This is a genomic window from Tolypothrix campylonemoides VB511288_2, from assembly GCF_045999855.1.
GTDB classification, from domain to species: Bacteria; Cyanobacteriota; Cyanobacteriia; order Cyanobacteriales; family Nostocaceae; genus Scytonema; species Scytonema bouteillei_A.
The window spans coordinates 257,501-315,171 of sequence record NZ_JBFPMW010000011.1 but is presented as its reverse complement, the minus strand read 5'-3'; the positions used below and the strand labels follow the sequence as shown (position 1 = coordinate 315,171).

51 protein-coding genes and 1 tRNA gene (2 of these 52 running past the window's edge) are annotated in these 57,671 nt (G+C 42.9%); 14 read left to right on the top strand and 38 right to left on the bottom strand.

Annotated features, from left to right (window positions below):
• From AB0756_RS28710 to alaS, 7 genes are all read right to left on the bottom strand, one after another.
• Positions 1–1,531: the 5' portion of an MDR family MFS transporter gene (locus tag AB0756_RS28710; protein ID WP_082051772.1), read on the bottom strand. Its footprint begins 77 nt before the window's first position; 1,531 of the gene's 1,608 nt are visible here — the first part of the coding sequence; it begins with the start codon at positions 1,529–1,531; the stop codon falls past the left edge of the window.
• A gap of 64 nt (positions 1,532–1,595) precedes the next feature.
• Positions 1,596–2,945: an HlyD family secretion protein gene (locus AB0756_RS28705; RefSeq protein WP_038081189.1), complete on the bottom strand. Its 1,350-nt coding sequence runs from the start codon at positions 2,943–2,945 to the stop codon at positions 1,596–1,598.
• A gap of 438 nt (positions 2,946–3,383) precedes the next feature.
• Complete coding sequence (locus AB0756_RS28700; RefSeq protein ID WP_038081187.1) at positions 3,384–4,919, bottom strand: glycosyltransferase; 1,536 nt, start codon at positions 4,917–4,919, stop codon at positions 3,384–3,386.
• A 376-nt stretch (positions 4,920–5,295) separates the two neighbouring features.
• A complete protein-coding gene (locus AB0756_RS28695; protein WP_336604333.1) occupies positions 5,296–5,679 on the bottom strand; it encodes a VanZ family protein in 384 nt (127 codons plus the stop codon).
• A complete protein-coding gene (locus tag AB0756_RS28690; protein ID WP_038081186.1) occupies positions 5,679–6,059 on the bottom strand; it encodes a VanZ family protein in 381 nt (126 codons plus the stop codon). Before AB0756_RS28690 ends, AB0756_RS28695 begins: the two co-directional genes overlap by 1 nt.
• 456 nt (positions 6,060–6,515) lie before the next feature.
• A complete protein-coding gene (locus AB0756_RS28685; RefSeq protein WP_038081185.1) occupies positions 6,516–6,776 on the bottom strand; it encodes a hypothetical protein in 261 nt (86 codons plus the stop codon).
• A 145-nt stretch (positions 6,777–6,921) separates the two neighbouring features.
• Positions 6,922–9,573 carry an alanine--tRNA ligase gene (alaS, locus tag AB0756_RS28680; RefSeq protein WP_038099002.1) on the bottom strand — a complete coding sequence of 884 codons (2,652 nt, stop codon included), beginning with the start codon at positions 9,571–9,573 and terminating at the stop codon, positions 6,922–6,924.
• Positions 9,574–9,861: 288 nt separating this feature from the next.
• On the opposite strand from alaS, the gene AB0756_RS28675 reads away from it, so the two are divergent.
• Together AB0756_RS28675 and AB0756_RS28670 are read left to right on the top strand one after the other, a co-directional pair.
• Positions 9,862–10,065 (top strand): heavy-metal-associated domain-containing protein, encoded by a 204-nt coding sequence (locus tag AB0756_RS28675; protein ID WP_038099004.1) that lies wholly within the window; start codon positions 9,862–9,864, stop codon positions 10,063–10,065.
• A gap of 848 nt (positions 10,066–10,913) precedes the next feature.
• Positions 10,914–11,948 (top strand): GGDEF domain-containing protein, encoded by a 1,035-nt coding sequence (locus tag AB0756_RS28670; protein WP_038099007.1) that lies wholly within the window; start codon positions 10,914–10,916, stop codon positions 11,946–11,948.
• Here the strand turns inward: AB0756_RS28670 and AB0756_RS28665 are convergent.
• Positions 11,941–12,648 carry an ATP-dependent Zn protease gene (locus AB0756_RS28665; protein WP_038099010.1) on the bottom strand — a complete coding sequence of 236 codons (708 nt, stop codon included), beginning with the start codon at positions 12,646–12,648 and terminating at the stop codon, positions 11,941–11,943. The genes AB0756_RS28670 and AB0756_RS28665 overlap by 8 nt on opposite strands.
• A gap of 149 nt (positions 12,649–12,797) precedes the next feature.
• On the opposite strand from AB0756_RS28665, the gene AB0756_RS28660 reads away from it, so the two are divergent.
• Entirely contained in the window at positions 12,798–13,598 is an 801-nt protein-coding gene (locus tag AB0756_RS28660; protein WP_038099012.1) for a DUF4058 family protein, read from the top strand.
• Between the two features lie 85 nt (positions 13,599–13,683).
• Here AB0756_RS28660 and AB0756_RS28655 read toward each other — a convergent pair whose 3' ends face one another.
• The 4 genes from AB0756_RS28655 to AB0756_RS28640 form a co-directional block, all read right to left on the bottom strand.
• On the bottom strand, positions 13,684–13,938 hold the full coding sequence (locus tag AB0756_RS28655; protein WP_038099013.1) for a hypothetical protein: 255 nt from the start codon (positions 13,936–13,938) through the stop codon (positions 13,684–13,686).
• Positions 13,939–14,353: 415 nt separating this feature from the next.
• Entirely contained in the window at positions 14,354–18,043 is a 3,690-nt protein-coding gene (locus tag AB0756_RS28650; protein WP_408104025.1) for a P83/100 family protein, read from the bottom strand.
• Positions 18,036–20,180, bottom strand: a complete 2,145-nt coding sequence (locus AB0756_RS28645; protein WP_050046152.1) for an AAA-like domain-containing protein — start codon at positions 20,178–20,180, stop codon at positions 18,036–18,038. The genes AB0756_RS28650 and AB0756_RS28645 overlap by 8 nt, the downstream gene beginning before the upstream one ends.
• Positions 20,181–20,409: 229 nt before the next feature.
• Positions 20,410–20,637 carry a hypothetical protein gene (locus AB0756_RS28640; protein WP_038079211.1) on the bottom strand — a complete coding sequence of 76 codons (228 nt, stop codon included), beginning with the start codon at positions 20,635–20,637 and terminating at the stop codon, positions 20,410–20,412.
• Between the two features lie 107 nt (positions 20,638–20,744).
• On the opposite strand from AB0756_RS28640, the gene AB0756_RS28635 reads away from it, so the two are divergent.
• Positions 20,745–21,350 carry a class I SAM-dependent methyltransferase gene (locus AB0756_RS28635; protein WP_038079209.1) on the top strand — a complete coding sequence of 202 codons (606 nt, stop codon included), beginning with the start codon at positions 20,745–20,747 and terminating at the stop codon, positions 21,348–21,350.
• Between the two features lie 10 nt (positions 21,351–21,360).
• On the opposite strand, the gene purU is transcribed toward AB0756_RS28635, so the two are convergent.
• The gene (gene purU / locus AB0756_RS28630) at positions 21,361–22,215 is read right to left on the bottom strand and encodes a formyltetrahydrofolate deformylase (protein ID WP_038079207.1); all 855 of its coding nucleotides are present in this window, start codon (positions 22,213–22,215) and stop codon (positions 21,361–21,363) included.
• Positions 22,216–22,378: 163 nt separating this feature from the next.
• Here purU and AB0756_RS28625 point away from each other — a divergent pair, with 163 nt between their 5' ends.
• A complete protein-coding gene (locus tag AB0756_RS28625; protein WP_038079206.1) occupies positions 22,379–22,651 on the top strand; it encodes a hypothetical protein in 273 nt (90 codons plus the stop codon).
• A 299-nt stretch (positions 22,652–22,950) separates the two neighbouring features.
• Here the strand turns inward: AB0756_RS28625 and AB0756_RS28620 are convergent, their stop codons facing one another.
• From AB0756_RS28620 to psaK (AB0756_RS28610), 3 genes are all read right to left on the bottom strand, one after another.
• Positions 22,951–24,144, bottom strand: coding sequence for a site-2 protease family protein (locus AB0756_RS28620; protein ID WP_038079205.1), 1,194 nt, complete (start codon positions 24,142–24,144; stop codon positions 22,951–22,953).
• A gap of 301 nt (positions 24,145–24,445) precedes the next feature.
• Positions 24,446–24,724, bottom strand: a complete 279-nt coding sequence (gene psaK / locus AB0756_RS28615) for a photosystem I reaction center subunit PsaK (protein WP_050046151.1) — start codon at positions 24,722–24,724, stop codon at positions 24,446–24,448.
• A 414-nt stretch (positions 24,725–25,138) separates the two neighbouring features.
• A complete protein-coding gene (gene psaK / locus AB0756_RS28610) occupies positions 25,139–25,393 on the bottom strand; it encodes a photosystem I reaction center subunit PsaK (protein ID WP_038079203.1) in 255 nt (84 codons plus the stop codon).
• Positions 25,394–25,663: 270 nt separating this feature from the next.
• Here psaK (AB0756_RS28610) and AB0756_RS28605 point away from each other — a divergent pair, with 270 nt between their 5' ends.
• The gene (locus AB0756_RS28605) at positions 25,664–26,299 is read left to right on the top strand and encodes a phosphoribosylanthranilate isomerase (RefSeq protein ID WP_038079202.1); all 636 of its coding nucleotides are present in this window, start codon (positions 25,664–25,666) and stop codon (positions 26,297–26,299) included.
• Positions 26,300–26,361: 62 nt separating this feature from the next.
• Here AB0756_RS28605 and folE read toward each other — a convergent pair whose 3' ends face one another.
• From folE to AB0756_RS28565, 8 genes are all read right to left on the bottom strand, one after another.
• Positions 26,362–27,069, bottom strand: coding sequence for a GTP cyclohydrolase I FolE (gene folE / locus AB0756_RS28600; RefSeq protein WP_038079201.1), 708 nt, complete (start codon positions 27,067–27,069; stop codon positions 26,362–26,364).
• Between the two features lie 41 nt (positions 27,070–27,110).
• Positions 27,111–27,836 (bottom strand): SDR family oxidoreductase, encoded by a 726-nt coding sequence (locus AB0756_RS28595; protein ID WP_038079200.1) that lies wholly within the window; start codon positions 27,834–27,836, stop codon positions 27,111–27,113.
• 387 nt (positions 27,837–28,223) lie between these two features.
• Complete coding sequence (locus AB0756_RS28590; protein WP_038079199.1) at positions 28,224–29,204, bottom strand: acetyl-CoA carboxylase carboxyltransferase subunit alpha; 981 nt, start codon at positions 29,202–29,204, stop codon at positions 28,224–28,226.
• 79 nt (positions 29,205–29,283) lie between these two features.
• A complete protein-coding gene (locus AB0756_RS28585) occupies positions 29,284–30,303 on the bottom strand; it encodes a long-chain acyl-[acyl-carrier-protein] reductase (RefSeq protein WP_038079198.1) in 1,020 nt (339 codons plus the stop codon).
• A gap of 167 nt (positions 30,304–30,470) precedes the next feature.
• Entirely contained in the window at positions 30,471–31,166 is a 696-nt protein-coding gene (locus tag AB0756_RS28580; RefSeq protein ID WP_038079221.1) for an aldehyde oxygenase (deformylating), read from the bottom strand.
• A 470-nt stretch (positions 31,167–31,636) separates the two neighbouring features.
• On the bottom strand, positions 31,637–31,864 hold the full coding sequence (locus AB0756_RS28575) for a hypothetical protein (RefSeq protein WP_050046150.1): 228 nt from the start codon (positions 31,862–31,864) through the stop codon (positions 31,637–31,639).
• Positions 31,854–32,105 carry a hypothetical protein gene (locus AB0756_RS28570; RefSeq protein ID WP_038079196.1) on the bottom strand — a complete coding sequence of 84 codons (252 nt, stop codon included), beginning with the start codon at positions 32,103–32,105 and terminating at the stop codon, positions 31,854–31,856. Before AB0756_RS28570 ends, AB0756_RS28575 begins: the two co-directional genes overlap by 11 nt.
• 206 nt (positions 32,106–32,311) lie before the next feature.
• Positions 32,312–33,325 carry a hypothetical protein gene (locus AB0756_RS28565; RefSeq protein ID WP_408019878.1) on the bottom strand — a complete coding sequence of 338 codons (1,014 nt, stop codon included), beginning with the start codon at positions 33,323–33,325 and terminating at the stop codon, positions 32,312–32,314.
• A gap of 586 nt (positions 33,326–33,911) precedes the next feature.
• Between AB0756_RS28565 and moaA the strand changes: the two genes are divergently transcribed.
• Positions 33,912–34,901 carry a GTP 3',8-cyclase MoaA gene (moaA, locus tag AB0756_RS28560; RefSeq protein ID WP_038079192.1) on the top strand — a complete coding sequence of 330 codons (990 nt, stop codon included), beginning with the start codon at positions 33,912–33,914 and terminating at the stop codon, positions 34,899–34,901.
• A 71-nt stretch (positions 34,902–34,972) separates the two neighbouring features.
• On the opposite strand, the gene rpsD is transcribed toward moaA, so the two are convergent.
• Entirely contained in the window at positions 34,973–35,581 is a 609-nt protein-coding gene (gene rpsD / locus AB0756_RS28555) for a 30S ribosomal protein S4 (RefSeq protein WP_038079190.1), read from the bottom strand.
• A 255-nt stretch (positions 35,582–35,836) separates the two neighbouring features.
• Between rpsD and AB0756_RS28550 the strand changes: the two genes are divergently transcribed.
• A complete protein-coding gene (locus AB0756_RS28550; protein WP_063779530.1) occupies positions 35,837–36,499 on the top strand; it encodes a hypothetical protein in 663 nt (220 codons plus the stop codon).
• A gap of 126 nt (positions 36,500–36,625) precedes the next feature.
• Here the strand turns inward: AB0756_RS28550 and hetR are convergent, their stop codons facing one another.
• The 6 genes from hetR to AB0756_RS28520 form a co-directional block, all read right to left on the bottom strand.
• Positions 36,626–37,525, bottom strand: coding sequence for a heterocyst differentiation master regulator HetR (gene hetR / locus AB0756_RS28545; protein WP_038079185.1), 900 nt, complete (start codon positions 37,523–37,525; stop codon positions 36,626–36,628).
• A 638-nt stretch (positions 37,526–38,163) separates the two neighbouring features.
• Positions 38,164–38,361 (bottom strand): hypothetical protein, encoded by a 198-nt coding sequence (locus tag AB0756_RS28540; protein ID WP_038079181.1) that lies wholly within the window; start codon positions 38,359–38,361, stop codon positions 38,164–38,166.
• Between the two features lie 410 nt (positions 38,362–38,771).
• A complete protein-coding gene (locus AB0756_RS28535) occupies positions 38,772–40,685 on the bottom strand; it encodes an EamA family transporter (RefSeq protein WP_038079179.1) in 1,914 nt (637 codons plus the stop codon).
• Between the two features lie 70 nt (positions 40,686–40,755).
• Positions 40,756–40,890 (bottom strand): hypothetical protein, encoded by a 135-nt coding sequence (locus AB0756_RS28530; protein ID WP_272899731.1) that lies wholly within the window; start codon positions 40,888–40,890, stop codon positions 40,756–40,758.
• Positions 40,891–40,904: 14 nt separating this feature from the next.
• Positions 40,905–42,170 carry an inorganic phosphate transporter gene (locus tag AB0756_RS28525; protein ID WP_202048603.1) on the bottom strand — a complete coding sequence of 422 codons (1,266 nt, stop codon included), beginning with the start codon at positions 42,168–42,170 and terminating at the stop codon, positions 40,905–40,907.
• Between the two features lie 97 nt (positions 42,171–42,267).
• Positions 42,268–43,338, bottom strand: coding sequence for a zinc-dependent dehydrogenase (locus AB0756_RS28520; protein ID WP_038079176.1), 1,071 nt, complete (start codon positions 43,336–43,338; stop codon positions 42,268–42,270).
• 459 nt (positions 43,339–43,797) lie between these two features.
• Here AB0756_RS28520 and AB0756_RS28515 point away from each other — a divergent pair, with 459 nt between their 5' ends.
• Positions 43,798–43,971, top strand: a complete 174-nt coding sequence (locus AB0756_RS28515) for a hypothetical protein (RefSeq protein WP_017750052.1) — start codon at positions 43,798–43,800, stop codon at positions 43,969–43,971.
• Complete coding sequence (locus tag AB0756_RS28510) at positions 43,968–46,040, top strand: AAA family ATPase (protein WP_038079174.1); 2,073 nt, start codon at positions 43,968–43,970, stop codon at positions 46,038–46,040. Before AB0756_RS28515 ends, AB0756_RS28510 begins: the two co-directional genes overlap by 4 nt.
• Positions 46,041–46,545: 505 nt before the next feature.
• Here AB0756_RS28510 and AB0756_RS28505 read toward each other — a convergent pair.
• Positions 46,546–47,532 (bottom strand): GntR family transcriptional regulator, encoded by a 987-nt coding sequence (locus AB0756_RS28505; RefSeq protein WP_038079171.1) that lies wholly within the window; start codon positions 47,530–47,532, stop codon positions 46,546–46,548.
• Between the two features lie 202 nt (positions 47,533–47,734).
• Here AB0756_RS28505 and AB0756_RS28500 point away from each other — a divergent pair, with 202 nt between their 5' ends.
• Together AB0756_RS28500 and AB0756_RS28495 are read left to right on the top strand one after the other, a co-directional pair.
• Positions 47,735–48,484 carry a dienelactone hydrolase family protein gene (locus AB0756_RS28500; RefSeq protein ID WP_038079168.1) on the top strand — a complete coding sequence of 250 codons (750 nt, stop codon included), beginning with the start codon at positions 47,735–47,737 and terminating at the stop codon, positions 48,482–48,484.
• Positions 48,485–48,593: 109 nt separating this feature from the next.
• The gene (locus AB0756_RS28495; RefSeq protein WP_038079165.1) at positions 48,594–49,502 is read left to right on the top strand and encodes a S1 RNA-binding domain-containing protein; all 909 of its coding nucleotides are present in this window, start codon (positions 48,594–48,596) and stop codon (positions 49,500–49,502) included.
• Positions 49,503–49,569: 67 nt separating this feature from the next.
• Here AB0756_RS28495 and AB0756_RS28490 read toward each other — a convergent pair whose 3' ends face one another.
• Entirely contained in the window at positions 49,570–51,870 is a 2,301-nt protein-coding gene (locus AB0756_RS28490; protein WP_038079162.1) for a DEAD/DEAH box helicase, read from the bottom strand.
• A 658-nt stretch (positions 51,871–52,528) separates the two neighbouring features.
• On the opposite strand from AB0756_RS28490, the gene AB0756_RS28485 reads away from it, so the two are divergent.
• Positions 52,529–53,071, top strand: a complete 543-nt coding sequence (locus tag AB0756_RS28485) for a helix-turn-helix domain-containing protein (RefSeq protein ID WP_038079160.1) — start codon at positions 52,529–52,531, stop codon at positions 53,069–53,071.
• 840 nt (positions 53,072–53,911) lie between these two features.
• Here the strand turns inward: AB0756_RS28485 and AB0756_RS28480 are convergent.
• From AB0756_RS28480 to AB0756_RS28465, 4 genes are all read right to left on the bottom strand, one after another.
• Positions 53,912–54,154, bottom strand: a complete 243-nt coding sequence (locus tag AB0756_RS28480; protein WP_237265864.1) for a type II toxin-antitoxin system RelE/ParE family toxin — start codon at positions 54,152–54,154, stop codon at positions 53,912–53,914.
• Positions 54,155–54,193: 39 nt separating this feature from the next.
• A complete protein-coding gene (locus AB0756_RS28475; protein WP_038079159.1) occupies positions 54,194–54,541 on the bottom strand; it encodes a type II toxin-antitoxin system prevent-host-death family antitoxin in 348 nt (115 codons plus the stop codon).
• A gap of 246 nt (positions 54,542–54,787) precedes the next feature.
• Positions 54,788–54,872, bottom strand: a tRNA-Ser gene (locus AB0756_RS28470).
• Positions 54,873–54,943: 71 nt separating this feature from the next.
• The gene (locus AB0756_RS28465) at positions 54,944–55,873 is read right to left on the bottom strand and encodes a TIGR04168 family protein (RefSeq protein ID WP_038079217.1); all 930 of its coding nucleotides are present in this window, start codon (positions 55,871–55,873) and stop codon (positions 54,944–54,946) included.
• A gap of 154 nt (positions 55,874–56,027) precedes the next feature.
• On the opposite strand from AB0756_RS28465, the gene nadA reads away from it, so the two are divergent.
• Complete coding sequence (gene nadA, locus AB0756_RS28460) at positions 56,028–57,002, top strand: quinolinate synthase NadA (RefSeq protein WP_038079157.1); 975 nt, start codon at positions 56,028–56,030, stop codon at positions 57,000–57,002.
• A gap of 2 nt (positions 57,003–57,004) precedes the next feature.
• On the opposite strand, the gene AB0756_RS28455 is transcribed toward nadA, so the two are convergent.
• On the bottom strand, positions 57,005–57,671 hold the 3' portion of the coding sequence (locus AB0756_RS28455; protein ID WP_038079215.1) for a hypothetical protein. The gene runs 245 nt beyond the window's last position; 667 of the gene's 912 nt are visible here — the last part of the coding sequence; its start codon lies off the right edge, out of view; it ends in the stop codon at positions 57,005–57,007.

Here is a 57,671-nt window from a genome sequence, read left to right as displayed (position 1 = left end):
AGCCCATGAACAGGAAGCAGTCATTGAAGGACAAGACGTTTGCTTCTTGGCGAACAATGTTAGCGATTTGTGCAATTGCTTGGTTGTGGGCTGTCACCGGATCGGCACCTCGATCGGTAAAAAACTGTGTCAGTTGGTCAATCCGCTCGAGCGTAATCGGATTTGAGAGGGATACATTATCCACTAAACGATTGGAGTGAAATCGTTCCCTCTGTGATTGCAGCGTTCCCAAAATGGCAATGCCGACCGAGCCGCCTAAGTTACGTGCCATGTTGTAAATGGCTGAGGCAGAGCCAATCTGTTTGGCTTCAATGCCAGCCGATGAAATACTGGAAAGTGGCGTGAGAAGCAGGGGTTGCCCCAAGGCTCGCACAATCTGCGCTGGGATCAGTTGATCTATTCCCGTGTCGTGAGTCATATAAGAGTTCATAAAACAACTAATTCCAAATAGCGATAGTCCAACTGCGACTAGCAACCGTAGGTCAAACCGCTTCATTAGCTTGGGCACAAACGGCGTAATGAAAAGCTGTGGGATGCCTGCCCACGCAATGGTTTCACCAATTTGCACGGCGTTGTACCCCTGTACCTGCGATAGGTAAAGTGGCAGAATGAAGGTTGACCCATACAAGCCAAATCCCAGCGCTAGGGTAATCACAATCGACAAGCCGAAGTTCCATCGCCCGAGTAGTCGCAAATTGAGCAGCGGTTGCTTGCGCCTAAACTGGAGAATCACAAACAACGGCAGCGCGATCGCTGCAATGATTGCTGCTTGCTGAATTTCTTCAGAGCCAAACCAGTCCTTGCGATTTCCTTCATCAGCAAAAAACTCGAAGGACGCAAACCCGATCGCCATCGTGATGATGCCCCACCAATCGCCGTTTCTCAACAGACCGAGCTGCATCGGCTTGGGAGTTAGCCCGTACCAAACTCCAGCAATGAGCAATAGACCTGGGATGAGATTGATATAGAAAATATACTCCCAACCGTAATTTTCCGTGAGCCAACCACCAATCGTGGGACCAATTGAGGGCGCAAAGGTTGCCGAGATGGAAAATAACGATAAACCAATCGGTTGCTTAGAAGGTGGCAAGGTTATTAGAATCACGGTAAACGCCATTGGGATCAACACTCCCCCGGTAAATCCCTGTCCTACCCGAAACAAAACCATCATCGGCAGGTTGACAGCGAAGGCACAAGCGATCGAAAAAATTAGGAACAACGTGGCATTCACAAGCAAATATCGCCGCACCGAAAACACTTGCGCTAGCCACCCAGTCATGGGAATCACGATAATTTCAGCCACCAGATAACCTGTAGAAATCCACGATCCTTCATCAATGGTGGCGCTTAAAGCGCCTGTAATATCTTTAAGAGAGGCATTCGTCACCTGAATATCCAGCACTGCCATGAATGCCCCCAACAAGGTTGCCATTACCCCAACCCAATCTTTCAAGGAAACAGATTGGTTTGAAGCCCCTCGGGCAGGGCGCGAGGACAATGCTTGGGAACGATTGATGCTCTTGTTAATCATAAGTGTAGCTTCTGGTATTAGTAAGTAGTTATTAACGGCTGTTAAAGCGGAGGCAAGTCCTCATTCACTGCGTATCAACGGTTACAACAACCGACATTCCTGGCGTAATTCGAGATTCGTAGCCTCGAATGCTGTTTGGGTCGAATACAACTTTCACTGGAATGCGCTGCACAATCTTTGTGAAATTACCAGTTGCATTGTCCGGTGGCAAAAGCGCAAATTTGGCTCCAGAAGCGGGAGATAGACTATCGACTTTGCCCCTAAACGAATGATGGGGAAAGGCATCTACCTTGATTTCAACAGCTTGTCCGGGCTGCATATTTTCCAACTGGGTTTCTTTAAAGTTGGCAACAATCCAAGGCGTTAGCTGCACTACAGACATTAAGGTTTGTCCGGGCTGAACCCGTTGCCCGACCTGGACAGTTTTGTTGCCGATTCGTCCAGCTATGGGAGCTACGATCGAGGTATAAGAGAGTTGCAAGTCCGCATTCTTTAATTCGGCTTTTGACTGAGCGATCGCCGTTAGTGCAGCTTTATACTGCAGTCGATTCACCTCTGTTTGTTTAGCAGTTGCGTTGGCTTGTTGCAGATTGCCTTTGGTGGAATTCAGTTTTGCTTCAGCATTGGAAAGATTTTTTTGAGCCTGCACCACTCTCGCTTGAGCCTGCTTAATTTGCTCGCTAATAGCGTTGTATTGCCCCAATGTTGATTCGTATACTGCTCTGGCTGTATCAGCCTGTTGTTGGGGAACAGCGCCTTGGGTAGAAAGGGCAGTGTAACGCTTGTAATCCAGCTCGGCTTTGATCAAATTTGCCTTGACTTGAGCAAGTTGAGCTTGGGCGGCGGGTACTCCTGCTTGTGCTTCTGCTAAAGCGGCTTCCGCACTAGAAACAGTTGCTGCCGCCGCATTAATATTTCCCTGTGCTTCTGTGGTCTGCCCCACCGCATTTGTTGCCGTCACACTAATATTGGCTTGGGCAACTGCCGCTTGTTGCTCTGCTGATGCTAGATCTGCCGCTGACCGCTGTCGCGCTACATCATAGTCCCGTGGGTCTAACTTCACGAGCAGTGTCCCCTGTGATACCTGTTGATTATCGTCTACTTCAACATCCACTACGGTTCCATTGATGCGAGCGTCGATCGGATGGATATATGATGTAACATAAGCATCATCTGTTGACTCGTGAGCCGAGGCATAGCGCCACCAGTGGTAGCCAAAAATAGCGCCAGCAGTTAACCCTATGCCCAGTAAGCCAAACAATATCAGCTTGCGGCGGGGATGTTGATGGGGTGGATTCGGGGAACTCGGCAATGATTCAGCCGTTGCAATACCAGAAGAGCCTTCCTTGTCCAGCACAAGTGGTTTGCGTCCGTCATGAGATTGGTTTTCGTTAGTTAAGTCAGTCAGTTCCATTGCTATGTTAAGGATATATACGCAGTTGTCAGTTAAGTTAAGTACAGGTCGTTAAGACATTGGCTGCTCGCCGTGGTTCTGTTACCAATTTGCTTACTTTTCATTCTTCCGCGATCGCCCAATACAAACCACTCAAGTTCTTCGAGTTAAAACGCGATTTAATTTTTCTGTGATTGAGGACCGCCACCCTAAGTGAGCCACAAGCAATTAAATGCGGTACATTTTCTACAATCCTCTTGACAACTGCCTTACAGCCTTAACTTCTGACAAATGTTTCCCCATCCTATTTTTCCAATTCCCATACAGCAGGCTTTCTAAGCTTGTTTGTTCGTCGAACTCACGTTAATGCAAAAAAAAAGCGCAATACTTTGCGCCTCTAAAGTCATACTGCTATTTAAATAGATGAAAAACGCTGTAAGAATTTTGCTCGGATAGAACTCATACACCCAATGGAGTCAGTGCTGGTTGATAACAACCAAAGTAGAGGTTACTTAATTCCTCTACAGAAACATCCGTTTGCGATTCAGGATTCAGGAAGTAAGGATGGATCGGCAGCAATTCAACCTGAGACTTTGCTTTAGGTGAGGACACAATCTGCTCTATTAAAGTCAGATAGTTTTGAGCCGTTGTATCCCAAGTGTAATTCCTCTTGACTCGTCGCTGACCGACAACGGCAAAATGCTCCCACTCCTGAGGATCGCATAACAACCGCTCCAAACCACGGGCAATATCAGCAGGGTCTTCTGGATCGACAAGTACGCCAAATTCGCGATCGCCCTGTTGCAAGCTCTCGCTGGGACCGCCGTTCTGAGTTGCTACCACTGGTAACCCTGCTGCTGCTGCTTCTAAAGGAGCCAAACCAAAGGGTTCATAAAGTGCAGTCAGGGCAAACACCGACCGCCTTTTAGCCATAAACCGATAAGCTGCAGCGAGGGATTCCTGTGAAGAAATTGGCAAGCCAAAAGCACCAATTTTTCCCCACAAGTTGTTTTCCTCAACCACCTTCCGAATAGGAGCTAATACCTCAGTTTCGGTCATTTCTTCGCTAGCTTCTTCTCGCAAAGGATCGTCTAGCCCTCCTGTCAGCAGCAACAAGTTTGCTCTTTCTTGAAGGGTTTCACTCATTGCAAAAGCTTGAACCAACCCTAATAAATTTTTTTTCAGTTCCAATCGACTTGATGCCAATATAGCAGGCAATTCCCGACGTGACTCTGCAATATCCCTTGCCAAACGATCTTGAATGAACTCGCAAATCATTTCCTCGTTTTCGGAACGTGCATCTTTACCAAAAATCGAGAAATCAGTACCCGGAGGAATAACCGCAAACCGATTGTCGTCGTTTACATCCACCGCATCCTTATACACGCAATGAGAGTACTGTTCAAAGCGTTCTTGTCGCGTACTGGTAATATTCATAGCCGAACGGTTCATGCTCAGACGTTCGGCAAAAATGCGGTATTTGAAATTGAATTGCTCGTTTATTTGAGCCAAATTCTCTGGTGTAGCCTCCAATTTATCTATCTTTTGAGCACCGAGAGAATGAGCGGTAAAGGTGAAAGGTATTCCTGTCTTCTCTTCAATAAGAACAGCGCTGAGTCCTCCATCACCATAGTGGGCAGTCATTGCATCGGGGAAACTACCTTCCTGCTGATAAAATTTTAGGATGTTGGGTACCCAATCTTTAACTAGATGGGGCCACAAAAACTCTTTAGGTAAAAATTCTTTTGGTCCTGCTGGTAACCGAATGATGCGGACGTTATCAATATCTGGATAATAATCAAACGTTTCGCCAAACTCCGGCCAATTCGGATCGATGATTTGACGGGTGATAATATCAACTTTATGACCTTCTCCAGCCATTGCGATCGCAACTTGCCTAACGTAGACTAGCTGACCGCCAAAATCTGCATGTTCTGCTATGTGACTGTTGCCTGAATCAAAGTTGCCCTGAGGGTTGAGAAATCCAATATGCATTGCTCGCTTCCTAATACAAGTTGATTTCCTGCTTAGATTTCTGCCTGAACGCAGCAGCACAACAGCTTGGTAAGTCTACCCAGACCTTCCAAGACCGAAGAACTCAAGCACTGAGGCTGTATACGAACGCCATCAAAAAGTCAGCTTAAGGGTCATTACCGGCTTTTTGTGACGTACATCTAGCCGATTCACGCAATTTTTTTTCCTAGTATCTAAATTAATCCCCAATCGGGCTTGCTCACATATACCTGATGACATAAAGTATTAGTATCTGAATAATTTTATATCCCCAACTTCTTAAATAAGTCGGGGATAGTGTAGCTCATCACTAAAAATCTTTATCTAGCAAATTTTTGGCCCTCTGAGATCCTATAACTTATCCTCTAGAAGATTTTTTAACTTGTGTCATTTCTGCCAACAAGGTGAATAAGACGATACCGCAAAAATCAGCAGTTAAGTCTACTAAATCAAAACTACGATGTGGCGATAATTTTTGGAGAAACTCTTCACCGACGGTAAAAATACTAACTAAAAGCGGAGCTATTGGCACGAGAAAGTTCAAAATTTGGACCTTACGTTTTTCTAAAGCCAAATGTCCTAAATATGCTGCTATACCTATTAAAAGAAAATGTAATATTGTGTCATAGTAAGGAAACTGTGCTATTTCAGTTGGAATAATTTTCATGTAAGCTGAAATACAAATTGATAGCAAGATGCCAAAGTAAAACCAAAAAGCAAAAATCCAAAAACGGTTTGACATTATTTTTTCATTTTCAAGTGTGTACGTTCTGCCAACCAAGTAAAAAAGAGAATGCCACAGAAATCGGCTATAATATCCTTCTTATCTATCCCGCTATGCCATATAAATTTCTCTATAATTTCGTCTGTGCTACAAAAAAAGAGAATTATAATTGGTGCGATCGGTAAAGACATTTGCAAAAATCTAAGTTTAGATTTTCTTGTAGATAAGTGAGCTATGTAAGAAACTAATCCTATTAAAATGAAGTGTCCAATTAAATCTACAGGCGTAATTTTTGTAACGCTAGATGGAATAATTTTAATATAGACAGCAAGAGATAATAGACTCAAAAGTATCAGATATAAACACAGTACAACAATCCAAGAACGGTTAAATTTCATGCAGACTCTATAAAAAAAATATCGGTTTTTCTACTTGCATTTGTGATATTAAATTTGTTTGACTACCCAGAATTCATCATATAGTTACATTTCATTGCTCTTAGGAAAGGCGCAAAAATAACTCAAACACTTTTGAAGAAATAAGGGTTAGAGGTTGTTTATCAAGTAAATCTTAAATCACCAAATGTATTGTGTAGGGTGGGTATTACCCACAAAATCAAACTTTTGGTTGGGATTGCTGAATCCAATATGGAACCCCGATTGTTGGGTTTCGTTCCTCAACCCAACCTACCACGAACCCATATTTTATGAGAAGTCATTAAGCGAACGTGATATGATTTACTAATCAATAATTCAAGATAAAGAAAGAGCATTCCGCAATGGAATGCTCTTTGTCGGGAAACTTCATATTAAATTCATAAAATAGCTAGCAAAAGCATAATTTTCATGAACTTTTTAAGCATGAAGATTTGCTTGTTCTTGCAACCAAGGATCTACAGGTGTACCATCTTTACGACGCAATTCAATTTCAACAACTATAACCTCTTGTGAACCAGGAGGAGCAGGTTTTTGATGAAAAAGAATGTCAAAATCAGCAGGATTTTGATTGCGTTCTTTCAACCATTCCTGAACTTTTGTGATAGCAAACAATGATTGTCCCTGTTCAAACATGCGGGTAATTTGCATTTGTAATGAGAAGGGATTTAAGCGACCCATTTTTTACCCCCTAGATACATTTTAGATTTTAGATTGTAGATGCTAGATGGTAAATTATTGCCCCCCATATGATATTTCTGGCGTGCAACAATACCATCAGCAATTAGCAATTAGCCATTAGCAATTAGCAATTAGCAATTAGCAATTAGCCATTAGCCATTAGCCCTTTCACCAATTCCGCTTTTGCTGTCTCCAAAGCTTCTGGCAATTTACTAGCATCACGTCCACCAGCTTGTGCAAGGTTCGGGCGACCGCCACCACCTCCACCACAAATTTTAGCGATCGCACCCACAAATTTACCAGCTTGCAAACCTTTCTTATTCACTTCCGAACTAAAAGCTGCTACTAAGCTCACTTTACCGGCTTCTGGAACCGAACCTAAGACAACCGCACCGTTACCAAGTTTTTGCAGCAACCGTTCGGCTGCTGTTTTCAAAGATTCGGGATCGACATCTTCCATTTTGGCAACAAGAATTTGAAACTCGCCAACAGCTTCAACTTTTTCTAGCAAGCTATCTGATTTGGCAATTGCTAATTGTGACTTGAGGGTTTCTAATTCCTTCTGAGCGGTTTTCAGTTCGTTTTGCAGGATGGTGATTCTATCTGGGAGTTCTTCAGGTTTTACCTTGAAGCGATCGCTCAAATCCTTTACCACTTTATCCCGAACATTTAGGTACTCCAAAATTGAAGCACCGGAGACAGCTTCAATCCGTCGAACTCCGGAAGCAACTCCAGATTCAGAGATAATTTTGAAAACTCCAATTTCTGAAGTATTGCTAACATGAGTTCCGCCACACAGTTCCATGGACACACCAGGAAAATCAATCACCCTGACTTGTTCGCCGTACTTTTCACCAAACATAGCAACAGCACCTCTTGCTTTTGCTTCAGCTAGGGGTAGAATTTCCACACGAGCAGAGTGAGCTTCACCAATCCAAAGATTGATCGTTTCCTCAATTTGCTGCAACTCTTCTGGGGTGACTGGACGCGGACAGTTAAAGTCAAAGCGCAATCGATCGAAGGATACGAGCGAACCTGCTTGAGAGATTCCTTCATCAACAATTTTCTTCAACGCTGCTTGTAAGAGATGAGTTGCAGTATGGTTAGCTTGGACGCGACGGCGACAAGCTGGATCGATTTGAGCCATCACCTTATCGCCAACTCGGAGAGTTCCCCGTTCAATGCGTCCGAAGTGAACAAAGAAATCTGATTCTTTCTTCACATCGTAAATTGTCACGAGAACACCATCACCAGATATATATCCGCGATCGCCAATTTGTCCGCCCGATTCAGCATAAAATGGGGTTTGGTCGAGAACAACTTGTACCTCTGTTCCGGCTTCTGCTTCCTCTTGCGAGACACCACCCACTAACAACACTTCCACAATTGATGTTGCTGCGGTTTGGGTGTAACCCAAAAATTCTGTAACTTGGATGTGTTCGGCGAGTTCATCGAGAGAACCCTGTACGGTGAGGTCGATGGTTTCGTGGGCGTCTCTTCCACGTTGTTTTTGCTTTTCCATTTCCACCTCAAACCCAGCCTCATCAATTGTGAGGTTGTTCTCAGCAGCAATTTCAGATGTCAGTTCTACAGGGAAACCATAGGTATCGTACAAAGTAAAGGCGCTTTCGCCACTAATTTGAGTTTTGCCTTGGCTTTTAACTTCAGCCATAATTTCCTCAAGCAGTTCTTCCCCACGTTCCAAAGTTTTTAGGAAGCGAGATTCCTCTCTTTGCAATTCTGCTATTATTGCTGACTCTCGCTGACGCAAATTGGGGTAAGCTTCTTCAGAAAGAGCGATCGCAACTTCAGCCACCTGGGTTGTAAATTCACCTTGAATTCCCACCAATCGCCCGTGACGCACGGCGCGACGAATAAGGCGGCGCAACACATAACCCCGTCCCACGTTGGAAGCGCGGATTTCATCAGCTATCATGTGGACGATGGAGCGAATGTGATCCCCGATCACTTTCAGGGAAACTTTGGTTTCTTCATCAACCTTGGTGTAATCGATCCCAGCAATTTCTGCTGCTTGTTTGATGATGGGGAAAAGCAAATCGGTTTCGTAGTTGTTGGGAACTCCTTGGAGAATTTGAGCCATCCTCTCCAAACCCATCCCCGTATCAATGTTCTTGTTAGCCAGGGGAGTTAAATCACCGTTTGCATCCCGGTTGTATTGCATGAACACGAGATTGTAAAACTCGATAAACCGGGTATCGTCTTCTAAATCGATATTCTCATCGCCTCGCTCTGGGTGGAAGTCGTAGTAAATTTCCGAACACGGACCGCACGGACCTGTCGGACCGGAAGCCCAGAAGTTATCATCTTCTCCCAGACGCTTAATCCGTGCTTCGGGGACTCCAATTTTATCGCGCCAGATAGCAAACGCTTCGTCATCTTCCCGAAACACGCTCACCACCAAATGTTCGGGCGCTAAATTAAATACCTTTGTTGATAACTCCCAACCCCAAGCGATCGCTTGTTCCTTAAAATAATCCCCAAAGCTAAAGTTCCCCAACATTTCAAAAAACGTGTGGTGTCGTTTGGTGCGTCCCACATTTTCGATATCGTTGGTGCGAATGCATTTTTGAGATGTTGTAGCACGCTTGAACTCGGGCGTGCGCTGACCTAAAAATATAGGTTTAAATGGTAACATCCCCGCGATCGTCAGCAGCACGGTTGGGTCTTCCGGTACCAAAGAGGCGCTAGGAAGAACTTGGTGTCCCCGTTGGGCGTAGAAGTCGAGGAATGTTTTGCGAATTTCGTTACCGCTGAGGTACTGGGGATTTACTGACATAAGCTCTTACAAATATGAAAGTATGAAATGTGAAGTCAAAGTAAAAGCATAATACATACTACATTGTATTATTAATTTCAGACTTTATCCTTTATCCTTGACCCTTTATTAGGTATATTTTTGCATTTTGTTTCAGTTCGCGACTACCGTTATGGGTCACTGGCGATCGGTTGCAAATTGCAAGCGGTGTTCCCTGCAATCATAACTTTGGTAGGATGAGTGAGTGCGGTCGTGATTTTTAGAATTAAAGCAGAAGAAAAATACAAAATTTCCCAATAGAGGTAAATTATGGCATTAAAACTGAAAGTCCCCTCAATAGCCTGTCAGGGTTGTGCGGAAACTATTACCGAAACAATCCATGTTATGGAACCAGACGCTAAGGTAGATGTGGATGTCCAAGGCAAAACTGTAACTGTAGAAGCCCAAGCCTCGGAAGAGACAATCAAACAAGCAATTGTTGCGGCTGGTCACACTATTGAAGGTTATCAATAGATATCAATAACGGATGTAAGTCGGCAAGAAAAAAGCAATCCGTGTAACAAAGTGTAAACTATCTAATTTTCCTTTGTAGTTGCGAAGTATGTGAAGACAGCGCAACTACAAATGCGATCGCGAAGGTCTCCAAGACAGGTATTAGATAAGACTTATCAAAAATCCTCTCAAAGTTTTTCCGAGAATATACAGAAAATTATTGAGTTGTTTCATAGTAGTGCTCCAAACAATAGAGACTTTACTGAGGAAATAAGACTTTTTTCAAGATAAAAAATAAGTAAAATATTATATTTGAAAGGAATTTGTTAACTCTATCCCAAAAATTACAGTCATCTATATTAAGAAAATTTTAAATAATTTTATAAAAAATTTTAAGCATTGTAAATCTCTATCAGATAATGCTCGCTATACCTAAATTTTAAACATTCAATAAAGTTTATCTGTATCGCGATCGGATATCCTTCGGTAATTCTACTATAACAAATTTTGTAATTTATGAAATATGTATAGAAATGATACCCGCGATATAAACTTTTTGTGGACAATATCTACCCAACAGTAGTTAAAATTTTTTACGTAATGATTTAAACTGCAATATTCTTCATCAACTAGGAGAAAAGAAACATTAGGTCTCAGAAATGGCAACCTCAGCAAATGTATTTATTAAAGTAGAGTATGATGAGGGGCAAAAAATTAAAAATTCATATTGTGGCTAAGTATAAGACATTCACACAAACGTTAAAACTCCCCTATCAGATATACAGCCATGTATTACAGATACCAGGGAGAATGAATTAAGTTCACCAAGTCTAAACCCTTTAGGTAGAAACAGGGCAAAAAGTAAAACAATGAACATTTCCATTCTGATCTTTGGAGATGATAGTTTTCTCGCTATCCTTCCAAAGGATATTCGAGATGCATCTTCTATTGGCGTAGAACTCATCAGCGATTTAAAGCAGGCGATTTCGCGCATTCCATTAAACCCACCAGATATTTTACTGGTACGGGCTAGTTGGGATGGCAGTATGGAATTATGTCATTGGTTAAAAGAACAAACAAAGCTATCCTGGATTTACTGTATCCTGATTGAAGATCGTCCCCAAGTCCTTGCTCAGAGAAATACAAGCAGTGAGGATTGGGAATTGGAGATGACATCCTTAGCTCTACACCAAGGAGCAGATGCGTATATTTGGGGTCTCGAAACAGGAGGTGAGGAGTCTTTACAAGAAGAAATGGCTCGCCATCGCTTGCTACGAGCTCATTTAACTGTAGGATTGCGGAAAGCAGAAAAATATCGAGAACTGATTAGAAAAAACGACTTTCTCTCGGTTATAGCCCTAGCTGACTCACTGACAGAACTGAAAAATCGCCGTGCGTTGGAGTGGGATTTACCCAGTCAAATTCAAAAAGCCCGCAGTCATGGGACTCAACTCTCTTTAATTATTTTAGACGTAGACTATTTTAAAAAAGTTAATGATACTTACGGTCATCTGGTAGGCGATCGCCTTTTACAATTGCTCTGCAGCCGGTTGCGCCACAACTTGCGGGTTCAAGATACTCCATTTCGCTATGGTGGAGAAGAATTTGTGATAGTTCTCCCCAATACAAATTGTGACGAAGCGTGTGGTGTCGCAAACCGTCTCAATTCCATAGTTAGCAAGGAACCATTTGCCATCAACAATAAACTCTCTCTCAACGTCACAATTAGTTTGGGAATATCTAGTTTGCAAGCAGAAGACGATGCAAAGGGAGTCAGCCTGCTTCAGCGTGCGGATCAAAACTTATTGGTAGCGAAAGCAACAGGGCGCGATCGCGTTGTCGGTTGCACCAGCCACACATTCCACCATACTCCACACCGCCAAACTGCTTCTTTTTTCAGTTAGGAACGTCTGACTCCCGAGTTCCTATTCCCCGTGTTTCCAGAACGCGAGTACACTCTGCAACCGAAGCCCTTTGTCGCATAACATCGACAAGGGCTTGGTACGCCGCCCAATGTTCTTCCAACAAAGTTTTTGCTTGGAGGAGACAAAAGCGTTGTTTGAGATTGGTATTGCTTCCAGAAAATCCCAAACTTTTCAACACTCCTGCGAGCTTGCTTTTATCGTCAGCACCCCCCTCAGTATTGTTATAAACTAGTGTTTCTGCAGCAATACCCGCCATCCAAGTTGTGCAATAACGATCCAGCATTTGAGCAGTTATCTTACCTTGTTCGAGTTGAGATGCTAATTCCCCATCATCAAAACTGACACCGCCTTGTCCCGGTTGTTTTTGTTTGATTGCTTCCCAAGCGCTGAGAGTGTAGCCAACCACTGGAATTCCCAACAGGTAAGCGACAAGAAAGTGTCCGGCTTCATGATGTAGGATACGTTCTCTGTGTTCGGGTGAAAAACTTGCCATCCAATCTAAAAGAAGATTACCGCCCTGTCCTTGCAAACTGAAAGAATCGAGAGTAGCGATTCCTAAAACTGTAAAGGTCGCCACTGCAGGGATTGTAGGCGATAGGTGAACGAGCGGTCCCAGCAAACTGGACACAGTCATGGCAAAGACAGAGATTGCTATGAGATTTAGGGCAGTTTTGCTCATATTAAAAATTGAGTTATGTAATGTAATATTTCTTAATGTGTTTCTAATATTATGCGTCAATCTTGACCGAGAAGATAGACTCAGCCAAAAATTTCTCCCCACAGGAGAGCAGAAATGTCAAGATGGGTATTAAGTTCTGAGGTTGCGCCATGTCTTCACCATTTCCAGGAGTCGATCCTTATCTCGAACATCCCGATTTATGGTTTGAAGTACACAGTCGCTTGATTATGGCGATCGCGATTGCTCTAGCGCCCAGTCTCCGTCCGAAGTATCACGTAGCAGTAGAAAAGCGGACCTACCTTAGTGAAGTCGATCTATTGGTTGGCATTCCAGATGTAACAGTGTTTTCTCAGAAATCAACTTTCGGGCGTTCTTTTCCAAATGATTTTTCGTCCAATACAACTGTTAGTACACAAGAACCAGTGAAGGTCTCTGTACCATTGGTTGAAACTGTCGAAGAAAAATATCTAGAAATTAGAGAGATGGGAAAGAACTATGCAGTTACAGTTGTCGAGCTTCTTTCTCCAAAAAACAAACGTGCGGGAGAAGGAAGAGACGCATACGAACGCAAGCGCCGTCAGGTGCTAGCAAGTATTACCAATTTGGTGGAAATTGACTTGCTTCGGGGTGGAAAATCTATGCCAATTATGGAAAGCTTGCCCAATAGCGATTATCGCATCCTTATTAGTCGTGGCGATCGCCGTCCCGAATCCGATTTGTATGCTTTTAGTTTGCGACAATCAATTCCTTCATTTCCCTTACCGCTAGTTCCTCTTGACATTGAGCCAGTCGTAGATTTACAAACTTTACTGAACGAAGTTTATGACCAAGCAGGATTTGACATGAGAATAGATTATTCTCAACTTTGCACGTTACCACTTAAAGAAGCAGATGCAACTTGGGCTAATACTTTGTTGCAAGAGAAAGGATTAGGGATATTCAGAAAATAAAAAATTCCCGTTATATTACATAGTTGAAGTATTTTTGATTCACCGTTTAAATATCTTACACAAAAATTTGTATCCAATAAATACTTCATGTTAATTCTTCGTTATCATCAAAAATTCCGTCCCCATCAATAACTATGGGCTCGTCTTTACAGGCTCCAAAAGTCTCTTCAAAAAAATTAGGAGGCCATCCTTTACCTTGCGTGTTATTTTCTAAATTGCTTAATGCGATCGCTTGAAATGTGACAGTGACTTCTAACTCTGCATTAGTTAGCCCGATTGGAACATCTAAATGCAAAATACCATCTTCACTAACATGATAACGTCTTGTTACGCTATGCATAAATATTTTCTCTTAACTTTCTACTATAAATAGTATTGAATAAATCAGTTGACTGCACTAGCTCGAAATTCAAATAAAAGAGATAGCCAGTTGCGCTCCAAATCTGACTTCTTTAAGAATTCGGAGCTTTGCAGCTACTTGATAACCGATAGATTTCTAAAAAAGGCGATCGCACAATTCGTCATTGTATTATTTTTTTTAGAAAAGGATTGGGCGAATAGAATTCGCTACTATACAAACGAAGTCCGCCTACGCGGACTAGTGAAAATTAATTAAAACCCACGCAGGTGGTGAATCCAGCCCTGCAGGCGGGTCTCCCGCCGTAGGGGACTGGTGAACCCGGAGGGGTTTTGCTTGTATAGCCGCGAATTCCATTCGCCTGGGCTGTAGAAAAAAATGCAAACGTTGGATGCGATTATTTCCAAATACCAATTCCATCACACAATTTGCGATCTTCTTCCTTAGCGTTGGGATTATTTTTCAGATAATTGTACGTCCAATAGTCATGAATCCAAGCACAGCCCTTTGCGAGTAAATCGTCCAAATCGAAATTCCACAAGCGTACCGTTTTGTCATCACTTGCAGTGGCAATGGTCTTGCCATCTGGGCTAAAGGCTACACTTAAGACATCTCCGCTATGCCCGGTGAGGGTTTGAAGGGATTTACCTTTAAGATTCCACAAGCGTACCGTACTGTCAGAACTTGCAGTGGCAATGGTCTTGCCATCTGGGTTGAAGGCTACACTAGCGACAACTCCGCTCTGCCCGATGAGGGTTTGAAGGGATTTACCTTTAAAATTCCACAAGCGTACCGTACTGTCAGAACTTGCAGTAGCAATGGTCTTGCCATCTGGGCTGAAGGCTACACTAGCGACAACCCCGCCATGCCCGGTGAGAGTTTGAAGGGATTCACCTTTGAGATTCCACAAGCGTACCGTTCTGTCAGAACTTGCAGTGGCAATGGTCTTGCCATCTGGGCTGAAGGCTACACTATAGACACTACCGCTATGCCCGGTGAGAGTTTGAAGGGATTCACCTTTAAGATTCCACAAGCGTACCGTTCTGTCAGAACTTGCAGTGGCAATGGTCTTGCCATCTGGGCTGAAGGCTACACTATAGACACTACCGCTATGCCCGGTGAGAGTTTGAAGGGATTCACCTTTAAGATTCCACAAGCGTACCGTTCTGTCAGAACTTGCAGTAGCAATAGTCTTGCCATCTGGGCTAAAGGCTACACTATTGACAACTTTGCTATGTCCGGTGAGAGTTTGAAGGGATTCACCTTTAAGATTCCACAAGCGTACCGTATTGTCAGAACTTGCAGTAGCAATAGTCTTGCCATCTGGGCTGAAAGCTACACTAGTGACAACTCCGCTCTGCCCGATGAGGGTTTGAAGGGATTCACCTTTAAGATTCCACAAGCGTACCGTACTGTCAGAACTAGCAGTAGCAATAGTCTTACTATCTGGGCTAAAGGCTACACTTAAGACAGTACCGCTATGCCCGGTGAGAGTTTGAAGGGATTCACCTTTAAGATTCCACAAGCGTACCGTTCTGTCAGAACTTGCAGTAGCAATAGTCTTGCCATCTGGGCTAAAGGCTACACTATTGACAACTTTGCTATGTCCGGTGAGAGTTTGAAGGGATTCACCTTTAAGATTCCACAAGCGTACCGTATTGTCAGAACTTGCAGTAGCAATAGTCTTGCCATCTGGGCTGAAAGCTACACTAGTGACAACTCCGCTCTGCCCGATGAGGGTTTGAAGGGATTCACCTTTAAGATTCCACAAGCGTACCGTACTGTCAGAACTAGCAGTAGCAATAGTCTTACTATCTGGGCTAAAGGCTACACTTAAGACAGTACCGCTATGCCCGGTGAGAGTTTGAAGGGATTCACCTTTAAGATTCCACAAGCGTACCGTTTTGTCATCACTAGCAGTGGCAATGGTCTTGCCATCTGGGTTGAAAGCTACACTAGTGACAACTCCGCTATGCCCGATGAGGGTTTGAAGGGATTCACCTTTAAGATTCCACAAGCGTACCGTACTGTCATCACTAGCAGTGGCAATGGTCTTGCCATCTGGGCTGAAGGCTACACTATTGACAACTTTGCTATGCCCGATGAGGGTTTGAAGGGATTCACCTTTAAGATTCCACAAGCGTACCGTACTGTCATCACTAGCAGTGGCAATGGTCTTGCCATCTGGGCTGAAGGCTACAGCTACACTATTGACAAAATTACCATGCACTTCAAAACGATTTCGTTCTTTGATCTCGTAAACAATCCTATATAAAACAGAGATTGCCTTGGATCGAGTCTCACCTTCTAATTTCTTGCTTTTCACCTTTTTTCCCAATTTTAAACCTGCGGCTAAAGCCTCAAGTTCAGGGTAGGAATTCAAAATGTTTTCTGTTGTTAAACTTTGTGCCTCAATTTCTGAATTGACTTGTAGTTTTTCGGCTTGTACTTTAGCATTGTTTGCTTCTGTTTCTCTTTGCTTGGCAATATCTCGTTGCTTTTGAGCTTCTTGCTGTCGTTGTACTGCTAATTTTTCTGCAGCTTGGGTTTTTTGAAGAGAATTAGCTAACTGTTTTCCTCGTTGTTCTGCTAGTTGGCGTTGCTTTGCTTCAGCTTGTTGGGTAAGTTGGGTTTCTTGAAGAGAATCAGCTAACTGTTTTCCTCGTTGTTCTGCTAGTTGGCGCTGCTTTGTTTCTGCTTGTTGAGCTAGTTTAGTTTTTTGGAGAGAATCAGCTAACTGTTTTCCTCGTTGTTCTGCTAGTTGACGTTGCTTTTCTTCTTCTTTTTGTAATGTTTTAGCACGTCTTAGAGCTTTCTGTGCTTCTTGCTCGTTTTGTTGTGCTAACTGTGCGTTTTGTGTAGCATTATCGCTTTGCTTTTTTACTTCTCGACGTTTCATTTCTGCATACCAAGCTAGTACCCCCATAGAAACAGAAAAAATTAATAACCCTGTTACAAGCAAGGGTTGTGACGGCTTGAGGCGTTCCCACAAATCCCGCAACTTCAACGGTAAGTGTTGATTGACCCACTTTAAATCAAACACCCTGTGATAAATTTGATTTCTCACCTTCAATATCGCACCCTCTCGCTTGACCACACCTGAAAGCTTGAGATGCGATTTCACGAGCGACCTTTCTTCATCTAAAACGGGTAGCCTACCCCGACGAATGCTGCGATAAGTCGTCAGCACACCTTCTTCATCTGGTGCGCGTTTGGTCAACATATCCCGCACAAACTGCAAGTTATTATCTTGCTCGCTCATTTTCCCAAAAAAGTTGCTGCTGACTACACCATCAACATCTGCTTGCGACCAACTTTTCTGCTCTTTTTGTCTAATTATGCTACATAGCCGTTGTGTTAAATAAGGATGCCCTCCCGTCCATCTCAGTACCCATCCCAAAACTTGCAATGCTTCATCTTTTGGTAAATCTAATCCTTCAGCTAGGGGTTTTGCTTCTTCAAAAGTAAAATCTGTCAGGTCAACAAGCTGACCGATATTAAAGGGTGTCCTCTTGGGATCGCGTATTAAATCGCCGGGAGTTGCCACACCAATCAATACAAAGGAAAGACGATGAAATTCCGGTTCTGAAGCACGGGCAACGTATAAAGAACGAACGGCGGCAAAAAAGTCATCCGTAAAATTAAGGCTTAAAGTCGTATCAATTTCGTCTACAAAAATCACTATAGGTGTCGCTACTTCTGGTAAAAGCACCTCTCGAAAAAATAGGGTTAACCTTTGGGTAAAGCCTAAATGAGCACGTCCTTGCCACCACTGCACCACATCTGTGTCTAATAATAAAGTTCCTTCAATGATAGTGAGTAACCCTAAATACCACTGTTCAGCGGTGACTTGTGTACCAATCTGTGTTACGTCGATGACAACGGATTGAATTTCTTCTTCGGCAAGTCGTTCTACAGTTCTCACCATCAAACTAGATTTACCCATTTGCCTTGAGGTGAGAATGTAAGAAAACTTACTTTCCCGACATAGTGCGAGCAATTCCTCATCGGCTTGACGGGAAATGTAAACACCGTTTTGATTAGCCTGTACGGTTCCGCCAACTGTGTAAATACTTGCTTTACTCACGCAAATTCTCCCGGAAGTACTCGGCATATAACTGACAGCGCGGAACGATCGCTTTTCCTTCTTCTCTCACTAATCCTGCTCCCCGCAATCGCCAAAAGATCCGTTTATCAGCACAGTGGTTTTGACGAATAATTTCTAACAAACCTTGGATTAATTCTGTTTTATTATGTAACAGTGAGAGGTGATGGCGTAAGTGATCTCCGAAAGGTCCGCTATCATGAGTCGCATTGGCAAATAACTCACTTGGGGAAGTTTGCTGAATTGCTACTAAGTAGAGCGATCGCCGGATCAAATAAGGATGCCCTCCGAGTAACCCAATCAATCGTCTTTCCTCACTTGCGTTAAAAGGCAAACCGTGACTCTGGTTAAGATCTGCTACCTGTTGGGGGCTAAAATCTTCCATTTCTATCACTTGTCCGACGTTAAAGGGGGACTGGTTGAGATCGTCTATAAGTTGATAGGGTTCTGTAGAAGTAACTAGAGTGAGGTCAAAGTTTTTCCAAATGGGGGTTGTGGCGCGACAGTTATGCCAACTCCGCAACATCCCAAAGAAATCATTGCGAAACACAGCGTCAAACACTTTATCGACTTCATCCATTGCTAAAACCAATGGTTGTTTCCCCAATCCTTTTAGTATGTGGCGACTGATATAACGAGTACAGCGTTGAGTATTCCCCAACGGAGTACTCCAATATTCATCCACTCGATCTTCCATATCGAGTTCATCGGTAACCCAAGAGCAAAACTGGCGGAAGAAAAGTTCGCCATCTTGCAGGGCTGCTTTGTCAAACAGTTGGAAATCTAAAAACGCTACTCGCTTACCTGCTTGCTCGGCTGTTTCTTTGATGCGAATCAACAGCGAACTTTTGCCAACTTGTCTCGATCCTTTGATTGCGATGGTGACTCCTTTTTGTTCGATGGTTCGTAATGCGATCGCATCGCAAGACCTTTCTACATAAAATTGAGATTCACTGTCCATCGTCCCTTCTGGCATTTCCAATTGTGCAGAAGGGAAGGGACGGGGAAAGGGCGATGCCTCACTAACCCTCAACAAACTAGGCTTTTGTGCTTCGCCAATACTCAATTCACCGCCTGAAATCACTTGAGTTAACTCTGCTATCAAGCGTGGCGTATCGCTGTCATCTTGCCAAAAAGCCCAGTTGATGGAATCTAGGTAAGCACTTAAGGGATATTGAAACTGTTCTCGATATGCCAAACGCACGGGAAGAATAGCAGGGCGTCCTCCCTGTAGTTGTGCTAACTCGTGCGCCTTTTGAATTTCCAACCCTACCATCTCGCTGTGAACGGAATGAGAGGAAAGAAAAACAATCAGAAAATCAGATTTACGCAATTGCTTTTCTATACATTCAGCCCAACGAGTCCCCACTACCATTCTTTGGTCGATAAAAACTTCATGGTGTTGCGACAGGGAGTGATATAGTTCTAAAGCGACTGCTTCATCAGGCTCGGCGTTGCGCTTGTAACTGATAAAAATGTGCTTGCGTTCTGTTGGTTTGGTATCGGGTAGTTTCTCAATTTCCTTTTTCAAGGAAGACAATTCATCTTGTGATTTTTTCTTAAGTACGGGAGTTTGATGTTCTGATAAACCAACCAAACAAGCACTCCCCAGTTCAAAAGCATATTCAATGGTTTTCCCAGCTGCTAGGGCATCGTAAAATGCTCTAGAAAAAGCAATAGCTGCATTATCCCCGATTGTCTGATTTGTTCCGATCGTATAACTGACGTGTTGCGCGATCGCTTCTGCTTGTCCTTCAGAATAGCAGGCATTGAGTACCACACACTCAACACTTTCTGAAGCAAACAGCTTAAACATACTTGCCAATTCATTGCCTTGCACCAGTGCGGCTTCCCCTGCCTCATCCTCCAAAACAATACCATCCTCCCCTGCACCATGCCCGCAAAAGTGAACGATTTGGGGTTGAGTGTCAAGAATTGCCCGGTAAAAGTCACGAGATCTGACTGCCCATCTTTGCTCTAATTTAAATTGTTCGCGTTTGTTCGCTCGTCGCAAACCTTCATCAATCTCCTGTACCTCTTTATCCAAGCGCAATCGAGAGGTATTTTTAGGGTTTGCAGCCAGAATCAATATGGTTTTAACAAACGGACTGTCTCTCATGCTGGGGACTGGGTGTACTTTTTTTCTATTGACTCCTGGTGCCTGTAGGTCGCGATACTTACTTCATAATAGGTGAAAAAAAGTTTAACTTATGCAGAAATTTACTTAAAGATTGTCATTAGTCATTGGTCATTCGTCCTTAGTAAGGATTTTGGGTGCTGAAAAAAACGTAAGGGCGCAATGCCTTGCGCCCTTAATATCAAACCTTTTGGGTAATGCGATTGTCAATTTACAAGAAATTATCGTCATCGATATCAGTAGAAGGAGCATGAGGAAGTACAGAACGATCCGCATCCATCGTTTTTGCTGGGACGCCGAGACGCTTGCGAGCATCTTGCTCTGCTATTTGCCAATCTTTTTTGCTAGTAAATTGTCCTTTATCTAGGAGTGAGTCGCTAGTTGCTGCTCTATCTCGGGTTGGTTGATGACCATTTTTCCATCTGTATTTAAAGTCCATAAACCAATGGTGCCTCAACTAAACAGTTCTGTTTAATCTAATAAATACACTGACTGACCTACCTCTGACTTAAGGTAGGCTTGAGGTTATATCTAGGATGAGACATTATGAATCAACAACGAGAGTTTCCTGATTGGGATAAATTATATCGGGAAGGTCAGGTAGAATCCATGCCCTGGTTCAATCCCGATTTAGATAGCGATCTTGACGAAGCGTTAACAAAGCTCAATATTTCTACAGGAATGGCTTTGGATCTCGGTACGGGTCCGGGGACTCAAGCAATAATATTAGCGGAACGTGGCTACAAAGTGACTGCTACGGATATTTCAGCGACAGCCATCAATCAAGCTCAAATTGTAGCTAAAAAAGAGGGCTTAGATATTACTTTTAGAGAAGACGATATTCTTCACAGCAATCTTTCCCAGGAATTTGATTTTGTCTTTGACCGGGGCTGTTTTCACGTGCTTCCTCCAGATCTCAGACAAGACTATGTTAGGGCTGTACGCAGTTTAATTAAACACAAAGGTTTTTTGTTTTTAAAATGCTTTAGTCATTTAGAGAAAAGAGAACCCGGTCCCTATCGATTTACCCCTGAAGAAATTAGAGAGATTTTTACTCATGGTTTCAAGATTGTGTCTGTCCAAGAAACTGTCTATCAAGGTACTTTAGACCCGCTCCCAAAAGCATTGTTCTGTATTTTGGAAAGACAGTAGATATAAGAAATCACTCAAATACAACTGTCCGATTTCCATAAACTAAAACGCGATTTCCTAAATGCGATCGCACTGCTCTAGCCAGCACAATTCGCTCTAGATCTTTGCCTTTTCTAATCAAATCTTCTACTTCATCTCGATGGCTGACGCGGACTACATCTTGCTCGATAATGGGTCCTGCATCTAGATCCGCAGTGACATAGTGTGCTGTTGCTCCAATAATTTTAACACCTCTTTCAAAAGCTTTATGATAGGGATTAGCACCAACAAAAGCTGGCAAAAATGAGTGGTGAATATTAATTATGTGGGGAAAACGAACAATAAATTCTTGGCTCAAAATTTGCATATATTTTGCCAAGACAACCAGGTCAATTTGATACTGATGCAGCAGTTCTAGCTGTTTGGCTTCCTGTTCTTGTTTGTTATCCTTATTAATTGGGATGTAGTGATAGTCAATGCCAAATTGCTCGGCGACACCTTTTAAATTGGGATGATTGCTAAGAATAAGGGGAATTTCAGCAGTAAACTCTTTTGCTCGTTGTCGCCAAATCAAATCAAACAGGCAATGGTCTTGTTTGCTCACCCAAATGGCAATGCGCTTAACTGTATCAGAAAAGTGGAGTTCCCATTTGGCTTCTAAGGGTTGGGCTATGGCGTTAAACGCTGGCGCAATGAGGTCACGGGGTAAATGAAATCCCTCTAACTGCCATTCAATGCGAGTGAGAAACAACTGAGCTGCGAAATCTGTATGTTGATCCGCGTGGATTATATTTCCACCATAGGTGTGGATGAAGTTGGCGATTTTCGCCACGAGTCCCCGTCTGTCGGGGCAAGATATAAGTAACGTTGCTGTGGGAGTAGTCATGATGACTCATGCTACGACATAATTGAGCTGGTAAGCAAGAACAAAAGGATAGCTCAGTATTTTTCAGGTTTCTTAATGAATTGCTCCGCAAGATAATATCTATCATTGCGTAATTGTAAAACTACAGTCTGCTACACTCAATTTTCTTTATATAAAAATTATCATGATGTCAACTATTCCTCTTTATATAGCTCTTCTATTTTACGTTTTCATGGCTTTTTCTTTCTTCCAAAAATGGCTGGATTTTTTTATAGCAGATGCAGAAATGACGTCTGAGGAAAGGGTTTTCTCTACGATTATTTTAGTCATGGCTACCGTTTTCTGGCCTATTGTAGTGCCTTTTGCGTATCTGGAAGTTTTAAAGTTTCATCAAAAACATAAAGAAGTTATTGATTCATTACTTGCTTCATCAAACTCTAGGTTACAGGATAAGTAGTTTTTAAGGACTTGAGGCTACGGTGGTATATACAAGTCTTATATAGTGATTCTTGCGGTTTCGATCCCCCCTAACCCCCCTTAGCAAAGGGGGGAACTTAATTCCAATTCTCCCTTTTCACGATGTTTCATTTCTTTTCTAGAGATCTTTACACCAACCTAGCTGGGGTTGGGGGAGATGGGGGGCTCTTTAAGGATGAGGTATTGTTAAATCAAAAAATCTTTAAAACTTCCTGTGGTGTAGGGGTGGACACTGCTACCACCCCTGCTAACTACCAACAACTAACCAAGCCCAAAAGCTCATTGTGTAGATTTGGCGATAGTACCCAATTGAAAACCGGGAGGAAAACTCCCTTCCTCTTTGATGCGCTTAATTTCGGCTTCCGTTACCCGCAAATTTAACTTTTGAGCTAAAGCCCGGACAAGATCTCCTCGATCGATGACACCAGAAACAGCACCTGCAGGAGAAAGTACGGTAATGCGCTGTAACTGTTCATTTTCTAGCTTGTTAATAACATCAACAACAGAAGTTAACTCGGTGACGGTGGGAATTTCTGTCAGAGGATGTACAATGCTTTGCACCGTTAGAGTTTCCCATTGACTTCTTTCTATCAAACGCAAATCCTCTAGGTTAACCATCCCACGGTAACGTCCATCCAATTCAGCATAATAAACTTCTAAAGGATTGCCATCTAACAAGTAGGCATCGGCAAAGGAACGTAAAGTTTGGTTGGCGTCTACAACGCGAAAGTCCCTTGTCATGGCATTGGAAGCCACCAAACTCAGTAAGGTTTCTTGTAAAACAGTGACGCGATCGTAACTGCTGGCATTGCGGATGCCAAACCAACCAAGTAGAGCTATCCACAACCCAGTGACTAACTCTCCGGTAAAGTAATCAACAGCCAAGCCAAGAGCGATCGCACCATAGCCTAAAATTTGCCCTGCTCTTGCTGCTAACTTCACAGCTTGAAAGCGATTGCCTGTTGCTTTCCACAGTGCGGCTTTCAACACTTGTCCCCCATCTAAAGGCAAACCCGGAATCAGGTTGAAAAGTGCCAAAACTAGATTGATTCTTGATAAATCCCCTATCATCACACTCGCGGGGCTATTTTCTGGTAAAACAGTTACCAACAATCTTAAAAGAAAAAACAAGCCAACACTTACAGCCGGACCGGCAATTGCCACTTGAAATGCTTTTCCTGGAGTTTTGGATTCTTCTTCGATAGCAGCAATTCCACCAAATAAAAACAAGGTGATGGAATTGACTTTTATACCTTGCGATCGCGCTACCAAACTGTGACCCAATTCATGTAGCAGAACCGAACCAAATAACAGTAGTGCCATGACAATTCCAGCACTCCAAGCCAGCACGGGACCCCATCTTTGGTAAGCGACCCCAAAGTTAAGGGTTGCCAGCCCTAATATGACAAACCATAGAGGGTCTAAAAACAGTGGAATTCCAAATAAAGACCCAATTTTCCAATTTGTTTGCATTATATTTTCCCAAAATCTACACGTTTACAACTAACCAAAAACATATATTACTTGTGTTTTTTTTTACTTATATAGTTGTGTCGCACCAATCATTCCCGACTGAGATTGGAAAAATTGGCAATTGCACTTTTGTGATGCTCTACTTCTAGAATAAACAATTACTGCTAGAGAACAAATCTCAAATAAGACTGAGCCATTTTAAGAATTAAAAACAAAAGGTGGTAGGTCTTTTTACTTTGCACGCCAATCTGCAAGTAAAAAGACCTACCCACCTTTTCGGGATTATTAAAATTGTAAAAATCTAAATACGACCTAGATTGGTTAAGCCCAAAACTGCACCAACACCAATCAAGTGACCTGTACTCATGGCTGCGAGGAATGTACCAACACTAGGATTGTTAAACAAAGAAGGGAAGGGCAGAGGCATTTTGGGACCTACATGGGGAAAGCGGACCACTCTGGGAATAATAAACAGAGCTAACAGACTGCTGATAACAATAATTACCGTGCCACTAAAGTTTAAACCAACACCAGTGTTGGGAGTTGTAGATTGAACAGCTAATAACAAAGATGAAATCACGACTCGTCCTCCGGCAAAATGTAAAGTTCCTGGCGTAGAGGCGCAATACAACTTTGCTCTGCAACAAAACCCGAGTACGCCGTATAAATGCGTCTCTACAACCTTTGCTTATGCTCCTTCTGACGACGGTAATCAATCTTCCATCGGAGGAGAGGAATTAATCTCTCCCTTTAGTTAGAGCAAAATTGCTACAACTCTTTAACTGAACAAAATCCCCGACTTCGTTTCTCTCTGGTTCCGGTGTCTCTGGCTGAGAATGAAAACTGCGAGGCTCTGCAGAGTGCTCCACTGGAGGCGGAGCCTCCTGTAAGGCATCCCAGGCGGAGCCTGGGAACGAGGTGTGCGAAGTTTTGACAGCCTATCAAAACTTTTGCGACAGACTACTAAGCAACTAGCGAACCTGCAAGGTCATTGTTAAATAGCACCAATGTTGGTCAAACCCAATACGATTCCAACCCCGATAATATGGCCAAAACACATAGCACCGATGAAAGCTGGAATACTGAGGGGCAGTACAGGCAACTTAAAACCAACTTGAGGCTTTTCAATCCTCGTTGCTAGTAAAACGGATACTAAACAGCTGACGCTGATGATTGCTGCCACAGTCGTATTGATTGCCGGTGTTGCGGGAACTGTTGCGGCGGCTGCTAGTAAAGTTAATAGAGTCAAGAGCTTTCTCCTTCAGACAATGAATAAGCCGAGCGGTCAACACCCATAAGCGATCGACCGTAGTTTATCGCTCATGGTTGGATGCCGATCGCTGTTTGTGTAAACCACAAGAATTATAAAATCAATAAAGGGAAAACTGAAATTTTTTTATACAATTTGCTTATCGTATTCATTAATACATACCCTAAAAATTTCCATGTGAATTAAGATTTGCGGAATTCCTTAACCCCAACCTGTTATCGTATTGGTTGATTTGGAGAAAAAAATTATATGCGAATTAAGATTTGCGGAATTACTCAACCAGAACAAGGCAAAACAATTGCCTCTTTGGGTGCTACCGCTTTAGGATTCATGTGTGTCCCATCTTCACCGCGCTATGTCAATGTAGAGCAAATTCGGGCTGTTGTAGAACAATTGCCGGAAAACGTAGATAAAATCGGGGTTTTTGCTAATGCTTCCCTGGAAGAAATTAAGCAAACAGTCCTTGATTCTGGGTTAACTGGCGCTCAACTGCATGGAGATGAATCTCCAGAATTTGTTTTACAGTTACGCGAATATTTGCCCGATGTAGAGATTTTAAAAGCTCTAAGAATTCGCGGTACTGAAGACCTGGAAAAAGTAAGTTCTTATACAAATTACGTAGATACTGTACTATTAGACGCGTACCATCCACAACAACTAGGTGGTACGGGTATAACTTTAGACTGGGCTATGTTGGAGCAATTTAGTCCTGGCTGTCCTTGGTTTTTAGCAGGGGGATTAACTCCAGACAACATTCTTGACGCTCTCAATCAAGTTCACCCCAATGGCATCGATCTCTCGAGTGGAGTAGAACGCGCCCCTGGAGATAAAGATTTAGATAAAGTGGCGAAGTTATTTGAGAAATTGAAAGTAGTGAGTAGTTAGTAGTTAGTGGTTGATGGTAATTTCTCACAACTAACCACTAACTGCTATCCATTAACCACTAACTAAAAAAACGATGCTTGATGGCGAATCAGATTGAAATACTCTTCACGAGTTTTCTGTTCTTCTTGGAACACACCTAGCAATGCACTTGTGACAGTCCAAGAGCCTGGTTTTTGTACCCCCCGCATAACCATGCACATATGAGAAGCTTCAATCACAACAGCCACGCCTTGGGGTTCTAAAATCTGGTGAACTGCTTCGGCAATTTGGCGAGTGAGCCTTTCTTGAACCTGGAGACGGCGGGAATACATCTCAACAATACGGGCGAGTTTACTCAGTCCCACAACTTTCTGGTTGGGAATGTAAGCAACGTGCGCTCTTCCCATAAACGGCAGCATGTGATGTTCGCAGAGACTAAATAAATTGATATCGCGTACAAGTACCATTTCATTGTGACCTTCGTCAAAGATAGCGCCGTTTACGAGGTCTTCTAAAGATTGGTTGTAACCGCTGGTCAGAAACCGCATTGCTTCTGCAACTCGCTTGGGTGTTTTCAGCAATCCCTCACGTTCTGGATCTTCCCCAACACCCACCAGTAAAGTTCGCACGGCTTCCATCATCTGCTCCATCTGCTCCTCTGTTTGGGGATGCAAAATGGGTTCTCGCCCGTCGTGAGTGTTGCGATCTGGTCTTGGAGTAATGGATTCCGTTAAATCAGGAATAAGAGGAGATTGGGAGCGATTGGCACCGTTGGAACTAGCAATAGTCATGATGTCACAGTCTGTGTAAAGGTTTGAAAGTTAAGGACAAATTACAAAACACCAGCACTCGGCATAAGAATTAATTCGTCAATGACTGCTTGCTGTGGTAGCAAGGCAGTATGAAGAATTGATTGAGCCACAATTTCTGGGGTTAACATTTTTGAGCGGTCAAAGTTAGCATTGACGGTTTCTGTATCCCATAGCTCCGTGTTGACTGCACCGGGATGGATAACAGTCACTCGAATACCACGGGCGCGTTCTTCTTGTGCCAGAGTTTGGGAAAGGGCTATCAAACCTGCTTTGCTGACACTGTAAGCACCCCAATTGGCAAATGCTTGCTTGCCAGCTATGGAAGAAACGTTGATAATTGTGCCTGTACCACGGGCTCGCATTCCCGGCAAAATTCCCATGATACACTGAAATATGCTGGTTAAATTTAAATCTAAAACCAGATTCCAGTCGGATAGAGAAGTTTCACTCAGAGAGCCAGTGTAACCTATACCAGCGCAATTTACCAAAATATCGATCTCTCCAAAATCGCTAGCTATTTCCTGCATTTTTTCTTGCACTAGAGAGACACAAGACAAATCCAATGGATATGCTTTTGCTTCTACTCCTGCGTGCTTTGCAGCTTGACAAACCGTTGCTAACTTCTCCATAGAACGGCTCACTAGGGCTAGATCCATACCTGCTCGTGCAAACGCTAAAGCAGTTTCTCTGCCAATGCCACTACTTGCCCCAGTAATTAAAGCACGTCGTTTCTGCTCAACACTCATTCTGTCTCCCCACTTTGTTGAGGTTCTTAAACCACATTGCCATCTGGATTGTGAAAAATTTTTGGCTCAAATAAATTAAACAAAGCTAAAAATCTGCTGAATTTTTTATGGTAGCTGCTAGACTCCATATATCTCAATCCTGTCTGTGTTACGCGTTTTCTGAGTAACGACAGCAAACTTTCGCATAGAAAACGCTATCTCACCCCGATAATTAACGACTAGCCCACGGTCAAAAGCCTAACGCCAAAAGTTGGTTTGCTGTTGCCGTTGACTCTCGACTATAGACTAAAAATGTAAATGCCTGTGGCTTAAAAGATTGTTAAAAATCTTTAAGTACCACAGGCAATTATAGCATTGCTGCTAAGTTAGTAAATAATCTCAGCCCTGTCAGTGAGCAACTTCCGTGAAAACACCCATTTTGCGGAACTTTTCGTAACGCAATTGGCGTCGTTCTTGGGGGGTAAAGCGGTTGAGATCCTCCAAGTTGTCTAACAAAGCTTGCTTGAGTGTATGGGCAGCTTGTAAAGGGTCCGAATGAGCGCCACCAACGGGTTCGGGCAATATCTGGTCGATAATTCCCAAGTTCTTGAGGTCGTGAGAAATAATTTTTAAGGCAACCGCTGCTTGAGGTGCTTTACTGGCATCTTTCCATAAAATGGCAGCGCAAGCTTCAGGGGTAGCAACAGTATAAACGGAATGTTCAAACATTAAGAGGCGATCGCCTACACCAATACCGAGCGCACCACCAGAACCGCCTTCACCAATGACAGTGCAAACAATGGGCACATCAAAGCAAAACATCTCCCGTAAATTATAAGCGATCGCTTCTCCTTGACCTTGATGTTCGGCTTCAATTCCTGCCCAAGCCCCTGGTGTGTCGATAAAAGTTAAAATCGGCATACCAAACTTATTGGCGTGTTCCATTAACCGCAGTGCTTTGCGATAACCGCCTGGAGATGCCATACCAAAATTCCGGGCAACATTGTCCTTAGTATCGCGACCTTTCTGATGACCCAACAGAACCACAGGTTTTCCACCCAAACGACCCACACCGCCGACTAAAGCAGGGTCATCAGAACCACAGCGATCGCCATGCAACTCCATCCATTCATCACTAATGGACTGGATATAATCAAGAGTACTGGGGCGGCGTGGGTGACGAGCGACTTGCAGCCGCTGCGACGGCGACAGACTACTGAATATTTCTTCTCGCAATTGCATGGCGCGTGCTTCTAGTTGACGAATTTGACTGGTCACATCGACGCCATTTTCTTCCGCTAGTTGCCGAATTTGGTCAATTCTAGTAGCAAGTTCGGCTAACGGCTTTTCAAAATCTAACAGTAGCTGTTTACGCTCAGTAGTTGCCATTTTCAGATATTGGTTAGTGGTTAGTGGTTAGTAGTTAGTGGTTAGTAGGAATTTTTAGCAACTAACCACTAACAATTAACTAAACAAGCAATGGTCTAAAGCCGTGTTTCACCGACACCTGACCGATCTGCTCCATTTTCTCTACGGTAATCCGATTTCGACCCCAAGAGAAGTTAGTGTATAACTTCTCAAATTCCAACAACATGGATTCAGCAAAACAAGCAAACAATTGACGTGCGGGCACCTCCATATTGACAATTTGCATGATTTTCCAATCAATATCAAGAGAGTGCTCGACAATGCCCCCATTCAGGACATACACATCAGGATGCTGAATCTTACTTGCTAGATTTTTTGGATAACCGCCATCAACGAGCAGACAAGGTGACTTCAGAACAGTGGAGTCAATTTCCACGCCTTTAGGCATACTGGCAACCCAAACGACAATATCAGCTTGGGGTAATGCTTCTTCGAGCGACATGATTTTTCCACGACCGAGTTCTTCTTGCAAGTGTTGCAATCTTTCGCGATCGCGAGCAATTAGCAGAAGTTCTCGGACATCTGTTTTTTTATTTAACCACCGGCAGACAGCACTGCCAATATCTCCTGTCGCCCCACAAACAGCAACAGTCGCCTTTGACAGTTCAATTCCCAAGCGTTGCGATGCTTGTTCTACCTGTCGGCAAATAATGTAAGCTGTGTGAGTATTGCCCGTAGTGAAACGTTCAAACTCCAATTTAATATTGCGGACTTGTCCAAATTGCTCTAAGTTAAAGTTTTCAAAAATAATTGAGGAAAACCCGCCTAAAGCCGTGATGTTTATGCCGTGCTTTTGCGCGTGAGCCATAGCATTGAGGATTTTGCGTGTCGCTGCCTTGATCCGCCGCGACGCGAGCATCTCCGGCAAAAAACAGGATTCTACATACCGCCCTTCAATTTTTTGACCGGTAACACTAGTCACAGTGATGTTATCAACAATTTGGGGCGGAGCACTGCACCAAAAATCTAAATCTTGCTCGGCGTATTCAGGGTAGCCTAAGTTTCTAGCTACCGCTTGCGCGTGTTCCAAACTGGTAAGGTGTCCGATTAGACCAAACATGAACTATTTTATTAAGCGTATCCTTCGTATGGGGAGTAGAGGAGTAAGGACTGGGGTATGGCGCATGGAGCATTGACAAAATTGGGACTTGAGGATTGGGCAATTGGGTATAGTCTAAGGTTATTCAATATACAATTGCCCATTACCTGTTACCATTGCCCCAAGCTCTATGCTCCAGTAAGCCCGTAAGCTGAGAGACGCATAATATCGCGGGTTGTAAAACCAATATTACTAAGTGCTTCTCCGTACTGGATCATGAAGTCTTCTACCAAAGCTTCCTTTTCCATTGCTAAGACACGAGCATCATTCTCTACTTGGTTGAGCATTTTCCAAACAATAGGTAGGTTTTGGCGATTGGCTTCTTCTAATTCTGCTTTTGATTGTTCAAAATGTTCTTTTAACCAAACTTCTCCAAAGTTAAGATGGCTGTATTCATCTTTAACAACGCCTTCCGTGATTTTGCGGGCAAAATCATCCGCAACTGGAATGTAAATGTTGTAAGCTGCGATCGCAAAACATTCAATAATCAAAGACTGAATGAGCAAGCAAGTTACGACTTTACCCTCAGCTGCTGCTGTTTGAAAATTAGAATGCAATCCTGCAAAAAACTCCTTAGCAAATTGCAAATCGGGTGTTACCTGAAGATTGCGTCCGCAAGATTCAAAACCTTTCTTGTGACGGCTTTCCATTTTGGATAGGCGCGTAAGTTCATCCTTACAATCTGGCAGCAGTTCAGCAAGTGCCAAGTAATTTTCGTGGGCTTCCTGTTCCCCTTCAATTACGATCGCATTAATCCGACTATATGCGTCCTTGTACACTTCGCTGTGAAAATCAATTTCCGATTGCGCTGCAAGCTGCTGCATGGTACTGTTCACTCCTGTGCTGTGAATCATTTGATACCAAGTTTTGCCAAAGGATCGGTAAGTGGATAATTTTCAGTTGGCATTGCCTGAAAATTCATGACCGATAGCGATCGCTTTTTGGTAACTGTGGTTTAATTTAACTTAACAAGTCTATATGTTAATAGATTAACCTTTGCTGGCAGCATTATCTCAAGCTCGTCCATAGGAGAAGTCAGGAATTCAGAGGGAAAGTGGTTTTTCTCACGTCCTTTGCGCCTTCTGGTTCTGGGCTTCAGTTTTTGGCAAACAGAAATATGTTCTTGGCAAATCACTAAGAAACTAGGCGACGAGGTATATTTTTACTGGCATTGGTCAATTCTAACGCAGTGGCGTGATATGGCAGCCTTTTAAATTGTGACATCAGCACTGGCTGACTGTGCCATATGTCTGGTAAAAAAACTTAAATATTCCTGTTTCTAATGTAGCTGAGTTTACACGTGATAGGCAGTAATAACAATACTTCTATCAGAACTGTAGATAGATTCAACCTGTGGATAAGTGTCGTGTGACCACCATACTTTTACCCTGCTAGCTTGGGCGGGTACGCTTCCTACTTCGTAATATCCAGCATTAATCATCCTTTTTTCAAATTCACCAGATGGTAATATTTTAGTAGTGAACGCTGATAATCCTTGTATCCCGTGCTTATCAAGCGTCATAGCTACCTTGATACGTCGTAAATATTCGATATCCAGGTAGCACTAGTGCAATGCCTGTAGAATCATGAATTTTACCAGGGTATTTGTATGGGTTATCATCAGGTATTGCACCACCAATTCTTATGCTGAAGTATGGACACCAAAAATAAAATCCTGGTAGCAACAAATCCATACTGTAGGCGATCGCTCTTAGTTTTTCTTGTTTTTTGGGGAGTTTTGTTTCTGTAGAAAGGTTAATCATTCTTTAATCTCCAAATTTTGGGTTGTCAGACATTTTCCTTATAAAGAGCAAGAAAGTCCGTAAGTTCGTCAGGACAAACCATTAAACATCTCCGAAAATTAATTATGCGTTACCTGAAACCCGTAGAGACGCGATTAATCGCGTCTCTACGTCATTTCTTTTAACAGCAATCTCCTCGTCTTCCCTCTTCCATTCTGCACCGATTCCTAATTTGTTTCTTGAATTTGCAAACGGATAGTCCGTTCGCCCGGTCCGCCAAGGTTTAATTCCATCACTTCACTACCAAGAGGTTCCAAACATTCAAGGAGCGATCGCAAGTGAGGCGTACTAGCACCTGTATCTACATAAAGCCGATCGGCTAAGTTACTAATTCGCTTCCAACTCATGTATAACTTACCGATCGTTTGTTCTAGCTGAGAAGCTTGATTTACTAAATCCGCAGCAACACTCAAACAACCAACTCGTTGAGCTTCTATAAGTGCTGTTTCAATGTCAATTTCCTCAGAAGTGAGTGCTTGGACTTGAGCCGCAGCTTTTAAATATTTTGCCAGGTTACGGGCTTCTGTCGTAGCTTGCTTGATAGTGTCTAAATCGGGATTTTGGGCTATTTCCCTCTGTATGGCAGTTTGGTGAGACTCTGGTAGTTTCTCCATTTCCTTAACCAGAGGCGCTATATAACGAGGTGGAAGGGCATTTTCTGCTGCTTTGGTCTTCACTGGTTCCGGTAGCAAATCAGAAGACATGGCTGTCCATTCATCAGTCAGCTGACGAACCTCCCGTCTTGTGATTTTGTCGCCATTTTGTGCTGCTTCCGTTACCATCTGCTGAACTTCTGGGGCGGCTTTGGCAGTTTCTACAAATGCCCGTTTGCTAAAGTTATTGATAGCCCCTGGGTCTAGTTTCCCTTCTTCTAGAAGGGTATCAGCACTATTAGCAAGTTGGATTAAAGCATAAGCTTGGCTTTTGCTAATATCTCGTTCTTTTAACCATTTTAAAAAACCCGAACCCCTTCCTTCCCCGTCTTTCTTCTCCCGATCGCGAACAGCCCGTAAAATTCGCCCCCGCCAAATGTCTGTCTGCAGGTCAAAACGGTTACACACTTGCCAAGCCACTTCCACCTGCTGAAGAAATTCCATTTCTGGAATATCCTCATCGTCTGGATTTGGCAGTTGAAAGTCAAAATCAGCTGGCTGCTGCAGAAGCGCAGCCAAGTCATTCATGGATTCGTTATATTGCACGATACATAAGTCATTACTCTATGCGCGGTTTATTATACACATTCTGCAGAGGCAGGTTGTCTACTGTATTCACACATTATTTTTTATACCGAGTATTTCATACTAACCCCAGGCGATGTTCGTAATCGCGGCTATACATACAAAGTCCCTTCGGGTTCGCCAGTCGCCTACGGCGGGAAACCCGCCTGCAGCGCTGGACTCACCGCCTACACGGACTTATTTGTAAAATTCTCTCTTCTCTCTACTGAGCCACCAAAGCGAGATGAGGAACCCGCGCAGGCGGGTTTCGCCTGTATAGCTGCGAATTCCATTCGCCCGTACCGATATCAAGACTGAGCCACCAAAGCGAGATGAAGAACCCGCGCAGGCGGGTTTCGCCTGTATAGCTGCGAATTCCATTCGCCCGTACCGATATCTGAGCCACCAAATCGAGGTTGAAATCGGAATTCGCAAATATTTTCAACACGCGCTAGCCTAAAAGAAACGCAATAAATTTATACACAAGTCAGTATTTATAGCTTGACAAAAATAGAAATTTCTGTATTTACTCGATAAACCCAATAAAAAGATGAACCAGGTAGACTACCTCCGGATTAGTTTAATAGACAGATGCAATTTTCGCTGCCAGTACTGCATGCCAGAGGGGTCAGAACTTGACTATATCCTCAAACAGCAGTTGCTGACAGATGAGGAACTACTGACGCTGATCGAAGAAGTCTTTATCCCTGTAGGATTTAGTCGGTTTCGCTTAACTGGAGGGGAACCATTACTCCGTCCCGGTGTTGTGGAATTGGTTGGTGCGATCGCCTCCCTCCCCCAAACCCAAGACATTTCGATGACTACAAATGGCTTTTTGCTCGCTCCAATGGCACAAAGTCTCTACAATGCTGGGTTGCGGCGAATTAATATCAGCTTGGATTCCCTCGACCCAACTACATTTGACTCTATCATCGGGAATCGCGGACGGGGGAAATGGCAGCAGGTTTGGGATGGCATTCAAGCGGCTTATCGTGTGGGCTTCGATCCCCTAAAATTAAATGTTGTTGCGATCCCTGGGGTTAACGATGGCGAACTTTTAGATCTTGCCGCACTGAGTATTGACAAGCACTGGCATATCCGCTTCATTGAATTTATGCCTGTTGGGAATTCAGAATTATTTCGGGATCGCGGCTGGATACCTTCTGAAGAGATACGGCAACGCATCCGCGAACGATGGGGCTTGATAAATTCTCAAATTCGTGGTAATGGACCTGCTGATGTCTTTAAAATTCCTGGTGCAAAAGGGACCCTAGGATTTATCAGTCAGATGTCAGAATGCTTTTGCGATCGCTGCAATCGAATGCGCCTTTCTGCCGATGGCTGGTTGCGTCCTTGCTTGTTAAATGAAGTCGGTCAACTTGACTTAAAAACGGCGCTTCGCGAAGGAGTCAGTACAGACGAGTTGCAAGATCGAGTCAGACACTTGCTCGCTTTCAAGCCAGAAATTAACTTCAAACAGCGTTATTCTGGCACTGACACTGGCAACTACACCCGTACTATGTCGCAAATAGGGGGATAAAAAATTATGAATTATGAATTATGAATTATGAATTACACCTTCATCATTCAGCATTCATAATTCATAATTCTTTAGGCTTGACGTGAGTAGTATTCCACCACAAGGAGTTCGTTAACTTGCAGCGCCACCCATTCACGCTCAATAAGACCGTTGACTTTACCAACCAACTTATTTTTGTCAAATTCCAAATGGCTGGGAAGGTTTGCTAAACCAGGGTATTGTAAGTTAGTAGTCACCAACTCACGAGATCTGTCCCTGTCTCTGACCGCAATCACTTCTCCCGGACGACACTGGTAACTGGCAATATTAACCACACGACCGTTGATTGTAACGTGACCGTGGCTAACCAACTGACGCGCTGCGGGAATGGTTGGAGCCATTCCCAAACGGAAAACGGTGTTATCCAACCGCATCTCGAGCAATTGCAGCAACACTTGTCCGGTAGAGCCGGTAACGCGTCTTGCTTTACGCACGTAACGCAGCAATTGCTTTTCCGTCAAACCATAGTTCATGCGTAGCTTTTGCTTTTCTTCTAACCGCACAGCATACTCAGAACGCTTTTTGCGGTTTTGACCGTGCTGTCCCGGTGGATAAGCACGTCTGGCATTTTTACGAGTTAATCCTGGCAAATCGCCCAAACGGCGAACAACTCTAAGACGAGGTCCTCTATATCGGGACATGAGTATCCTTGTTTCAATCCTGCTTAATATTACCCAAAGATATGATTATAGCCTCAAAAAGGATAAATGCTAAAGAATAAACAGAAAAAAATCTTAAGATTTTCTAAAGGAATGAATGATAATATTTTCTTAAGATTTCAGAGCCAACACGAGTGAGATGCCCAACCTTCAATCCCCAATCCCGTTTTTCATAATTCATAATTCATAATTCATAATTCTTGAGATAGCATAGCGATGGGTGTTTGGAGAACGGAAATGCAAAGAAGAAAAAAACAAGCAATAAGAATATCAGTACCAACGCTAGCCATAGTTGGATGGCTGGCAATGACATCACAAGGTATGGCTTTATCCTTGGGTTCTAACTCTACCCTAACCAATGCGCGAGATTTTCGGGGTTGTGCAGCGCGACTCCTGAGCGCTGGTATAGCGGCAGAAACAGTATCACAAGCCTGTGCAGAAGCGCTAAGTCCCAGAGATTTGGGGAATTGCGTGTATAAAATTCAGCAAAGAACGCAAATAGAAGCAGCCACTGCACTGCCAACATGCAGGCAGGCAAGGCGTCCTGAAGATTTAGCTAACTGTGTAGTCGGTATCAGTCAATACTCTCGTGAGGTAGTCGATCCAACAGTTTTAAGTTACTGCGGTCGCAGTTTGTTACCAGTGCGTTTTGCACAGTGTGTCACAGGTTTGCGTGCAGAAATTGATTTTTCTGCGGCTCAAGCTTATGACCGTTGTATTGATGCCAGCGATCGCACAACTGGCTATTTACCCACGTTTATCCCATCAACCTCACAACCTGCGGAATTCAGTCCGAATTATGAGTCTACTCCACTTCCGCCTGAGGCTACCCCAACTCCATCTCAGCCGCCCACCGTTCCACCTGCAACGGCTCCCGGTCCTTTAACTCCGGGTCAGTAAGATATTATCAGTTATCAGTTATTCAGTTTTCACTGCCGACTGATAACTGTCTTACCATTCGGTTTGGCAATTCTTTCTTGGGAAAAACGCCAAGACTGGAGTGCCTTACTGTTCGCAGATAACTGATTAGTCCTCTTTTTTTCCAAACACCATCTGTAAAATCATGGGAACACCACCGTCTTGGTGATATTTGTCAGCCCATGCGCGAATAACTTCATCCAACTCGTCCATTGCTTGATTGTATTTCTCTGGAGGAATATCCAGTTCTTCCAAAACCCGCATTGTATTAGGTCGTCGCTCTGCCCAATCTCTCATCATTCGGAAGAATCGAGCTGTATCTTCCACCATGATGTAAGTGCGCTCTTGCTCGTCTGCGGGAGCGTAAAATGGGCGGGTGAGCGCATAGAAGGGCATTCCCCATGGAGAATCAATCCGCGTGACGGTACCGGAATAGAGCAAACGGCGTTTAATATGCTCTGCTAGCGCTTCGCTCAATTCCATGCGATGCTCTTCTGGCAAATCTTCCTGCGATCGCTTGTGCAGAAATTCGATTAATTCCAGAAACTCGAATGAGGTGATTAACTGAGCATCAGGAAGGTTGGACGGCAGTTTTTGCTCGATTTGCTTCTTCTCTTCTGATGTCAAGCTAGTTCCTGGAATGCGAGATCTGCCGGGACGCCAGGGGTACTTTTCCATCCACACGTAGGGTAACTGAATTAGATAGCGCGGTTCCTGAGAACCCAGCATCTTTAGGAGTTTACCCTCAGTCAGAGCTTGTCTGACTTCCTCTACAATGATTTTTACTCGCTTGGGCTCTAAGTGGTGTAAATGCCCTGTCATTCGCAGATTTTGTCCCTGCTCGAGATAGGTCATGTAAATCGCACACTTAGCTGCCGTAGCGGCTGCGTCTAAAAATGCCCCATGCCTGTGCCCGCTTGTCCTCATGGCACTAAAGGCTAGATATAGCATGATCTGATCCATTGCACTGGGGCCAAGACGTTTGATCAGATCTACGTCGTTACTCATATTACAAACAGTTGAACAGCACGTTTACGAGTTTTCGGTCAACAAAAAAAGTACTAGTAGCATACACCCGACTGAAGGCGTTGGCGTTACCTCAGTTCATCTATTATGCGTTAAGTGTGTGTATTGTTGGTAGTCTTGGTTTGGGATTTTATTCCGTACTTCCAAGTATTCAACCAGAGCAAGGGCTCTGATTCCTATCATCTCACTCCACAGTATTGCAAGCATCAGCTTATACGAGGAGCCACTACCTACATTTCCACAGATTGCAGTGTTCATCAGGAAACTTGTACCAATTGGTTTGGTGTATTCCCTTACAACCGGACAGAAATCACTCTCAAGAGTGAAAAATCGGTAAAGCTGTAGCTTGTTAGCGATCGCAGCCGTCTGTCCCCTGCATAAAAGCCTTTTCACACTAATTCAGCACAAAAGCTAAGATTTCAAGGAAGTTTCCTCCCTTGAGCGCGGTTAGTTGCATCGGCCAAAACTAGTTGTCGGGCTAATGGGTATTACTTTTTCTGAAGGAAAATTATGACGGGAAATCGCGAAGATCGGGTAGTGCTGGGGTTACTTGAGGTGATTCAGAGTGAGCCACTGCCCTTTCGCATTAAGGAATTGTTAAGGATTTTCTCTACATATTTTTAGCTGCCATCATCAGATGTTCCTGTATTGGGAAGCGCAAGCAGTAAAGCTGTTCGTTTTGGAAAAACTGGCAGATTTACAGACGGCGCGACGCTCCCGAAACCACCTTCTTGCTCAAAACTTCCGTTGATGTCTTGGCAATGCGGGAAACTTTCTTTCAAAAAGAGCGCAGAACTCCAATCAAGGCTATATTTCAAAGTTCAAAGTTCCTTCCTTAAGATCTACAATTTTTGATAATTTTACCAATAGCTACTTGTCAGATATGTTAGAGAAGATACAAAATGACAATTTATAAATATCATTAAAATAAGTCTAATAGATTACAATTATCTTTATACTCTTGTCAAGAAATATAATATTTACTATTGCATAAATGTTACTTACAGTCCCATGTTACTTCATGCATAAATGAACGCTTATAAAAATTGTAAATTGCTTGAAGCTAAGTCACAGTAAGCTTTCTAAGTCTTATTGCCTTGGCAAAAATAGATAAAAAATAGGAGGGGTGTGGGGTTTGACCCTGCGTTCATTTGCTAACAATATTCCTCAGCATGAGGAACTCTTGTAATTTTAAGTAAGGCTTAATTGTGCCTTTTAAGTTTGAAAATTAATTGGTTGACTTAGAAGGTTTGATAAAATTTCTGACTTTTTCAAGGCAGAGAGCGCCAGTTCCGCAAGTTACGAGTAACACTCCCAAAACTTGCTCAATTCCCAAAGTCTCTTGAATGATAAATCCAGCCAAAATGGCAGTTAAAACTGGTACAATAGCACTAATAATAGCGGAGCGTGACGCGCCAATTTTACGAACGCCAAAATTATTTAACAAGAAGATGCAGAGGGTTAGAACGCCCAAGAGAAAAGCACTTAAGACCAGTTCGAGAAGGATAGTAGGGTTGATTTGAAGGCTCCAGTCGGTCGGTAAAGGTAACAATAGACCAACAACTGACAGCACCATCATTGTGGCGAAGTTGATAAGCGTGAACGTTACTGGATGTACTTTAGTAGCACATATACGTGAAAGGACGATGTAGAAAGCAAAAGTAATTCCGGAAGCGATCGCCGCAATGCTTCCCAAGGATGGATTTCCCGTACCAATACTGACAGCGCCTACCAAAACCAACAATTCCCCCAAACCAATAGACGCGAAAGCACCGATACTGAACAAACTCAAGCGATCCCGGAAAAGTACCCAGGTAAATAACCCACTTAAAACGGGATACACAAAGAAAAGTGCGATCGCCATTCCAGTAGGGACTTGACCTATTGCAAGGTAAATAAATAACTGTGATAAAAACAAAAAGCACCCACTTACAAGCGCCAAAATGAAAGCCCGCTTTGCAGTAGGATGATTTGAATTTTTGCCCAATGAGTCAAGCAAGAATTGTATATCATGCCAAACTCGTGGATGCAAAATAGGTGCCAAAAGCATCATAAGTGGTACAACCACAAGCATCCGCAACATTAAAAGCAAGAGAGAATTTCCCAAATTTGGATATAAGAGACTTTGCACGTCAAAAACACCAAAAATTTGGGAACCAGGGTTAAAAATGACCTTGATGGCGACGTTGTATAGCGACGACGTCACCGTTGACAATACAATTAGGACTATACCAATTGCAGGCAAAGATGAAATGCCAATTTGCCGAAATAAAGATTCTTTTGGTGCTGTCGGTTCTTCTGGAGAAGCTTTTGTCACGCTTGGAGGAGATGCAGGCTCCACTGGCTCTGGTTCTGAAGATGTTACTGCTTCAGTTGTAGAGTTTTCATTCGAGATTGCAGACGTTGGGAATACGGTTTCTTGCGGTGGATTTACATCCAACTGCAACTTTGTAGGAGCTTCAACATAAACTTGCGGTTGTGGAAGACTTGGCTCATCGTCAGAAGCAGCAGTTTCTTGAAGTACAGGTGCAGTATCGCCAGATGTTGTTTGTAATTCTTGGCGCAAGCGATCCACCAACTCTGTTAAAATCGTTTCTCCCTGCTTCTGTTGATCGTGCATCCGGGATAACTGCTGTGAAAGACTGCTTTGATAGTTTTTCAGATCTTGTTGGAGTGAATTAAATGTGCTAATGAGTGCATTATCCAAAGAGTTAAGAAGTTTGAAAGTATTTGGATTGCTTTGCTCGGTTGTGTTGGAAGTTGGTGTTGCAGTCGTTTCTTGGCTGGTAACTGTTTGCGAAGCATTCTGAACTGCTTGATTTACCAGCGTTTCCAAAGAAGATTGGAGTTGCAACGATATGTGGCTGGCTAAAACCTGCGATAATTGACGAATCAATGCTTGCTGCTGGCTGATTTCCTGCTCCTGTAGGAGCTGTCCTTTTTCTTCTTGCAGATCTTGAATATCTTTCGTCAATCGCTCTTTATCTGCTTGCAACCGCTTCACGTCCTCCTGCAGCGACTTAAGAACACCACGTTGAATGATTTGCAACTCCTCAGTAATTGCTCGTATAGCAGATTCCGCCGAGCCATACGGGTCTCCTTTTCCTCGCAAGTTATCTGGTCTTCTTTCAAATCGCCCCATTATCTTTTATCCTTATAATCTATGTATCAAGCAACTTCGGGGCTATACTCCTACTATTTGCCGTGTTCTGTCAACGGAGATCGACCCAATCTTCTCTCACTTTGTTAACCTTTGGTAACTTAATATTACAACTTTCATCCTTGTTCTCAGGCTCTGCTTGGAAACGAAAGACTGGCGTGGAGTGATTGGGTACGTCTTTTCTCATTTCCAGTCCCTAGTTTAGCGCCCGCTCACCCAATCGATCGCGCCGAATAAAAGAGCACAAATACCTGCACTGAGGGGAACTGTGACCAGCCACGCTGCTGCAATTCCTTGGAGTGTTTGAAATTGCACTGACTTTGCATCTTTTACCAATCCAATACCAACAACACCACCGACAAGAGCATGAGAAGTGGACACGGGTAACCCAATTCGTGACGCAAGTAAAATGGTTGTAGCCGTTGCTAGTTCAGCACAAAATCCACTACTCGGTTGTAGGGAAATAATGCTTTCACCTATGGTAGCAATTACTTTTTTACCCCAAACAGCTAAGCCAGCAACAATACCAAAACCACCAATGATTAAAATCCATAAAGGAATATCAATACCGTTTAGGGGTACTGTACCAGTACGATTGATATAGACAATTGCAGCTAAAGGTGCTATTGCGTTACCGACGTCATTAGAGCCATGAGCAAACGCTACAAAACAAGCACTTAATAGTTGAAATCTAGCGAATAATTGTTCAACAGGATTTTGAAACCGGAAATTTTGACTGTCTCCCTTTGTCGTATCTTCCAACTGTCGCCAACTGTAAAACGTAAGACCAACAGCTGCTAAAGCACCACTGGCTAAAGAAATATCGTGTGCGGGTATTTGAAACCCAGCTTGTATTATCAAAAAATTTGCTATCGGTTGAGTAACTGATGGTAGAACAATAATGCCAAAGACTCCTAACAAAATTGCACTCAACCAAGGAATCCATTCCTTTAAGGGTATTAATGGGTTTGGTTGTTCTAAAATCCAACGCTTAATTTGACTGTAGAATAAAGCTGCGATCGCACCGCTAATAATTGGGGTGACAATCCAGCCGATAGTAATTCTGCCAATTGTTGACCAATCAATCGAATTAGCTCCTAAAGCAACCCAACTAAATCCCGCGATCGCCCCTACAGTTGCATGAGAAGAAGAGACAGGTAAACCCCGTGAGGTAGCTATTTGCAACCACAAACCACAAGATATAAGAACTGCGAGCATTCCAATGACTAATGTTTGAGGTGCATTGACAAATAAAGCAGGATTGGCAATTTTTGTTGCCAAAGTTTGCGATACTTCCCGTCCAAAAATGACTGCACCTGTAAATTCTAAGATCCCAGCAATTATAAGCGCTTGTTTCAAAGTTACAGCTTTGGAACCTACCGATGTTCCCATTGAGTTAGCAACATCATTTGCTCCTAAATTCCATGCTAGGTAGAAGGCGAGAATTGTGACTAGGATTATCAGCATTCAATTTACCAATTGGTTGATAAGAGAGAGAGGGGAGACAAGGGAGATCGGGGAGAGGGGGAAGACAAGGTAGCATATTCTTCCTTGTCCTCCTTGTCTACTTTGTCTCCTTTTCTCCTGTTATGGGATAAATCAATATTTTGTATGTTTCCGGAGTAGGTGCGATCGCCCTTTCTACAGCTGCTGATAAATCTTGTAGGGGAATGCGATCGCTAATCAAAGCTTGTACGTCAATGCGTCTGTTGAAGACAATATCAGCTGCTAAAGTTTGCAGCCGGTATGACGAGCTGTAGCTACCTATCAAATCTATCTCTCTTCTATAAAGAAGGTTGGGATTGATGGGAATTTCTATCTCATCGGGGAATTCAGCGAAAAAGAGAATTTTGCCACCTTTTCGGGTACAGTCGAGGGATTGGAAAAACGCTTTTTCACTAGGGACAGCTAGCAGGGTGACATCAACGCCCAAACCATTGGTTAAGGCATGAATTTTTGCGGATAAATTAGGATCGCGAGCATCAAATGCTGCTTCGGCTCCCACATTTAACGCTTTTTCCATTCTCGAAGGTAACAAGTCGGTAGCGATCGCTTTTGCTCCAAAATACTTCACCAACATGATAAACATCAACCCAATTGGTCCAGCACCAGTGATTAAAACTGTTTGTCCTGGAGCAATTTGGGCTTTCTTCACTGCTTTGAGACAGCAGTTAGTCGGTTCTACAAAACTAGCTTCTTCAAAACTGATATTATCGGGAATAGGAATTAACCCACCATTGCGGACAATGTGACCGGGAACTTTAACATATTCAGCAAAACCACCCCCACTAGGTGCAAACCCCGCCGTAGTACAGATATTTTTGTAAGTATCGCACATGGAAAAGTTATCATTTAAGCAATAAGCGCAACGCATACAGGGTATGTGGTGCATGACTGCTACCCTTTGCCCGATGTGCCAGCCCGTGACTTCAGAACCAACTAATGCTATAGTTCCTGCAGTTTCGTGTCCAAAAATACGTGGTGGTTCGTACAGGGGATAACGAATTTTTTTTATATCAGATTGACACAATCCCACGACTCGCACTTGAACCAGAACTTCATCAGATTCCAGTGTAGGGACAGGAATCTCTTCGTAAGATAGCTGATTGACTCCTCTAAAAACCTGTGCTTTCACCTTAATTTTTCACCGCTCAACGATATTAGATGTAACACTCTTCGGTAATTTTGTGCTGTGAAGTACAGGTTAAATTTTGGTAGTTCTTGGGTCTTATCATTTTATACCCGTGGCATAGCAACCAATCCGTACTGGGATTGTCTGCTTTTGGGGAGAAAAAAGTTTCTTTTTTGGTGGGATAAAGTCCCTGAAAACCTGTTTGAGTTGTTACTCTCGCTTTCACCGACGGTAACTAGCTAACAAATGGTTAAAATATACAGACAGCTTTGTTATAAAAGCAACATTGTCAAGGAACTCAATTTAGCTTTGGCTTTCTGTCCTCCACCTCCCGACTTCTACTTTCGTGCAACAGCCACGCATCTTTAAAATTTTGATAAAGAATTATTGCTCGGGCTTTCACTGATGATAGAGAGCTACCAAACAGTTAAAATATACAGACGACTTTGTTTTGAAAGCAACATGGCGAAAGAACTCAATATTGATTACGTTCAAGAACCAATTACCAGCGCAACACCAGAAGTGCGGCAAATTATTGAGCGTGTATGGCAACTGGAAAAAAGCCGATTGGATAAGAAAATTAACAGTCATATTAATGATGACATTTTGGCAATTGTGAAGGAAGTTGTCAGATGAAGTTGCTTTCCATTAAACTGTGTAACTTTCGCTCTTTTTATGGTAAGACTCCAGAAATTGTTCTCGCGGTTGGAGATCCTCGTAACACAACCGTCATTCACGGGAATAATGGTTCTGGAAAAACAAGCTTGCTCAATGCATTTACTTGGGTACTGTATGAGAAATTTAGCGCCGCTTTTGCATCATCAGAACAATTAGTCAATAAGCGTGCGATCGCCGAAGCAAAATCGGGTCAACCCATAGAGTGCTGGGTCGAGATAGCATGGGAACATGAAGGCATACGCTATCGAGTCAAAAGAGAGTTTCGTGCCTATAAAAATGAAACTGATTTTGATACAGGAAAAACCGAATTATATTTGCAATTTGCCAGTGCTGATGGTATCTGGAATTTTCCCACCCAAAATCCAGAAGATATCATCAATCAAATTTTACCCGCCAGTTTACATCAATATTTCTTCTTCGATGGCGAACGGATTGAAAAGATAGTTCGGTCTGACAAAAAAGCAGAAATTGCCGAAGCAACAAAGATTTTTTTAGGCGTTGAAGTCATCAATCGCTCTATCAAACATCTGCTCGAAGCCAAAAAAAGTTTAGAAAGCGAGTTAAAATCTATTGGTGATTTAGAAATCAAACAGTTATTAAAACAGCAAGAAAAAATAGAAAATGAACTAGATACCATTCATCAAAGACAGTTAGAAATTCAACAAGAGCTAGAATATCAAGAAACCTTTAGAAAAGAGACCAGTGTCCGATTTAGAGAACTGAGTGCAGCTAAAGAATTAGAAGACAGGCGTCAAGAATTAGAAAAGCAGAAATCATTCAATCAACAAACTCTTAGAGACTCTAGAGACACGCTTAAAAAAATTATCTCCGCACGAGGTTACACAGTTTTACTTCCTGGAATTGCATTACAGTTTCAAGAAATTGTTCATGCTTTCAAACAGAAAGGGGAATTAACCTCTGGGATTTCCAAAGAATTTGTCAGCGATTTATTGCTTTCTCAACAATGTATTTGTGGGACCAAATTCCGAAAGGGTAGCCAAGGGTACGAGAATATAGAAAAATTATTGGCTAGAGTTGGCTCCTCTGCGGTAGAAGAGACAGCAATTCGTATGCTGGCACAAGTCGATGAAATTGACAAACAAGCAACTCGCTTTTGGGAAGAAGTCGATAGAGAGCAAGCAAGAATAAATCAACTCAGACAAACAATCTCTCAAATTGAAAATGAATTAGACAATCTTCAAGAAAGATTGAGAAAAGATGCCAATGAAGAAATTAGCAGTTTACAAAAGAGATTGGATGAAATTGAAGAAAAAATCAGACATTTAATATTAGAGCAAGGAGCAAATCAGCAGAAAATTGCGAATTTTAAAACAGAGTTAGAAGTCGCAGTCAAGCAAGTAGCCAAGCAGAAATTAAACGAAGACAAGCAAGTTCTGACACAACGACGCATTACGGCTACTCAAGATGCTATAGACAGGTTAACTTTAGTTAGAGAACGTCAAGAGAAGCAATTCCGATTTCAACTGGAAAAGCGGGTACAAGAAATTTTTAGCGAAATTTCCTTTACACCTTATATGCCCAAAATCAGTGAGAAATACGAACTGACGTTAGTAGAGAAGACGGCTGGTATAGAAATGCTGGTTGCTGCTTCTACAGGAGAAAATCAAATTTTAAGCTTATCGTTTATTGCTAGCATTATCGATAGGGTAAGGGAATGGAGTGAAAAAAGGAAAATGCTGATGCTTCCTGATAGCAGCGCTTTTCCAATTGTGATGGACTCACCTTTTGGGAGTTTAGATGTTATCTCTCGCAGACAAACTGCCAAGATAATTCCCAAATTGGCAAATCAGTTGATTGTATTAGCTACCAAGACACAGTGGCGAGGTGAAGTAGAAGAAGAAATGGCAGACAGAATCGGTAGAGAATATGTACTGACTTACTACTCTTCTAAACCTGACTGCGAACAGGATTATATTGAATTGGATGGGGAACTATATCCTTTAGTAAGACAAAGCCCCAATGAGTTTGAATATACAGAGATTTTTGAAGTGAATCGTAGGGGATAAGGCTTTAGATCCCCGACAACTTCTGTAAAGTCGGGGATTTGAGAATAATCCAAACCTAACTCTCGTTCACCTCGATCCGGTGGCTCAGCCTGAGAATGCTTACCCAGAGGCTCCAGTATACAGCCAGCCAAGAGCAGAGAGTTTTGTTATATCGGATGTGCGAGCCCCCCTGGGGCTAAGAGGGGTTATAAAAACGGATTTGGTATCACACGTTGTAGATCCTGCCATCGCCCCCTTAAAAAGCTATCCATTACCCGGATCTTTCTCAACATTTACCAGAGGAATCACTCACGTTTTTTCTAAACCCGATCCGTTTGTTATTCATTCTCAATAAAAATGTAATTTTCACGATAAGAATAAGTACCATTTTGTCAAGCATGGTGAAAATATCAGCGTTCAGAATGGAGTGTAGGCAAGGGTTACAAGATTGTAAAGAAAGATGTGACTCATGCATAGCCTTAAAAAGGGGGGCTATGGTAAGCCCTATTTTTTGATTTGGAATTTCCTAACCCAAACCTAACTCTCGTTTCAGCAAGTTAATGGAATTAGAGCCGATATAATTGTCACCACAAATCAACCTGGGCGGACGAATAATATCATCCATAGTAGCTTGCAAGGCTGCTTGGGCGGCTGAATAACTCACTTGATCCGTACTAAAAACCACTTGTGCTCTTTTGACCATTGCTTGCAATCTGTACGTATCTTTTGGCTGCGCTGTCATAATCAGTATTTCATCCCCCCTCAAACCGTGAAGAATCACTTCCATTGCAGTCAAAATTCCAGAACTCATGCTAACTATGCCAAGACAGCTATCTTTTGGAAGGCTTTTAAACAAAGCGTATTCCTTGGCGTAGTCGTGTATATCTAAGGGAATTACGCGCACGGCTTTAGGCGCTGCAATAATTTCTACATCACCAATAAAATACCGACTTGTCACAACTGTAGCAGAGGAAGTTTGATCCAAAACAGCAGCTAATTCTTCCATCGGTACTAACTGCACTGGTATTTTAAGGGCTTGTTCTAATTCATAGACCATAAGTTCTCCCGCACCAATATCTCGAGATGGTACTGCAACCAACACTCGCGCACTACAACGCAAGCGCCAATCAATTTCTGCTAAAAATAACTCGCGTGCTTGACTCAGCGTACAACCTTGCGAGAGGAGTTCATCAAGCGCTTGCTGTACAACTTTGCTGGCTTGAGGATACTGTTTGAGAATCGGCGATTGCAGCCTGCTACCCCCCTCATGTCCTTGGGCGCGGACATATATACCCGAACCAGCAAGGCTTTCTACCAACCCATCGTCTTCTAACTGGCGGTAAACCTTGCTAATTGTATTGCGATGTAACCCCGTCTGCATTGCCAACGCCCGCGTACTCGGTAATTTGTATCCGGGTGGATATTGGCGAGATGCGATCGCAAACCGAATTTGGTTAAACAGCTGGTTGGAGGCGGGTATTTCACTGTCTGGTTGGATTCGGAATTGAAGCATCAACAAAGTCTCCTATGTGGTGGTGGCTGCATAAGACCAGCTGCGTTCTGCCAATCGTTAAATATATTACTTATAGATTCAATTTCTCTATTAGAAATTTCTGGTGCAGTTGCGACTGGTGGTTGATAATTGATCGGGGATAACCCTACGCTCCAGCCCAGAGCGATATCTCTATACTCACACAGTACTGGTAAAAACTATTATGGCAGAGCGATCGCTTATTACCACAACAATTAAAATTCAGCAAGATAACGTACAAATCGATGCGTACCTAGCAAAGCCTTTGGAGCCAGGTTCTTACCCAGGAGTGGTAGTATTACAAGAAATATTCGGAATCAATTCCCACATTCGGGACGTTACAGAACGAATAGCTAAAGAAGGTTATATAGCAATTGCACCAGCTTTATTTCAAAGAATTGCCCCTGGATTTGAGACGGGCTACACCCCACAAGATATAGAGGTAGGTAAAAAGTACGCTTGGGAGCAAACAACCGCACCACAACTGTTGGCTGATATTCAAGCAACCGTTGACTATCTAAAAACCGTCGATGAAGCGAACAAGGATAGTTTTGGCTGTATGGGTTTTTGTTATGGGGGTCATGTCGCCTACTTAGCAGCAACCTTACCTGATATTAAGGCTACAGCTTCTTTCTACGGTGCTGGTATCCCCACCCGTACACCAGGGGGAGGGAACCCTACCATAACTCTTACCCCAGAAATCAAAGGCACTCTTTACGCCTTCTTTGGCATGGAAGACGCCAGCATACCAGTAGAACACGTAAACAAAATTGAAGCAGAGTTAGAAAAATACAAAATTCCCCATCGCGTGTTTCGCTACGATGGAGCTGACCACGGATTTTTCTGCGACCAACGTGCCAGCTATAATTCAATAGCTGCAGCCAATGCTTGGGAGCAAGTGAAACAACTGTTTCAGGAGCAACTAAGCCCCTAGGCAGGAAAAACAGCCGTTTGAACAACGGCTAATAGCTAATGGCTAATAGAAAAAACAGTTAGCAATTAGCCATTAGCTGTTAGCAATTAACAATGAGTCTTTATAAGTCATGAACTCCGACGCGAAAATTTCTCAAAAAGCCGATTCGTCTTTTACAATGGACGATTTTGCCAAGGCACTGGAAAAACACGACTACCAGTTTCAAAAAGGACAGGTGGTACACGGCAAAGTTTTCCAAATCGATCCAGATGGAGCCTACGTCGATATTGGTGGCAAATCGTCAGCTTATATTCCCCGCGATGAGGCTTCTTTGAGAGCAGTTACTGATTTATCGGAGGTACTGCTATTAAATGAAGAGCAAGAATTCTTAATTATTCGCGACCAGGACGCAGAAGGTCAAGTCACCTTATCGCGAAAGCAACTGGAAATTAGGCATATTTGGGACCGATTGGCGCAGATGCAGGAAAATTCCCAAACAGTCCAGGTACGGGTAAATAATGTCAATAAAGGTGGCGTTACCGTTGATGTTCAAGGTTTGCGAGGATTTATTCCGCGATCGCACCTTACCGAGCGGGATAATTTAGAAGCACTCAAAGGACAAACCTTAAGTGCTGGCTTTTTGGAAGTGAACCGCAGCACCAATAAACTAATACTTTCACAACGCGTAGCAGCACGTTCTGCTAACTTCAGTACGTTAGAAGTTGGTCAATTGGTAGAAGGAAAAGTAACGGGGATCAAACCTTTTGGGGTGTTTGTAGATTTAGATGGAACAAGTGCTTTGCTCCACATCAAGCAAGTCAGCCAGAAATTTATTGAGAATCTGGAAAATGTATTTCAAATTGGTCAACCCATAAAAGCTGCGATCTTAGATTTAGATGAAGGGAAAGGTCGAGTAGCTCTCTCTACTAGAGTTTTGGAAAATTTCCCAGGCGAAGTTTTGGAAAATATGGAAGATGTCATGGCATCGGCTGAAGCCCGTGCTGAACGAGCGAGAAACAAGCTTTCAAGTGAGAGTTAGTGATTAGTTGTTAGTGGGTAGTTGTTAGTACACCAATTAACCACTAACCACTAACAAACAACTATCCTTAATCCCCGATATCGCGCTTTGGCGGACGCTTGTAAGTGAATGTGAAAGTGTCGCCACTGGAAATCACTTGCCGCATCTCATCATACATTGGGTAATTGCCTACACCACTCAGACTAGCCCAACCTCTTGCTCTGGTTAAACCTACAAATAACTGGTTGCGGTAATTGACATTACTTTCATTGCGAGCCACATTATCGAAGCCAACTACGTAGACCATATCCGCTTCGTGTCCCTTAGCACGGTTGGTGCGAGACACCGTTACCCCTCCCTCATGCCAGAATTTATCTGGGTCACAATTGGGCCATTGGGGAGTCAAATCATTTAAGTTTAAAGCTGTAGGGATATAAACATCAATACTGTGGTCTAATAAAAAACCAGCGACATCAACTTCCAATTCCACCGCCTCAGAAGTAGAGCCTAAAACCACGACTAAAATATCACGGCTGGGATTGAGACCATCAAACATGATGTTGTGCATGATGTTATCCGCTAGCGCTTGCAATTCTTCTCGACGAGAACTGTAAGTTTGAAATTCTAAAACAGGTTTGCCCCAAAGTTCGGGAATAGGATTGGGTGAATATTCTATTGGTCGATGCACGGTGATTGGCTTGCCAATCCGGCGAAAGTCTCCTTTGACTTCATAACCAATTTTGTTCCAATCGTCCCTGTTGGTAATACCTGCAAGCATTCCTTGGGGGCGTAGCAAACCCATACCGATAGCATGAGCCGCAGTAAGAATGGGTCCCGGAGTGCGGTAACAGCGACGCATAACTTCAGAACGTTTTATACCGCCAGAGTATTGCGGTTGTTTGCTCAAAATATTGCTCAATTTCTCCCCAAAAACTTCTTTTGCCTTTGGAACTGCGATATTATCTAAGCTTTGTGCTTCATCATAAGCCCAAATGAGGCGGCGTTCTTCTGGGTTTTCTTCATTTACGGGTCGCAATGCCTGATAAGCCAACCAGTAAATTGCTTGTTTGTCATCAAATTTGAGATCTGCTTCTGATACTAAATCTTGGCCCTCATCAATTAAGATAGCATCAAACATTGGTTGAATGATGATTTCTTCTTGCAGCCGTTTGCACAGGTCTGCTAAACCTCGATTGGGTTGTCTTTCTTTTGTATCTGCAACTTTCTTGCGTTTTTTACCGTGGGACTCGCAAATTGTCCCATACAAGCCGGGATGATCTTTTGCGCCCCAAGCATGAAGGACACGCAGTTTGTGATTGGTTTTTGGATCGTAAGTTAACTCACCACCACTGAAGCGGCGAATCCATCGATCCAATAGCTCGGCGATTAAGTCATACAAAGAGCGAGTGAAAAACACAATGGCAATGTCCCAGTCTGGATGCTTGAGGTGCATGTGAGCTGCTTTCTGACACAACAGTACTGTTTTGCCTGAGCCTGCAATACCTCTAATTCTTTGAGGACCGGGAGGTATTTCTTTGCCAATATGCTCTTGTTGCAAATCAATTTCGTATAGCTTTTGCCCCAAATTTTCCATAACCCTGGCGCGGCTGTTGTCTGCGATAAGCCGGGTACGGCTTGCGCCAAGGGCGATTGCAGATGTCGTGCGATCCGCTTCTTTGCGAAGGATTGGCGTACCGCTAACCACTGACAGTAGTAATTCCCAGTCTCGATCCTCTAAGTTTTCTCCAGGAACGACAGCACAGATGTGTTGAATTCGTTCCACACAACTGACTTTGCTTAATTGGTCTTGAAAAATCAAAGGAGGACAGTTGGGTATTTGGTCAAAGCCTCTTTGTTGCCATTGTTCTTGGGTAATCAGGGGAAGTGCAACAAGAACTCGTCCTTTAACCTTATGCCCAATAGCTGCTTTATTATTATCTGTGTATGCCTCCTCCCGATTTGGATTGTCTCCAACGGAGTAAGAGGGCTCTGGCAAAGCCGAATCAGACATAAGACGAGCATCGCGATCGCAGTACGCAATCAAAGTCCGTAATTGATGTTCTGCTTGTTGATAGGGGTTGGCTTCTGTAATGTGAAAGTTCTGCAATTGCCAGATCCCGTCATTAATACCAGCAATTTGGTCGATTGTGACGGACAGTATTTCAACGATCCATAAACCAAACTCGCGATCGGCAATCAGAATATCGGGTTCTTTACGAATCTTGCCCACCTTGGAGAAAATGGGATAACGCCAGTAAGCTATGCATTGTCTGTCGGAAAAAGCATTTTTGATAGAGTCCCAAACTTTTTGTTCACCTGCTTCATGACTGGCTTTTAGCGGTTCGGTAGTAATAAATTTGCTAATTTGTTCTTCGTTAGCAACTGCCATTGAGTACCTGCCTGTATCGTTATTTTTTGGACATGGCGGCACCCTGAATATTTAGCAAGCTATCACAGGTAACTTATTTTTTAATACAGGAAGGTTACGGATCGTCTTTTATTAAACAATCCAGTGTATGTACTAAATTAAATAAGAAATTTGTATAAATTTATTTTACAAGCAGTGGAGTTTGTGCCAATCGCTAATGTTGCACAATCCCCAATCGATCTCCTCTTAAGATTGCGTCTAAAGAAGTGATACTCTTACTGAACCAGTTGTAGCAACTGCCCCGAAAAAGTTGGTTTTGGAGTCTTTGCATGTTATTATGATTTACTCAGTGAAAAACCTTCACAGTCATCTCCATGTTCTACGTAGCGGGCTTCCGCTCTTCGACACGGGTGAGGACAGAATCTCAAAGCCGTTTTCACGAAGGGCGAAAATATCCTGAAACATACTTCTTTATAGAGAAAATTGAGGTGCAACTCAACTAAAAAACTGCGGTTCATCTAGTTGATTTGCATCAAAATAAATGCTTTTGCGTCACAACTTTTACCAAGTAGAGACGTAGGATTCTGCATATCTAAACACTTTATCTTGTCTGCTGAATTAATGAACAGAGAACAAAATAGAGCACGCATCACAATGACAAATTTTTTGGAGAGGGGAAATGATTAAGAACGATTATCAATTGATGGTCACAAAATCTTGGATTGAAAAATTCCATCAAGCTATTATGAATTTGTATCAGAATGAAGAAAAAAGGCGTAAAGATCCAGAGGGTTGGCAACTGTTAATAGATTCTTACTATGCTCATATTAAAAATCTTCATACAGAAATAGCAGAATATAAAAATCTGAAAAATCACAATCCCGAAAAGTCTCTGGTTCTACAAAATGTTAACCTTAACATCGATGAAATTGGAGAAATTTTAATTAAGGTGAGAATTGCCAAAAAAATTACAGAGAAAGAACTAGCAGCACTGACTCATTTAACGGAAGAGCACATCAAAGAATATGAAAAACAAGATTATCAAAACGCTAGTTTTGATACCATAATTGAGGTTGCAGATGCTCTAGGAGTGAAGTTGCAACATTGTATAGTGGTTGCAGAAATTAATGAATTCTTGGAAAGTCAACTGATGGAAGTTCGGGAAGCTGAGAAAGTTGATGCCGAATTTCAATCAGTCATTGGTTTGATGGATTGCAATTGATGGGAATATTTTAGATTTTGGATGGAAAAAAGCTTGCTTGGATTTAATCTCACCGAACTATGAGTTTCCTTCTGTTTTCAAGTTGGTGAACTTTACACTTCCAGCGATCGCTCTGTATTATCTAGATGTTTTTCAGGTATCAAAGTTCCACATATTTTTCGCTCTTAGCTATGATTTTCGACTCAAGCTTGTTAAACACACTTCATTTTGTCAAAAGTTCGTTTTTGTAAAACCCATGTAAAAACGCAAATATAGTAACGAATTAGGTAGCAGATATAACGGATGGATTTGTAAGGTCGATCGGAATAGCCATCTGTTACATCTGTCAAGTATTCCGTTTACGGCAGTGGCGCAATCTCAAAGTCATTGAACGAACAAACATTGTAAGATGTCGCAGCTAAAGCTCTTACCAAGCACTAGTCTAAAGTTACTAACGTAGCATTAACCTGCTGTGAAAGGGCGACGTAAGAAGCATCACAGGCAGAAATTCCATAAGATATTGCAATATTTGCTGCATCTTCCATCAAATCAGCTGTTGAAACAACACGTAGGGGTTTTGTTGACCAACTTATATCAGATCTATCTAAGAATGACTATCGGTGAATAGAGGTGGGGAGGAATTAAGTTACAGCTTCTAACCCTTTACTGTTAGGTATGTTTTGTCAGCCAATTCAATAAGAGTTGATTGATTTGCTGCGATCGCTCGAGCATAAACCAATGCCCAATCCCCTCAATCCGTTCGTATTGCCACTGAGCCGATACGTATTGTTGAGATATTTCGTCTGTTAATTTATTGTCCGGTTTCCTGTTCTGTATCCTCTACTTCTCCAAAAATTCGTTCTATGTTCTGCGATCCACGAAGAATACGCACAATCTCAATCCCTTTGTCTGTGGGACGGTAAAAAATGAGGTAACTTCTACTGGAAAACTCCGTAGGGAAGGAGCTAGGTTAAAGCGTTGTTGTCCCAATTGGGGAAATTTAGCGAGTTTTGGAAACTTTTCTCGCAGCTTGTCAAAAAGATTATCGGCAACCTGTGGGCTGTATTTAGCAACATAATTCCAGATGTTTTCAAGGTCCTGCATTGCTTGAGTAGAAATCCTATACCGACTCATGAAGCGTCTCTACTTTGCCAACCTTTTTCGTCCTCGTGCTTTAATATCCTCAAACAAAGTTGAAAGTGAGTCTTCGTCGTATTCGGTATACTGACCGTTCTCAAGTTGTTCAATTCCAATTTCAACCTCATGCCGTAATGCCTCGAGCTTTAATGCTCGAAGTTCTTCCTCAACGTGCTCAAGCCGATCCATCATTTCCTGGAAAGCTTGTGCCTCATGCACCACAACCTCAGCTTTGCCATTGACCGTTAACACCAGTGGCGACTTTGTTGCTTTTATCCGCTCTACATAGTCCTTGGCGTTTCGCTTGAAGTCGGTAAGAGTTTGAATATTTTCGAGATTAATCTTGATTGCCATAGCATCAAATAAAGCACTTTATGAAGCATTTTATTAAATGCTACCTCCAAAATGGTTTATATTTTAGCTTTTAATGGATATTTGTAATGCAAGCACCCGCTTCATAAATCTAGCATTCCGTTTATTACTTTACGCAACCTCAATGGGATTTTGGGTATTTTACATATTGCAGATCCAACCCACTCCTTAAAAAGGGTAGCTACGCGTAAGTTCTAATTACGTTGTTTTTTGCTCGATCTCCAAAAACGGAGAGGGGGAGATTCGAACTCCCGGATGCTTTCGCATCATCCGATTTCAAGTCGGACGCAATCGACCACTCTGCCACCTCTCCAGTAAAGCTGCAGCTATTCGCTGTCAGCTGTCAGCGATATTTGCTGACCAGTTAATAAGTATATCTCATTCTCACGCAGTTTGCACCACTGGGCTGGGTTTTTTATAAAGAATTTCTTCTGAGGCAACAGAGAAATCTTTGCCAACCCAAACAAGGGAGGCTTGGGAGACGGAACCGCTTTCTAACAGAACAATTGAGAAGTTACGTTGCTTGCCCTCGTTAGTTTCCACAATTCTGGGTACACTGGCGGCATTTAAGTAAACAACGCCCTCTGGACTGGTGAAAACACGTTTTCTCGGTTCTTTTTTGGTGTGCCGCAGGGTGTGGTGCATGTGACCAAATGTGACCAGGGGAATGGTTTTACCAGCAATCATTGACTGCGCGATCGCTTCTGCCAAATCGGGGTCACCAAAGTCACCTCCTATGGGATGCCAATCTTTACCACAGGGGTCTTCCGGACGTTCGCCCAGTCCTATCGGTCCGTTATGACCGATAAAAATGATATTCTCATAAGCCGCACTTTTTGCCGCAGCGACAATGCGGGCTGTGGAATCTTCAAAACTGGTTACTCCAAACCATTGTTGGTAGAAATCGGCATATTTCCACTCAGGTCCACCCCAGCTAAAGGGACGACCACCAACAACGGTTAAATTCCAGTTGGGAAAATCTAACTTCCCGTACCCAACTTGGGTTTCACCTAACAAATCGAGTTGTTGCTGTACCCAGTTTTCCTTCGTGCGATCGTAAGGACACTTCTTTCGTCCCCATTCGGTGGCTGTGTACCATGCATCGTGGTTTCCCATGACTGCTGCTTTGGGTATGTCGAGGGATGCGATCGCTTTCACTACGTCTACCGATTCATTGCCAAAATCACCAACAAATAGCACTAGGTCAACGCCCAAATGCTTGAGTGCAATGCCATCTTCTTCTTCCCATTGGTCGTGAACGTCTCCTACTACAGCAATTTTTATCGTTTTTGAGTTTGTTGTCTGACTGGTCATGCCACTTTCCAAGCATATCTGTTTTTAGCATAGGAAACTTATGGGGTTTTGACACAACTCCAAGGAAGGAGGGTTACCCTCCAGCTATTTTTGGTAAAAACTACTATAATTGAATCCACGATACAAAAATTTGCAAATCTAATACAACCTAACTGTGTTTACTACCGCATTAGCTCAACGTGGAAAAACGGAACAGGGCGATCTACCTCTAGATTTATTTGCAGCCATCGAGAGTCTTAAAAAAGAACTCAACGCGATTGTCCTGGCACATTACTATCAAGAACCCGATATTCAAGATATTGCAGACTATATAGGAGATTCGCTCCAACTTGCCAAAGCCGCAGCCAACACCCAGGCGGATGCGATCGTCTTTGCTGGTGTCCACTTTATGGCAGAAACGGCAAAGATTCTCAATCCAGATAAATTGGTACTTTTACCGGATCTCAATGCAGGCTGTTCTTTGGCTGATAGTTGTCCAAGAGAAGCATTTGCCGCTTTTAAAGCCTTACACCCAGACCATATAGTAGTTTCTTACATCAATTGCTCTGCTGACATTAAAGCACTGAGCGATATTATCTGCACCAGTTCCAACGCTGTTAAAATTGTTCAACAAATACCAAAAGAACAGCCCATTATATTTGCGCCAGATAAAAATTTAGGGCGGTATGTGATGGAACAAACGGGACGAGATTTGGTATTGTGGGATGGAAGTTGTGTTGTTCATGAAACTTTTTCTGAAAAGAAAATAGTGCAGCTAAAAATTGCTCACCCAGAAGCAGAAGCGATCGCTCACCCTGAATGTGAAACCAGTGTATTGCGCCATGCCACCTTTATTGGTTCGACAGCAGCATTACTCAAATATTGTGCGGAAAGCCCATCTCAAGAATTTATTGTTGCTACGGAACCGGGTATCATTCATCAAATGCAAAAACAAACGCCTTACAAACGTTTTATACCCGCACCTCCGATAAACAACTGTGCTTGTAATGAGTGTCCCTTTATGCGGTTAAATACCTTAGAGAAGCTATACTGGGTAATGAAAAATCGAACTCCGGAAATTACTTTACCAGAGCATACTCGTGTAGCTGCATTAAAACCCATTCAGAGGATGCTAGAGATGAGCGCTTAAAGCTAAGAAGGTTTTTTCTTAGATTCTTTTTCAGCAGCTTCACTATATTTTTTGTATAGTTTTGTACGGATTTGAGCTTCCTCATAACGGCTGTGGTTGGGTGGTACAGATTTCATTAATTCTGATGCTCGTTGCCATCGAGCCGCCAAGTCTAACCATTGTACTGAGGTTTGAGCTGTCTTACCAGTTGCAGAAGCTTGATTGGCAATCCGCACTGCTGCTGAAAAGGGATCTTCAGATGACGTAGAAGCAGCTCGACTGCTAGTAGTCGGTTGATTGGGAAAATTACTTTGATTTGTTATTCCTGAAACTATTGAATTCAGTGTTTCGGCGCGATCGGCATTTTTCGATTTATTGCCTAACGAAGTATAACCGACCCAACCGAGAGACAGTAAAAACACGACACAGCTAGCGCCTCCTAACAATCTTTTGGCAGAAGCGTTTCTGAATTTGTTCTTTTTATTAACTACGACAAGACGAGAAGATTGAGAGGTAGGGAGAACTGCTTTGCCTTGTTCTTTCTTTCGCTCTTTAAAATCTTTTACCAACTGCTCAAAAATATTCGGTTGAACTAACGTAATTTCCTGTGACCAAAGCAATTGATTCTCAGGGTCACGACTAATTTCCTCTAGCCACAGCAATTGCTGTTCCCGAACAATACGACTATTT

What these genes read in the sequence shown, in the direction of transcription:
- AB0756_RS28580 (WP_038079221.1), bottom strand. Translation starts at nt 31,166, where the DNA reads ATGCAGCAGCTTGCAGCGCAATCGGAAATTGATTTTCACAGCGAAGTG.
- AB0756_RS28605 (WP_038079202.1), top strand. Translation starts at nt 25,664, where the DNA reads ATGCGAATTAAGATTTGCGGAATTACTCAACCAGAACAAGGCAAAACA.
- AB0756_RS28495 (WP_038079165.1), top strand. Translation starts at nt 48,594, where the DNA reads ATGAACTCCGACGCGAAAATTTCTCAAAAAGCCGATTCGTCTTTTACA.
- AB0756_RS28480 (WP_237265864.1), bottom strand. Translation starts at nt 54,154, where the DNA reads ATGCAGGACCTTGAAAACATCTGGAATTATGTTGCTAAATACAGCCCA.
- AB0756_RS28565 (WP_408019878.1), bottom strand. Translation starts at nt 33,325, where the DNA reads ATGAATGACTTGGCTGCGCTTCTGCAGCAGCCAGCTGATTTTGACTTT.
- AB0756_RS28585 (WP_038079198.1), bottom strand. Translation starts at nt 30,303, where the DNA reads ATGTTTGGTCTAATCGGACACCTTACCAGTTTGGAACACGCGCAAGCG.
- folE (WP_038079201.1), bottom strand. Translation starts at nt 27,069, where the DNA reads ATGACTATTGCTAGTTCCAACGGTGCCAATCGCTCCCAATCTCCTCTT.
- AB0756_RS28640 (WP_038079211.1), bottom strand. Translation starts at nt 20,637, where the DNA reads ATGGACTTTAAATACAGATGGAAAAATGGTCATCAACCAACCCGAGAT.
- rpsD (WP_038079190.1), bottom strand. Translation starts at nt 35,581, where the DNA reads ATGTCCCGATATAGAGGACCTCGTCTTAGAGTTGTTCGCCGTTTGGGC.
- AB0756_RS28515 (WP_017750052.1), top strand. Translation starts at nt 43,798, where the DNA reads ATGGCGAAAGAACTCAATATTGATTACGTTCAAGAACCAATTACCAGC.
- AB0756_RS28660 (WP_038099012.1), top strand. Translation starts at nt 12,798, where the DNA reads ATGTCTTCACCATTTCCAGGAGTCGATCCTTATCTCGAACATCCCGAT.
- AB0756_RS28485 (WP_038079160.1), top strand. Translation starts at nt 52,529, where the DNA reads ATGATTAAGAACGATTATCAATTGATGGTCACAAAATCTTGGATTGAA.
- AB0756_RS28645 (WP_050046152.1), bottom strand. Translation starts at nt 20,180, where the DNA reads ATGAGAGACAGTCCGTTTGTTAAAACCATATTGATTCTGGCTGCAAAC.
- AB0756_RS28500 (WP_038079168.1), top strand. Translation starts at nt 47,735, where the DNA reads ATGGCAGAGCGATCGCTTATTACCACAACAATTAAAATTCAGCAAGAT.
- AB0756_RS28570 (WP_038079196.1), bottom strand. Translation starts at nt 32,105, where the DNA reads ATGATTAACCTTTCTACAGAAACAAAACTCCCCAAAAAACAAGAAAAA.
- AB0756_RS28525 (WP_202048603.1), bottom strand. Translation starts at nt 42,170, where the DNA reads ATGCTGATAATCCTAGTCACAATTCTCGCCTTCTACCTAGCATGGAAT.
- AB0756_RS28670 (WP_038099007.1), top strand. Translation starts at nt 10,914, where the DNA reads ATGAACATTTCCATTCTGATCTTTGGAGATGATAGTTTTCTCGCTATC.
- AB0756_RS28575 (WP_050046150.1), bottom strand. Translation starts at nt 31,864, where the DNA reads ATGACGCTTGATAAGCACGGGATACAAGGATTATCAGCGTTCACTACT.
- AB0756_RS28675 (WP_038099004.1), top strand. Translation starts at nt 9,862, where the DNA reads ATGGCATTAAAACTGAAAGTCCCCTCAATAGCCTGTCAGGGTTGTGCG.
- AB0756_RS28690 (WP_038081186.1), bottom strand. Translation starts at nt 6,059, where the DNA reads ATGAAATTTAACCGTTCTTGGATTGTTGTACTGTGTTTATATCTGATA.
- AB0756_RS28665 (WP_038099010.1), bottom strand. Translation starts at nt 12,648, where the DNA reads ATGAGCAAAACTGCCCTAAATCTCATAGCAATCTCTGTCTTTGCCATG.
- moaA (WP_038079192.1), top strand. Translation starts at nt 33,912, where the DNA reads ATGAACCAGGTAGACTACCTCCGGATTAGTTTAATAGACAGATGCAAT.
- AB0756_RS28490 (WP_038079162.1), bottom strand. Translation starts at nt 51,870, where the DNA reads ATGGCAGTTGCTAACGAAGAACAAATTAGCAAATTTATTACTACCGAA.
- purU (WP_038079207.1), bottom strand. Translation starts at nt 22,215, where the DNA reads ATGACTACTCCCACAGCAACGTTACTTATATCTTGCCCCGACAGACGG.
- AB0756_RS28530 (WP_272899731.1), bottom strand. Translation starts at nt 40,890, where the DNA reads ATGAGAAAAGACGTACCCAATCACTCCACGCCAGTCTTTCGTTTCCAA.
- AB0756_RS28705 (WP_038081189.1), bottom strand. Translation starts at nt 2,945, where the DNA reads ATGGAACTGACTGACTTAACTAACGAAAACCAATCTCATGACGGACGC.
- AB0756_RS28620 (WP_038079205.1), bottom strand. Translation starts at nt 24,144, where the DNA reads ATGCAAACAAATTGGAAAATTGGGTCTTTATTTGGAATTCCACTGTTT.
- AB0756_RS28595 (WP_038079200.1), bottom strand. Translation starts at nt 27,836, where the DNA reads ATGAGTGTTGAGCAGAAACGACGTGCTTTAATTACTGGGGCAAGTAGT.
- AB0756_RS28550 (WP_063779530.1), top strand. Translation starts at nt 35,837, where the DNA reads ATGCAAAGAAGAAAAAAACAAGCAATAAGAATATCAGTACCAACGCTA.
- alaS (WP_038099002.1), bottom strand. Translation starts at nt 9,573, where the DNA reads ATGTCAGTAAATCCCCAGTACCTCAGCGGTAACGAAATTCGCAAAACA.
- AB0756_RS28685 (WP_038081185.1), bottom strand. Translation starts at nt 6,776, where the DNA reads ATGGGTCGCTTAAATCCCTTCTCATTACAAATGCAAATTACCCGCATG.
- AB0756_RS28465 (WP_038079217.1), bottom strand. Translation starts at nt 55,873, where the DNA reads ATGACCAGTCAGACAACAAACTCAAAAACGATAAAAATTGCTGTAGTA.
- AB0756_RS28700 (WP_038081187.1), bottom strand. Translation starts at nt 4,919, where the DNA reads ATGCATATTGGATTTCTCAACCCTCAGGGCAACTTTGATTCAGGCAAC.
- AB0756_RS28695 (WP_336604333.1), bottom strand. Translation starts at nt 5,679, where the DNA reads ATGTCAAACCGTTTTTGGATTTTTGCTTTTTGGTTTTACTTTGGCATC.
- AB0756_RS28625 (WP_038079206.1), top strand. Translation starts at nt 22,379, where the DNA reads ATGATGTCAACTATTCCTCTTTATATAGCTCTTCTATTTTACGTTTTC.
- AB0756_RS28635 (WP_038079209.1), top strand. Translation starts at nt 20,745, where the DNA reads ATGAATCAACAACGAGAGTTTCCTGATTGGGATAAATTATATCGGGAA.
- AB0756_RS28590 (WP_038079199.1), bottom strand. Translation starts at nt 29,204, where the DNA reads ATGGCAACTACTGAGCGTAAACAGCTACTGTTAGATTTTGAAAAGCCG.
- AB0756_RS28505 (WP_038079171.1), bottom strand. Translation starts at nt 47,532, where the DNA reads ATGCTTCAATTCCGAATCCAACCAGACAGTGAAATACCCGCCTCCAAC.
- AB0756_RS28535 (WP_038079179.1), bottom strand. Translation starts at nt 40,685, where the DNA reads ATGGGGCGATTTGAAAGAAGACCAGATAACTTGCGAGGAAAAGGAGAC.
- hetR (WP_038079185.1), bottom strand. Translation starts at nt 37,525, where the DNA reads ATGAGTAACGACGTAGATCTGATCAAACGTCTTGGCCCCAGTGCAATG.
- AB0756_RS28510 (WP_038079174.1), top strand. Translation starts at nt 43,968, where the DNA reads ATGAAGTTGCTTTCCATTAAACTGTGTAACTTTCGCTCTTTTTATGGT.
- AB0756_RS28655 (WP_038099013.1), bottom strand. Translation starts at nt 13,938, where the DNA reads ATGCATAGCGTAACAAGACGTTATCATGTTAGTGAAGATGGTATTTTG.
- AB0756_RS28475 (WP_038079159.1), bottom strand. Translation starts at nt 54,541, where the DNA reads ATGGCAATCAAGATTAATCTCGAAAATATTCAAACTCTTACCGACTTC.